This is a genomic window from Streptomyces sp. NPDC101219 (assembly GCF_044767675.1).
Taxonomy (GTDB): domain Bacteria; phylum Actinomycetota; class Actinomycetes; order Streptomycetales; family Streptomycetaceae; genus Streptomyces.
Genome location: NZ_JBIWOK010000012.1, coordinates 83,068 through 138,275, shown reverse-complemented (window position 1 = coordinate 138,275; position 55,208 = coordinate 83,068). Strand labels below are relative to the sequence as shown.

The following is a 55,208-nucleotide window of genomic DNA, read 5'->3' as shown; positions in this document are numbered from 1 at the left end:
CTCCCTCACCCCCGGCCGCAGCGCCCCCTGGATCGCGCAGGCGGCGAGCCGCGGCACCCGCGTCTTCGGCGACGTCGGCTGGGACGACACCGGCACCTGGTCCCTGGCCGGGCTGCCCGACCTGCGCCACTGCGAGGCGTTCCTGCCGAACGCCGAGGAGGCCATGCGCTACACCGGCACCGACTGTCCGCGCACCGCCGCGCACGCCCTCACCGCCCACGTGCCGGTCGCCGTGGTCACCCTCGGCGCGGACGGGGCGTACGCGGTGGACCGGCGGACCGGGGAGACGGCCGAGGTGCCCGCCATCGCCGTCGAGGCGCTGGACCCCACCGGGGCCGGCGACGTGTTCGTGGCCGGTTTCGTGGCCGGCAGCCTGGCCGGCTGGCCGCTGGCCGACCGGCTCGCCTTCGGCGGCCTCACCGCGGCCCTGTCCGTCCAGGAGTTCGGCGGTTCGCTGTCGGCGCCCGGCTGGGCGGAGATCGCGGCGTGGTGGCACGAGGTGCGGTCGGTGCAGGGGGAGGACGCGGCGGAGCTCGGGCGCTACGCGTTCCTCCAGGACCTGCTCCCCGAGGAGCCGGTGTCCGGCTGGCCGCTGCGCCGGGCCGTTCCCACGATCGGTTTCCGCAGCTCGTCCTGACGCGGGAACACCCCCCGGAAAAGCCCTTCGGCGTTGTCACCCGCGCGTCGTACCCTGGGAGTCGCGAGGCCGCCCTCAGCTGCGCGGCCCTGACGAGGAGGAATCGCAGGCCTTCAGCGCCGGCCCATGACTCAGACACCCACAGCTCACACCTCCGCGCAGGAGCAGGCGAGAGTTCAGCTCACCGTCCCCGCCCAGCACCCCATGGTGACCGTGCTGGGATCCGGCGACTCCCTCCTGCGCGTGATCGAGAAGGCCTTCCCGGGGACCGACATCCACGTCCGGGGCAATGAGATCAGCGCGGTCGGCGATCCGGGCGAGGTCGCTCTCGTGTCGCGCGTGTTCGACGAGATGATGCTGGTGCTGCGCACCGGACAGCCGATGACGGAGGACGCGGTGGAACGCTCGATCGCCATGCTCAAGGCGACTGAGAGCGGGGAGAGCGACGGCCAGGAGACCCCCGCGCAGGTCCTCACCCAGAACATCCTCTCCTCGCGCGGGCGCACGATCCGCCCCAAGACGCTCAACCAGAAGCGTTACGTGGACGCGATCGACAAGCACACCATCGTCTTCGGCATCGGCCCCGCCGGCACCGGCAAGACGTATCTCGCCATGGCCAAGGCGGTGCAGGCCCTGCAGTCCAAGCAGGTCAACCGCATCATCCTGACCCGGCCCGCGGTCGAGGCGGGGGAGCGGCTCGGCTTCCTGCCGGGCACCCTGTACGAGAAGATCGACCCGTATCTGCGCCCGCTCTACGACGCGCTGCACGACATGCTCGACCCCGACTCCATCCCCCGCCTGATGGCGGCGGGCACCATCGAGGTCGCCCCCCTGGCGTACATGCGCGGCAGGACGCTCAACGACGCCTTCATCATCCTGGACGAGGCCCAGAACACCAGCCCCGAACAGATGAAGATGTTCCTCACCCGCCTCGGCTTCGACTCGAAGATCGTGATCACGGGCGACGTCACCCAGGTCGACCTGCCCAGCGGCACCAAGTCGGGCCTGCGGCAGGTGCAGGAGATCCTGGAGGGCGTCGAGGACGTCCACTTCTCCCGCCTGTCCTCGCAGGACGTCGTCCGCCACCGGCTGGTGGGCCGTATCGTCGACGCGTACGAGCAGTACGACAGCGAGCACGGCACCCAGAACGGCGTCCACAAGGGCGGCCGGGGCAGGTCCGGGCACAAGGGGAAGTAGACCGAGCACCAGATGTCGATCGACGTCAACAACGAGTCCGGAACCGAGGTCGACGAGCAGGCGATCCTCGACATCGCCCGCTACGCCCTGGCGCGCATGCGCATCCACCCGCTCTCCGAGCTCTCGGTGATCGTCGTGGACGCCGGCGCCATGGAGCAGCTGCACATCCAGTGGATGGACCTGCCGGGGCCCACGGACGTCATGTCGTTCCCGATGGACGAACTGCGTCCGCCGTCCAAGGACGACGACGAGCCCCCGCAGGGTCTGCTCGGCGACATCGTGCTCTGCCCCGAGGTCGCCGCCCGGCAGGGCGCCGAGGCGCCGACGCAGCACACCATGGACGAGGAGCTCCAGCTCCTCACCGTCCACGGGGTGCTGCACCTGCTGGGCTACGACCACGAGGAACCCGACGAGAAGGCCGAGATGTTCGGCCTGCAGGCCGCCATCGTGGACGGCTGGCGCGCGGAGAAGGGCCTGACCGGCCCGTCCCCCGCGCCGACCGTGTCATGAGTCCCGGACTCCTCCTCGGCGCGGTCGCGCTGGTCGTCGTCGCGTGGCTGTTCGCCTGCGCCGAGGCCGGCATCGCGCGGATCTCCACCTTCCGCGCCGAGGAGGCCGTCCGGTCCGGGCGGCGGGGCAGCTCCGGGCTCGCGCAGCTCGCCGCCGACCCGACCCGGTATCTCAACGTGGCTCTGCTGGTCCGCGTGGCCTGCGAGATGGCCGCCGCCGCCCTGGTCACCTACGCCTGTCTGCAGGAGTTCGACGGCACCGCCGAGGCCCTGCTGGTCGCCATAGCGGTCATGGTGCTCGTCTCCTACGTGGCCGTCGGTGTCTCCCCGCGCACCATCGGCCGGCAGCACCCGCTGAACACCGCCACGGCCGCCGCGTACGTCCTGCTGCCGCTGGCCCGGATCATGGGCCCGATCCCCTCCCTGCTGATCCTCATCGGCAACGCCTTCACCCCGGGCCGGGGCTTCCGGCGCGGCCCGTTCGCCTCCGAGGCGGAGCTGCGCGCGCTGGTGGACCTCGCGGAGAAGGAGTCGCTGATCCAGGACGAGGAGCGCCGCATGGTGCACTCGGTCTTCGAGCTGGGCGACACCCTGGTGCGGGAGGTGATGGTGCCGCGCACCGACCTGGTGGTCATCGAGCGCTACAAGACGATCCGCCAGGCCCTCACCCTCGCCCTGCGCTCCGGCTTCTCCCGCATCCCGGTGACCGGGGAGAACGAGGACGACATCGTCGGGATCGTCTACCTCAAGGACCTGGCCCGCAAGACGCACATCAGCCGCGACGCGGAGAACGAGCTGGTGTCCACCGCGATGCGCCCGGCGTTCTTCGTGCCGGACACCAAGAACGCGGACGACCTGCTGCGCGAGATGCAGAAGGAGCGCAACCACGTCGCCGTCGCGGTCGACGAGTACGGCGGCACCGCGGGCATCGTCACCATCGAGGACATCCTGGAGGAGATCGTCGGGGAGATCACCGACGAGTACGACCGGGAGATCCCGCCGGTCGAGGAACTGGGCGACGACCGCTACCGGGTCAACGCCCGCCTCGACATCACCGATCTCGGTGAGCTGTACGACCTGGACGAGTACGACGACGAGGACGTGGAGACCGTCGGCGGCCTGCTCGCCAAGGCACTCGGCCGGGTGCCGATCGCCGAGGCGTCGTCCGTGGTCGACCTCCCCGACGGCCGCTCGCTGCGGCTGACGGCGGAGGCGGCGGCCGGCCGCCGCAACAAGATCGTCACGGTGCTGGTGGAGCCGGTGGCCCCGCCGCCCCCGCCGCCGGAGCCCGTGGAGCCGGCCGGATGACCCCGCAGGAGCTGCGCGCCCTGTGCCTGTCCTTCGGCGCGGCCGTCGAGGACTTCCCCTTCGGCCCGGAGACCTCCGTCTTCAAGGTCCTGGGCAAGCTGTTCGCGCTGACCGCCCTGGACGCGCGGCCCCTGAAGGTCAACCTCAAGTGCGACCCGGACGACGCGGTGCGCCTGCGGGCACAGCACCACGGCCTGATCGTCCCCGGCTGGCACATGAACAAGCGTCATTGGAACACCGTCACGGTGGACGGCCCGCTGCCCGCCCGGCTCGTCCGGGAGCTGGTGGAGGACTCCTACGACCTGGTCGTGGCCGGGCTGCCGCGCGCGGACCGGCTGCGCCTGGACCGGCCGTGATCCGTATGCTCGGGGCATGACCGACAGCAGCGCGCTCGACCCCGAGGACCACAAGATCGTCACCCTGGCCCGTTCCACGCGGGCCCGCAACGGCGTGCCCGAGGGTGCCGCCGTGCGTGACGGGAACGGCCGCACGTATGCCGCGGGCACCGTGGCCCTGGACTCCCTCCGGCTGAGCGCCCTGCGGACGGCGGTGGCGATGGCGGTGGCGTCCGGGGCGACGTCCCTGGAGGCGGCGGCCGTGGTGACCGAGGCCGGTGGGGTGACGGACGAGGACCGCGCGGCGGTACGCGATCTGGGCGGGCCCGCCACTCCGGTGCTGCTGGCCGGTCCCGACGGGACCGTGCGGGAGACGGTGCCGGCGGGCTGACCCCACCTGCTGTTACCGGCGGTAAATAGGCCAGATTTCAACCTTGTCGCGCGCTGCCTCTCGCGCATCAATGGAACCGGGCCGATCTGATGCCACGTCAGGTCGGTCCGGTGCGCAGCGGGTCCGGACCCCGTCAGCCGATCAGTTCCCCGCACAGTTCCCCCGCCGGAGTCCCCCACGGGACTCCCCCCACACGGAAAGGGAGCCGGAATCCCATGAGAGGCAAGCGATACGGACTGGGCCTGTCCCTGGCGGCAGGCACCCTCGCGGTCTGCGGACTCGCCTTCGCCCCCGCCGCGGCGGCCGTCGCCCCCGGGTCGGCCACCGTCAACGCCGACTGCGGCACCTGGGGCGGCGGCGACGCCACCCTGACGGCGACGCAGAACGGCACATCCGCCACCGTCACCATCAACACCTCCGCGGTCACCGCACCGCTGGCCATCGGCAAGGACTCCCTGGCGTCCGAGCTGAAGATGGTGAAGGAGGGCGGCGGCACCGTCGTCTTCAAGGGCACCAAGAACCCGGCCATGGCGACCGGCGACGCCCTCGAGGTCGGTCCCCTCACCGGCACCGTAGCCTCCGGGGACACCCTGGAGGCCTTCGGCGGCACCCTGAAGGTGACCGCGTTCGGCTTCATCACCATCACCTGCACGGCGACGGCACCGCAGTCGCCGGGCCCGTTCGTCTTCGACTGATCCGCCCGGGCGGACCGCCGGGCCGGACCCCCACGGGTGTCCGGCCCGGCCCCGCGCCCGAGCCTGCCGCGCGAGCGCGGGGCGCGCATGGTGCCGCGGGGGTCGGGGGATCAGGGACAATGGGCGGCATGAGCGTTCGTACCCAGTCATCCGAGCCGCCGGTCGAAGCTGTTCACCGGGCCGGCTTCGCCTGCTTCGTGGGCCGCCCCAACGCGGGCAAGTCCACCCTGACGAACGCGCTGGTCGGGCAGAAGGTGGCGATCACCTCGAACCGGCCGCAGACCACCCGGCACACCGTGCGCGGCATCGTGCACCGCCCGGACGCGCAGCTGATCCTGGTGGACACCCCCGGGCTGCACAAGCCGCGCACCCTGCTCGGCGAGCGGCTCAACGACGTGGTCCGCACCACCTGGGCCGAGGTCGACGTGATCGGCTTCTGCCTCCCCGCCGACCAGAAGATCGGCCCCGGCGACCGGTTCATCGCCAAGGAACTCGCCGGGATCAAGAAGACCCCCAAGGTCGCCATCGTCACCAAGACCGACCTGGTGGACAACAAGGCGCTGGCCGAGCAGCTGATCGCCGTCGACCGGCTGGGTCAGGAGCTGGGCATCACCTGGGCGGAGATCGTGCCCGTCTCCGCGACGGCGAACCAGCAGGTCGGCCTGCTGGCCGACCTCCTCATCCCGCTGATGCCCGAGGGCCCGGCCCTCTACCCCGAGGGCGACCTGACCGACGAACCGGAACAGGTCATGGTCGCGGAACTGATCCGCGAGGCGGCCCTGGAGGGCGTCCGCGACGAACTCCCGCACTCCATCGCGGTCGTCGTCGAGGAGATGCTCCCCCGCGAGGACCGCCCCGCCGACAAGCCCCTGCTCGACATCCACGCCAACCTGTTCATCGAGCGCCCCAGCCAGAAGGGCATCGTCATCGGCCCCAAGGGCAAGCGCCTGAAGGACGTCGGCGTCCGGTCGCGCCAGCAGATCGAGGCCCTGCTCGGCACCCCGGTCTTCCTCGACCTGCACGTGAAGGTCGCCAAGGACTGGCAGCGGGACCCGAAGCAGCTGCGGCGGCTGGGGTTCTGAGGCGGGCGGGGTCGGAGCAGGCGCCTGAAGGGCGTCGGTGTCCGGTCCCGCGAGCGGATCGAGGCCCTGTTCGGCACGCCGCCGCGTGGCGGTAGCCGCATGTCGATGCAGCCTGGACCTGCACGTGAAGGTTGCCAAGGACTGGCAGCGGGGTCCGAAGCAGCTGCGGCGGCTGGGGTTCTGAGGCGGGCGGGGTCGGGGCAAGCGCCTGAAGGGCGTCGGTGTCCGGTCCCGCGAGCGGATCGAGGCGCTGCTCGGTACGCCGCCGCGCGGCGGTAGCCGCATGTCGATGCAGCCTGGACCTGCACGTGAAGGTTGCCAAGGACTGGCAGCGGGACCCGAAGCAGCTGCGGCGGCTGGGGTTCTGAGGCGGGCGGCGGGTCAGCCGCGCTGCTGCCGCAGCAGCTCCCTGTACCAGGCGTACGACGCCTTCGGCGTGCGCTTCAGCGTGTCGAAGTCGACGTGGACCAGCCCGAAGCGGCGGGCATGGCCCTCGGCCCACTCGAAGTTGTCCATCAGCGACCACACGAAGTAGCCCCGCACGTCCACGCCCGCCTCCAGCGCCCGGTGCAGGGCGCGGATGTGGCCGTCCAGGTAGGCGATGCGCTCCGGGTCGTCGACGCCCTCGTAGGAGCAGCCGTTCTCGGTGACGACGACCGGGGGGAGCCGGTCGCCGTAGCGGTCGCGGAAGGCCGTCAGGATCTCCGTGAGCGCCTCCGGGACCACCGGCCAGCCGAAGTCGGTCACCGGTCGGCCGGTGATCTCCCGTACGGAGAAGGGCAGTTCGGCCGGCATCCGGACCCCGCCGAAGTCGATCTCGGTGCCCTGGGGGGCGCCCACGCGGGTGGGCGCGTAGTAGTTGATCCCGTACCAGTCGAGGGGTTCGGCGATGACCTCCAGGTCCGCCGTCACGTCCCCGGGCATCAGCTCGCCGAGGCCGTCCGGGTAGCTCCCGAGCAGCAGCGGGTCGGCGAACAGCCGGTTCAGCAGCAGGTCGTAGAAGCCGGCCGCCTCCACGTCCGCCGCATCCTGGGACGCGGGCCAGGTCGGGCCGTGGGAGTTGGCGATGCCGATGTCGCGAGCACCGGACGCGCGCAGTGCGCGGACCGCGAGACCGTGCGCGAGGAGCTGGTGGTGGGCCACCGGCAGCGCGTCGAACAGCAGCTTCAGCCCGGGTGCGTGGATGCCGAGGGCGTGGCCCAGCAGGGTGTGCTCGGCGGGCTCGTTGAGCGTGATCCACTTCGTCACCCGGTCGCCGAGCCGCCCGGCGACCCGGGCCACGTACGTGGCGAACCGCTCGGCCGTGTCCCGTTCCCGCCAGTCCATCCCGGCCGGCAGGTCCCAGTGGAACAGGGTCGGCACCGGCCGCACCCCCGCCGCGCACAGGTCGTCGACCAGCCGGTCGTAGAAGTCCAGCCCGCCCCGGGCCCGCACCCGCGGCCAGGACACGGAGAAGCGGTACGCGTCCACGCCCAGCCCGGCCAGCAGCGCCACGTCCTCGGTGTGCCGGTGGACGTGGTCGCAGGCCACCTCGGCGGTCGAACCGTCCCGCACCCGGCCCGGCTCGGCCGTGAACACGTCCCACACGGACGCCTCACGCTCGTCGGCCGCCCCCTCGATCTGGTGCGCCGAGGTCGACACACCCCACAGGAAGCCGTCCGGGAAACGGGGGACCGGGTTCGTCGTCGCCATGGCACGGATCATCCGTACCGCCGGTCATCGAAGTCAACGCCCCGGCGGCAAACGGCTGTTACGCGCCCTCCTTCAGCACTACGCGCCCTCCTTCAGCACGCGGACGACCAGCGCGCGCTGCTCGTCGGTCAGGCGGGGGTCCGCGCAGTACACCGTGCGGCCGTCGACCGTGATCCGGTAGCCGAAGCCGTCCGGCACGCCCATCGGCGGCGACCCGCTGCCCGCGGCCAGCGCCCGCTCGGCCAGGGTGTGCCACTCCGCGGCGTCGGCCCGGCCCGCGGTGTCCACCTCGGCCTCCCGCTCGATGCCCGCGAACCCGCCCGTGCGCCGCACCTGAATACGCATGGGTTCCTGTCTAGTACGAGAAGGGACGTCACGCCTACCCGGCGGGAGCCGCACGGCGCCGGCGTGCGCCCGCACGTCCGGCCCGGCGCGCGGGCTACAGCGTCCGCACGCCGACCCGCTCCCACGCCTTCGTCACCGCCAGCAGCTCCTCGCCCTCCCCGTACCGGGCCCGCGCCGCCTTCACCGTCAGCGTCGCGAAGTCCGTGAACATCGCGTCCTGCGGCAGCTCCCCGCCGGTCAGCACGTCGTACCAGATCTGCCCGGCCCGCTCCCAGGCGTGCCCGCCCAGCGTGGTCGCCGCCAGGTAGAAGGCGTGGTTGGGGATGCCGGAGTTGATGTGCACGCCGCCGTTGTCCCGGCCGGTGCGGACGTAGTCGTCCATCGTCGCGGGCTGCGGGTCCTTGCCGAGGACGTCGTCGTCGTACGCCGTGCCCGGCTCCTTCATGGAGCGCAGCGCCGTGCCCGTGACCCGCGGGGCGAGCAGCCCGGCCCCGATCAGCCAGTCGGCCTCGGCGGCGGTCTGGCCCAGCGAGTACTGCTTGATGAGCGCGCCGAAGACGTCCGACACCGACTCGTTGAGCGCTCCGGACTGGTCGAAGTAGGCCAGGTTGGCGGTGTGCTGGGTGACGCCGTGCGCCAGCTCGTGGCCGATGACGTCGATCGGGAGGGTGAAGTCGAGGAAGATCTCCCCGTCCCCGTCGCCGAACACCATCTGCTCGCCGTTCCAGAAGGCGTTGTTGTAGTCGCGGTCGTAGTGCACGGTCGCGACGAGGGGCATCCCGGCGCCGTCGATCGAGTCGCGCCCGTACGCCGACAGCAGCAGCTCGAAGGTGGCGCCCAGGCCCGCGTAGGCGCGGTTGACGGTGGCGTCCTGGCCGGGCTCGTCGCCCTCGGCGCGCACGGTCCGGCCGGGCAGACCGGTGCCGTGACCGGCGTCGTGGACCGTGCGGTGCGGCGTCCCCGGCTCGGCGGCGAGCGGGGCGACGGCGCGGGCGCCGACGACCGTGGTCACGCGGCGCTGGGTGCGCTCGTAGGCGTCGCGCTGGAGGGTGCGGCGCGCGGGTCCGGCGAGCACCGGGTCGTCGGCCTGCGCCAGCCGGTCGAGGACGTGGGGCGGGACGATGGTGCAGAAGACGGGCTCGAAGCCCCCGTGACGGGTCATACTCCGCACCATCGCACTGCGTGACAGAGCTGTCACTACCCGCAACAACGACGGGTGAAATGAACCCCCGACACCCGCCTTGTCCGTCCTGAGTGTGGTATCAAGCACTTTTTGCCCGCTTTGCCCGGCCGGTCCCGCATACTGATACACGCCCCCGCACGCAGCACGACTCGGTTAAGCTGCGGAGCATCATGCGTTTCGGGCTGCTTCTCCTTAGCTGCCGCGGCGAGGGCCTGCAGTAGAGGCCGACCCCCTCCCCGCGGAGTTTGGCGCTGCGCCGTCGGCCGTCCATCCGGACACCCCGCGGACCCCCGAGGAGCCCACGCACCATGGCAAACCGCCAGCAGCCCAGCCCCATGCCGTTCCACAAGTACGGCCGCTACGACCAGGTCGACATCCCCGGCCGTACGTGGCCGGACAACCGGATCACCCAAGCCCCCCGGTGGCTCTCCACCGACCTGCGTGACGGCAACCAGGCGCTGATCGACCCCATGTCGCCCGCCCGCAAACGCGCCATGTTCGACCTGCTGGTCAGGATGGGCTACAAGGAGATCGAGGTCGGCTTCCCCGCCTCCGGCCAGACCGACTTCGACTTCGTCCGCTCGATCATCGAGGACCCGGACGCCATCCCGGACGACGTCACCATCTCCGTACTGACCCAGGCCCGCGAGGACCTGATCGAGCGCACGGTGGAGTCCCTGAAGGGCGCCCGGCGCGCCACGGTCCACCTGTACAACGCCACCGCGCCCGTCTTCCGCCGCGTGGTCTTCCGCGGCTCCAAGGACGACATCAAGCAGATCGCCGTGGACGGCACCCGCCTGGTGATGGAGTACGCGGAGAAGCTGCTGGGCGAGGAGACCGAGTTCGGCTACCAGTACAGCCCGGAGATCTTCACCGACACCGAGCTGGACTTCGCCCTGGAGGTCTGCGAGGCGGTGATGGACGTCTACCAGCCCGGCCCGGGCCGGGAGATCATCCTCAACCTGCCCGCCACCGTGGAGCGTTCCACGCCGTCCACGCATGCCGACCGCTTCGAGTGGATGGGCCGCAACCTGTCCCGCCGCGAGCACGTCTGCCTGTCCGTCCACCCGCACAACGACCGCGGCACCGCGGTGGCCGCCGCCGAGCTGGCCGTCATGGCCGGCGCCGACCGCGTCGAGGGCTGCCTGTTCGGGCAGGGCGAGCGCACCGGCAACGTCGACCTGGTCACCCTGGGCATGAACCTGTTCTCCCAGGGCGTGGACCCGCAGATCGACTTCTCCGACATCGACGAGATCCGTCGCACGTGGGAGTACTGCAACCAGATGGACGTCCACCCGCGCCACCCGTACGTGGGCGACCTGGTCTACACGTCCTTCTCCGGCTCCCACCAGGACGCCATCAAGAAGGGCTTCGACGCCATGGAGGCCGACGCGAAGGCCAAGGGCGTCACCGTCGACGACCTGGAGTGGGCCGTCCCGTACCTGCCCATCGACCCCAAGGACGTCGGCCGCTCCTACGAGGCCGTCATCCGCGTCAACTCGCAGTCCGGCAAGGGCGGCATCGCCTACGTCCTGAAGAACGACCACAAGCTGGACCTGCCGCGCCGGATGCAGATCGAGTTCTCGAAGATCATCCAGGCGAAGACGGACGCCGAGGGCGGCGAGGTCACCCCCGCCGACATCTGGGCCGTCTTCCAGGACGAGTACCTGCCGAACCCGGACAACCCCTGGGGCCGCATCCAGGTCGCCAACGGCCAGTCCACCACCGACCGCGACGGCGTGGACACCCTCACCGTCGAGGCCACCGTGGACGGCGAGCAGACGACCCTGACGGGTTCCGGCAACGGTCCGATCTCGGCCTTCTTCGACGCCCTGCAGGCGATCGGCGTCGACGTGCGCCTGCTGGACTACCAGGAGCACACCATGAGCGAGGGCGCCTCCGCGCAGGCCGCCTCCTACATCGAGTGCGCCATCGGCGACAAGGTTCTGTGGGGGATCGGAATCGACGCGAACACCACGCGCGCCTCCCTGAAGGCGGTCGTCTCCGCCGTCAACCGCGCGGCCCGCTGACCAGCCGCTTCGACGGACCCCAGGGCTCCGTCCGCCCCCGTGGGCGGGCGGAGCCCCCGTCGTATACCGGCCAAAGACCTGTGGAGGTCACGGAGAGGTCTCGTCCGAGGTGCTGACTCCGGCTCACAGATGTGGCTAACATCACGCAAGCGGCAATGGTGCCGTGGGGGCACCGCCCGCGCCGTCCGGCAGCGGGGGAGTTGTGGAGGTGCGACGTGCTGCCAGGACGGGAACCGAACGGCCGTGCCGCCGCTGCCTCCGGGCTGTCGCGCCTGCTGGGCACCCGCACGGCGTGGACCCCGGCCGGCGACGGCGAGTTCTTCTGCCCCGGCTGCGGAGGCGACCGCAACTACCAGCGGCTGACCGGACAGCGCCGCTTCTCCTTCCTCGGCGTGCCCGTGCTGCCCCGCGGCGCGACCGGTCCGGTCGTCGAGTGCGCCGCCTGCCGCCGCCACTTCGGCACCGACGTCCTGGACCACCCGACCACCACCCGCTTCTCCGCGATGCTCCGCGACGCCGTGCACACCGTCGCCCTCGCCGTCCTGGCCGCCGGCGGCACCTGCTCCCGCGCCGCCCTGGAGACGGCCGTCACCGCCGTCCGCGCCGCCGGCTTCGACGACTGCACCGAGGACCAGCTGGCCTCCCTCGTCGACGACCTGGCCGCCGACACCGGCCGGTTCACCGGGGAACCCTGCGCGGCCGGCCTCGCCATCGAACTCCACGAGGCCCTCGACCCGCTCGCCCCGCACCTCGCCGCCGCCGGCCGCGAATCGATCCTCCTCCAGGGCGCCCGCATCGCCCTCGCCGACGGCCCCTACACCCCGGCCGAACGCGACGCCCTCGCCACCGTCGGCGCGGCCCTCACCATCTGCTCCGACGACGTCACCCGCCTCCTCACGGCGGCCAGAACGCCGTCATAGCGCGTCGGTGCCGACGCACGCACCGGCCGGGAAGTCCGGGATTGCGACGGCCCCGTCACGGGGACGATTCCCTCACACAGGGCAAAACGACCTGTACGGGGGGTAGGGGATGCGGATCGAGCCGCGCCGGGATCTGCTGGACATCTGGGCCGCGGTGGCCCGCCACCACGCCATCGGCGAGGAACCCGTCGGCCTCGGCACCGAGCACCCCGACAGCCTCACGGACGCCGAGCGGCTGCTGTGCCTGCTGTACCCGGCGACCGAGGTCCCCACGTTCCGCCTCGACCAACCGGACTTCACCGAGCGGGACGTGCTGGCCGCCCTCGCACCGCTCGGTGACCGACGGGCCGTCCCCGCCCATCTGATCACCGAGCTGAGCCGTTTCCTGTACACCCACACGGCGGACGACGGCACCCCTTCCTTCACCGCGGGAGCCTGCCTGCACGCCGACCCCGGATGTGGCGCCGAACCCACCGACCGGCAGCGCGCGTTGGACGTCGTCGGCTCCTGCGCCCGCTCCGTCACCCTCTGTCTCGCTGCCCTCGGCTTCCTGAGGGTCCTCCGGGACTCCTCCCCAGCAGAACCAGGCGTGAGGATCGACGTGTTGACGGAAGTGACGTCCGCCCGGCTGACCGCCGCGATGATGGGCCTGCTGCGCTCCTTCACCGTCGACGTCGTCGACCCGGAATCGGCGCGGGCGCGCCGGCTGCTCGTGCTCCTCGGACAGAACAAGGCTGCCGACCATGAGGTACTCCGGGAGTTCCACCGCAGGTCCCGCCCCCTGCGCGAAGTGATCGTGCAGAGTCTCGCCCTGGGTATCCAGGTCGATGAGCTCATGCACCGAGACACTCTCTTCGAGTGCGGCTGGACCTGGGGAGTGGTACGGAATGCGCCCCGGATCACCGGGGAGAAGGACGTGCCCTTCCCCGGCCAGCGAGACGGTGTCGCCGCCCCACTGCCCCACCCGTACTTCACCCTCGTCGCGCTGGACGCCGTGCAGGGCCTCTTCTCGGAACGCACCCTCACGCTGGGACTGCTCGACCCGGTCCAGCAGCGGTTCGCCGACGCTTTGCGCCTGCGGTGCGAACTCGCCGAGCGGTACTGGTCGCTCGCCGCCCGCTTCAGCGACCGGCGCTGGCCTCTTGAGGACATCCCCTGGCGCATCCCCGGCCAGGGGCCGGAGTCGGAGCACCACTCCCTCTCCGTGACGGGCATAGTCATTCACGACCTGCTCCGTCGCAGGGCCGTCCACCGCCACGACGTGCCGCGTACCGTCACCGTCCTGGAGCGCCTCGCCGACCGGGCCCGCATCACCAGCCGAGCCGTGCGCCACGACCCCGCCCTCGCCCTGCACGACCCGGGCGTCACCCTGCCGCTGACCGGGTCCGAGCGGTCCGGTCCGCTTCTGGGGTGGCGCACGGACGATTTCTCGGCCCAACTGCTCAGGCGCACCCTGGCTCTGGCCGCACGCGTAGAGGACAGCGCCGCGCGGGACCGCCTGCTGTCCCTGGCCGAGCAGACGTACGCGCACCTGTGGGAGCGGTGGCGGAACCGGGGAGGGGCCGTGAGTCTCCGGGAAGGCCGGACGGCGGATCACCCGGACGTGCCTGCGACGGACCGCCTGCCGCTCTGGCAACTCACCTCGGATCTCACCGACGGCCTCGTCGCTGCCGCGTCCCTGTACCGGCAACCGGCCCTGACCAGTCCCAGGATGGAGGAGCTGGCCCGTGACCTGCTCACCGAAGCCACCGGGCTGTGGGAGTGGTTGCACGTGGTCATGACGGTCGACGGGAAGACGGGACAGCAACTGAGCCGCATCAGAGAACGGCTCGACCACGCCCGCGCCTTGATTGATGAGCGGCCCGCCACGGCGTTCGCCTTCGCCCTCGAGGTACTCCGGGAGCTCGACGTACTCCGGGAGCGCGACACCCGCACTCGGCCGAGCGATCCGTCCTGTTGACGTGCTCGCCACCGGGCATGCCGCCCGGAACCCGGACACCACGGCCGACGCCCGACCGCCCACTCCCTCAGGGGGCTTCCATGAGCACAGCACAGCCGCCCGTCGCCCCGGACACGCCGGACCGGGCCCGCGGGGCAGCCGGACACCGGCGGGGCACACCCGCGTCGGGGCGGCGGAGGGCCCTGGTCGTGGGTGTCGTCGCCGGTCTGGTCGTGTGGGGCGTGGCCGCGCTGCTGAGCCCCGAGGACGGTGCCGGGCGGCACCTGGCCGCCGCCGCGCTGTGTGCGCTCGGCGCGGTGGCCGTCGCCCACCTGTGGGCACCGCCGGAGCATCCGGCACCGGAGGAGGGCGGGCAGGCCGTGCCGCCGGACCCTGGGCGGCGCGGGCGCACCGGCGGGCAGACCGCGGGCGCCGAAGCGGCCGAAGGCACCGGAGCGCCGGTGGAAGGGCCCCCGCTGCTGCGGGAGTTCGCCCGGCTGGAGACGGAGCGGGTCGCGCGGCAGATGGCGGAGCTCGCCTCACTGGCCGTGGAGTGCCCGGGGGAGAACCACGACTGGCTGCTCTCCCTCACCCGTGCCGCCGAGCAGTCCGTGCGGGCCACCAGTACCTCCGTCGACCTGGGGTTCTGGAACAGCGAGCCCGCCGGCCGCTACCTCGACGCCCAGCACGAGGCGATCACCGACCGCGGGGTGCCGGTGCGGCGGCTGTTCCTGGTGGAGCGCGCCGCGCAGCTGGACGACGCACTGCTGCGGCTGTGCGAGGAGCAGGAGCTGCTGCGCATCGACGTGCGGGTCGTGGTGCTGCCGGAGCTGCCCCCGCACCTGGCGCGCGGGACCACGTTCGACGGCGTGGTCTTCGACGAGGAGGTGTCCTACGAGACCGTGCGGGACCTGCGCGAGGTGAACGCCCGGACACGGATCGACGCCCGGCCCGACCACGTGCGGAGCCGCACGCGCCGCTTCGAGGAGCTGTGGGAGGCCGGGATGGGCCTGCGGGAGCTGGAGGGACGGGTGGACGACGAGGAGGACGGCACCTGGATGACCGGCTGAGGCCGATCGCTGCTCCGAGGCCCCCGGCACGGTTACTCCCCGGGGAGTAGTGCGGCCCGCGCACCGCCCTGCGCAGTACCGCGCAACTCGGCCTCACGCCCGACGAATCCGCCCCGCCCCGACGGGAGTCTGGAGGCGACCGGACAGTCGAGCGGAGGGAGGCCCGTCGCATGGGGGCCGGAAGCAGTGTGACGCGGCGGCGGGCCGTGCCGTGGGTGGTGGTCGGCCTGTGGCTGGCCGCGCTCGTGCTCGTGGGGCCGCTGGCGGGGAAGTTCGGCGGCATCCAGCAGAACCGGGCCACGGACTATCTGCCGGACAGCGCCGACTCCACTCAAGTGGCGCGCATCCAGGACCGGTTGCCCGGCGGTGAGGCGACCGACCTGGTGCTGGTCTACCACCGTGACGGCGGACTGACCGCCGCCGACCGGAAGGCCGCCGCCGGGCAGGTCGCCGAGGTCGGGGACACCTACGAGCTGGCGGGCGCCCCGCGCGGTGTTCCCTCGGAGGACGGCAGCACGCTGATGTTCGCGGTCTCCAGCACCGAACCCGGCCAGGACGAGGAGGCCAGGACCGCCTTCGTCGACGGGGTGCGCGAGATCGCCGAGGGCGGCGACGGGCTGCGCGTCGAGGTCGGCGGGCCCGGCGCGCTGACCACCGACATGAACAAGGTGTTCGAGACCGTCGACGGCACCCTGCTGATGGCCACTCTCGGCGTCGTCACGGTGCTGCTGGTGCTGATCTACCGCAGCCCGTTCCTGTGGCTGGTCCCGCTGGCCGTCGCCGGTGTCGCCACCACCGTGGCGATGGCCGCCGGGTACGGACTGCACGAGCTGTTCGACGTCACCGTCACCGGGCAGAGCGGCGGCATCATGACCGTCCTCGTCCTGGGCGCCGGAACCGACTACGCGCTGCTGCTCGTGTCCCGCTACCGGGAGGAACTGCGCCGCCACGAACGCCCCTACGACGCGATGCGCGTCGCCCTGCGCGGCTGCGGGCCGGCGATCCTCGCCTCCTCCGGCACGGTCGCGGCCGGACTGCTGTGCCTGCTCGCCGCCGACCTCAACAGCAGCAGCGGCATGGGCCCGGTCGGCACGATCGGTGTCCTGTCCGCACTCATCGCCATGACCACCCTGCTGCCCGCCGTGCTGGTGCTCCTGGGCCGCCGGGTGTTCTGGCCGCTGATCCCCGCCTTCGGCAGCGAACCGAAGGCCCGGCGCACCGTGTTCGCGGTCATGGGCACCTCCGCCGCCCGCCGCCCGAGGACCGTCCTCACCGCGGGTGCCGTCCTCCTCGGCGCCCTCGCCCTCGGCACGCTCGGCCTCACCGGCGACCTCAAGCAGGAGGACTCCTTCACCGACCGGCCCGAGTCGATCGCCGCCATGGACACGCTCGCCCGGGAGTACCCCGAGCGCGGCAGCCGCCCCCTCACCGTGATGGCACCCGCCGGGCGCGCGGACGCCGTGGTGGCCGAGGCCCGCGCCACCGACGGTGTCGCGGAGGTGACCCCGGGCCGTGAGGGTGATGGCTGGACCGAGATCGCCGTGTTCACCACGGCCGCCCCCGAGTCCCCGGCGGAGACCCGCACCGTCGAGGCGCTGCGCGACGGACTCGACGATCACGGCGCCTACGTCGGCGGGCCCAGCGCCCAGCGGCTCGACCTCGCCGACAGCGAGGCCCGGGACCGGTCGGTGGTCGTGCCGCTGGTGCTGGCCGCCGTGTTCCTCATCCTGGTGGCTCTGCTGCGCAGCCTGGTCGCACCGCTGCTGCTGCTGGGCGCGGTGGTCGCGGTGTGGGGCGCGGCGCTCGGCATCGGGGGCCTGGTCTTCGAGCCGCTGTTCGGCTTCGCGGGCACCGACCCCGGGCTGCCCCTGCTGTCCTTCGTGTTCCTCGTCGCGCTCGGCGTCGACTACGGCATCTTCCTGCTGCACCGGATGCGCGAGGAGTCCCTCGGCGGCGCCGAACCGGAGGCCGCCGCGCTGTCCGCGCTGCGCACCACCGGCGGGGTCATCGCCTCCGCGGGCATCGTGCTCGCGGCGACGTTCGCCGTCCTCACCACCCTGCCGCTGGTGGCCCTCGTCGAGCTCGGCTTCGTCATCGCGGTCGGCGTGCTCCTGGACACCTTCCTGGTGCGGACGTACCTCGTCACCACGGCGAGTGTGCTGCTGCGCCGCCGGCTGTGGTGGCCGGGCCGGCTCTCCCGCGCCCCCGAGCCGGTCCGGCCGGAACGGCAGCCCGAGCCGGTGTAGCGGCGGTGCGACGACGCGAGGGTGCCCCGGCCTCCCGCCGGGGCGCCCTCCACCGGGAGGATGAACCCGTGCAGCAGCCCATGACGACAGCCGAGCAGGCGCCGCCCGGCCGGTCCAGGATCGGCTACCGGGTGATGGCGGCGCTCAACCGCGATCCCCTGACCGCCCCGCACGCCGTCCGCAACGACACCGTGCTGGCCGGGTGCCTGGCCGTCGCGGCCCTGGTGCTGGCCCTGATCGTCGACCCCGCCCGGTCGCCCGACGCGCTCGGCTGGACGCTGCTGCTGGCCGCGCATCTCCCGCTGCCGTGGCGCCGCCGGCGCCCGCTGACGGTGCTCCTGCTGGTGCTGGCCGCCGCCGCGCCGTACCACGCCCTGGACAACACCCACGCCGCGCCCGTCGCGGCCACCATGGTCGCCCTGTACACGGTGGCGGCGACCACCACCCCGCGCCGCACCCTGCTCATCGGCTCCGTCGTCATCGGCGGCACGCTCACCGTGAACGCGCTGACCAACCCCGAGGGCCTGACCGAGCTGCTGCGCATCCTCGGCTGGGCGGTCGCCGTGCTGGTCTTCGGCGTCGACGTCCGTTTCTACCGCCAGTACGTCGCCGCGATCGTGGAACGCGCCGAGCGCGCCGAACGCACCCGCGAGGAGGAGGCCCGCCGCCGGGTCGCCGAGGAACGCCTGCGCATCGCCCGCGACCTGCACGACCTGCTCGCGCACAGCATCACCGTCATCGGGGTGCGGACGTCGGTCGCCGCGCACGTCCTGACCGCCGACCCGGAACGGCTCGACCGGGAGGCCGTCGCCCGGTCCCTCGACGACATCGCCGAGGTCTGCCGTACCGCCCGCGGCGAACTGCGCACCACCCTGGAGGTGCTGCGCGAACACGGCGCCGACGCCCGCGGCCCGCTGCCCGGACTCGACGGTCTGCCCGACCTGGTGGCGAGCGCCCGCCTGGCCGGGGCCCGCGTCGAGCAGACGGGCCGGACCGGCGAGGTCCCGCCCGCCGTCGGGGCCGCCGCCTACCGCATCGTGCAGGAGGCCCTGACCAACGTGGTGCGCCATGCCGGCCCCGACCCGGCCGTCCGGGTCGACCTGCGGGCGGAGGACGGCGCCCTGCACCTGTCCGTCACCGACGACGGCACCGGCCCGCCGCCCGGCCGTCCACCCGGATTCGGCCTGACCGGCATGCGCGAGAGGGCCCGCAGCGTGGGCGGCACCCTCGACGCCGGGCCGCGTGAGGACGGCGGTTTCCACGTGACGGCGCGACTGCCCCTGACGACGACGCCCGCCACCCCGACTGCCCAGGGAGCCCGATGACCATCCGCGTGCTGCTCGCCGACGACCAGAGACTCGTGCGGGAGGCGTTCGCCATGCTCGTCGACTCGGCCGCGGACATGGAGGTCGTCGGTCAGGCCGGCACCGGCCGCGAGGCCGTCGGACTGGCCCGCGCCCGGCGCGCCGACCTCGTCGTCATGGACATCCGCATGCCCGACCTGGACGGCATCGAGGCGACCCGGCTGATCGCGGCCGACGACGACCTCGCCGGGGTGAAGGTGCTCGTCCTCACCACCTACGACACTGACGAGAACATCGTCGACGCGCTGCGCGCCGGCGCGTCCGGCTTCCTGGTCAAGGACACCCGGCCGGCCGACCTCCTCGACGCCGTCCGGACCGTCGCCGCCGGCGACGCGCTGCTCTCCCCGGGGCCCACGGCCCGCCTCATCCAGCGCTTCCTGAGCACCCCGGCGCCCGCGGTGGCCCACGGCCCGGAGTGCCTGTCCGACCGCGAGCGGGAGGTCCTCACCCTCGTCGCGCGGGGCCTGAACAACGGGGAGATCGGGGAGGCGCTGGGGCTCAGCCCGCTCACCGCGAAGACCCACGTCAGCCGCATCATGGGCAAGCTGGACGCCCGGGACCGGGCCCAACTCGTCATCGTGGCCTACGAGTCGGGTCTGGTGGCCCCGGGCGCGGTCTGACGGTCGTCCCGGCTCAGAGCGTGTGGTGCAGCCAGCGCTGGATGGTGGTGTTGATGCTGCCCGGCAGCGCGCTGAGGCTCTCGATCGCCTCCCGGTCCTCCGGGCGCGGCGGGATGCCGGCGGCGGTCAGCGCGGCGTGCAGGTCCAGCCGCCGCCGGTCACGCGGGTCGAGGACGATGTCGAGGCGGTCGGCCGGGTCCGGCGGGGACAGCAGGTAGTCGTCTCCGCACGCGTAGGGGTCGACGAAGACATGGTCCGAGCCGTACTCGAAAGCGGTGGCGGTCATGTCGGTCTCCTCACCAAGGGGTGTCGGTTCTGCTGGACAGGAGCCCCCGGGCACCGGTGCCGGTTGCGATCCGGGCGAAACGTCACGCCGACGGCGTCATCGCCAGTTCATCGTCCGGTCGGACGAACGGCCCGGAGCCGCGCCCACGTGCAGCGGACCCGGGCCCGGAGCCCGCCTGGGTGCAAAGAACCCGCTGCAAAGGTCTGGATGCAAAGCAGTCAATGCAAAGAAACCCTTGCAAGCACTTCTTTGTATTGCTACGGTCGTGCCATGACCGATTCCCCGGATCCCTCTCAGCCGCAGCTCCACAGCCTCGACGCCCGCTCGCTGCGTGGGCTCGCCCACCCGATGCGCATGCAGCTGCTCAACCTGCTGCGCCGCGGCGGTCCCGCCACCGCCTCCCAACTGGCCGCCAAGCTGGGGGAGTCCAGTGGTGCCACCAGCTACCACCTGCGCCAACTGGCCTCCTACGGCTTCGTGGAGGACGCGCCGGACCGCGGCAAGGGACGCGAGCGGTGGTGGCAGGCCGTCCACGAGGGCGTCCGCTTCGAGTCCGCCCTGCTCCAGGACAGCGACCCCGAAGTGCGCGGCGCCGCCGACCTGTTCCTGCACGAGGTCGCCAACCAGCACACCCAGGAACTCGCGACCTGGCTCGGCACCCGCGACGACTGGTCGCAGGAGTGGCGCGACAGCTCCGACATGAGCGACTGGACGCTCCACCTCACGCCCGAGACGGCCCGCGAACTCGTCGCGAAGATGCACGACCTCGTCGCGAGCTACCGCACGCCGGCCTCCGACGCGGGTACGCCGGAGACCGAGCAGGTGCGCATCCACACCCACCTCATGCCCGTCCCGAAGAACTGAGAGGCCACCCGATGCATCCCGAGACGCACCTCATCCTGCACGGTGTCCGCGCGGCGGAACTCCGCGCCGAGGCGGGGAGCTGCCGTCCGGCCGGCGCGCCCCGGCGCCCGGGGCCGCTGCGGACGCGGGTCGGCTGGACCCTGGTCGAGATCGGCCTGCGGCTGGCAGCGGTGCGGGGTACGGCGGCGGTGGCTGCCGTGTCCTGATCCGGAGGCGGGTCGGCCGCCTGCCTTGTTGCTCCCCGCGGGGACAACACCGGTTACTCCGCCGGCGACTTCGCACTCGGGCTCCGGAGGAGAGCGGGAATCGGCGCGGGTGAAGTAATCCGCATACCGCCGGTCGCATCAGGGTGCGCCGCACCCGCTCGAAAATACCGTCGGTTTGCAGAGCGGACTCGATCCGCTGCTCCACATCCCATTGTCCTTTCCGAATAGCCCGTTCGGACTCCCTGATTCAGGCGCCAGGGACGAAGACCCCCGGACCTCACGCCACCTGCGCGAACCCCACTTCCTCACGCCTCCCGCTCAGTTCGCGCCGAAGAACTCTCGCACGGCCTGCCGTGAACCGTTGGCCATCGATCAACCCCTTTGCGCGGCCCTCCACTTGTACCTCCCGAAACTCTTCCGAGTGTAGGGACGGGACCTCACCCTTGGGGTGAGAAGAGTGAAAGCCGAAAAGAAAGGGGAGCACGGTGGAGGCACAGCACTCGGCGCTCTGCGTCGAAGAAGCGGAGGAAGTGGTGAAAGAATTGCGGGCGGCGTTCGCGAAGGCCGGAATTGTGGTGCCGTCACGGGGGCCGGCCCCGGTGAGTCTTGCGCGGGAGGTGCCCTGTCCCCTCGTCGACCTGGGGCGGATCCCCGTCCGCACCGCGCAGCGGCTCGCGGCGGTGGTGCGGTGAGGCCGGCCGTCGGCGCGCACGTCGTGGACACGGTGACCGGCCGGATCGGGGTCGTGATGGGGCACGAGGGGCCCTACGTACAGCTGAGACCGTACGGCGGGGGCTGCGAGTGGGACGCGGAACCGGAGGCCGTTCGGCAGGCCACCGCCGCGGAGCGGCTGCGTGAGGCGATGGCGCATGCCCGTGCCCGCAGCCGCGGTGAGGTGCCGTGAACGTAGGAGACAATGGCCGGCATGAGTCTGTTCCGCGACGACGGCATCGTGCTGCGCACCCAGAAGCTGGGTGAGGCGGACCGGATCATCACGTTGCTCACGCGCGGTCACGGCCGGGTACGCGCCGTGGCGAGGGGGGTGCGCCGGACCAAGTCCAAGTTCGGTGCGCGCCTCGAACCGTTCTCGCACGTGGACGTGCAGTTCTTCTCCCGGGGGAGCGACCTGGTGGGCCGCGGCCTGCCCCTGTGCACGCAGAGCGAGACGATCGCCCCGTACGGCGGCGGCATCGTCACGGACTACGCGCGCTACACGGCCGGGACGGCCATGCTGGAGACGGCCGAGCGGTTCACCGACCACGAGGGGGAACCGGCAGTGCAGCAGTACCTGCTGCTGGTCGGCGCCCTGCGGACGCTCGCCCGGGGCGAGCACGCCCCGCACCTCGTGCTCGACGCGTTCCTGCTGCGCTCGCTGGCCGTCAACGGCTACGCGCCCAGCTTCGGCGACTGCGCGAAGTGCGGGATGCCCGGCCCGAACCGGTTCTTCTCCGTCGCGTCGGGCGGTTCCGTCTGCGGCGACTGCCGGGTGCCCGGCAGCGTCGTACCCTCGCCGGAGGCGCTGGAACTGCTCGCGGCGCTGCTCACGGGCGACTGGGAGACCGCGGACGCGACCGAGGCGCGGTACGTCCGGGAGGGCAGCGGGCTGGTGTCCGCCTACCTGCACTGGCACCTGGAGCGCGGGCTGCGCTCCCTGCGGTACGTCGAGAAATAGCGAACAGAACGAACAGCCAGAGGGAGACGAGAGACACATGGCCGTACGCGGGTTCCTGGGGCGTCAGCGACGGGAGTACAGGACGCCGGAACCGCACCCCTCCGGCGCCCGGCCCCCGAAGGTGCCCGGGGAACTGGTGCCCCGGCATGTGGCGATCGTCATGGACGGCAACGGCCGGTGGGCCAAGGAGCGCGGACTGCCGCGCACCGAGGGGCACAAGGTCGGCGCCGAGCGGGTGGTGGACGTGCTCCAGGGCGCCATCGAGATGGGCGTCGGGTCGATCTCGCTGTACGCGTTCTCCACCGAGAACTGGAAGCGGTCGCCGGACGAGGTGCGCTTCCTGATGAACTTCAACCGCGACTTCATCCGCAAGAGCCGCGACACCCTCGACGAACTCGGGGTGCGGGTGCGCTGGGTGGGGCGGATGCCCAAGCTGTGGAAGTCGGTGGCCAAGGAGCTCCAGATCGCCCAGGAGCAGACCCAGGACAACGACCGGCTCACGCTCTACTTCTGCATGAACTACGGCGGCCGGGCGGAGATCGCGGACGCCGCGCAGGCGCTCGCGGAGGACGTGCGGGCCGGGCGGCTCGACCCGTCGAAGGTGACCGAGAAGACGTTCGCGAAGTACCTGTACTACCCGGACATGCCGGATGTCGACCTGTTCCTGCGGCCCAGCGGGGAGCAGCGCACGTCCAACTACCTGCTCTGGCAGAGCGCGTACGCGGAGATGGTGTTCCAGGACGTGCTGTGGCCCGACTTCGACCGGCGCGACCTGTGGCGGGCCTGCCTGGAGTTCGCCTCCCGGGACCGCCGGTTCGGCGGGGCGATCCCGAACGAGGAGCTGCTGGCCATGGAGGGCCGCGCCGAGGTGCGCGAGGGCTGACGCCCGCCCGGACCCGGGCCCGCCGGGCGGCGTCGGCGGGTGCCGCGCCTGCTCCCCCCGGAGGTGCCCGTGAGACAGCCGGTTCACGCGCGAGGGGCCCGGAAGCCACCTGGCTTCCGGGCCCCTCGGCGTCACGGACTCAGTCGGCGCAGGCCGCCGCGCACTCCGCGCAGGTGCCGAAGATCTCCACCGTGTGGGCCACGTTGACGAAGCCGTGATCCGCGGCGATGGTGTCGGCCCACTTCTCCACCGCCGGGCCCTCCACCTCGACGGCCTTGCCGCAGCCGCGGCAGACCAGATGGTGATGGTGGTCGTCGGTGGAGCAGCGGCGGTAGACCGCCTCGCCCTCCGCGGTGCGCAGCACGTCCACCTCGCCCGCGTCGGCGAGGGACTGCAAGGTGCGGTAGACCGTGGTGAGTCCCACCGAGTCGCCCTTGTGCTTGAGCATGTCGTGGAGTTCCTGAGCGCTGCGGAACTCGTCGACCTCCAGAAGCGCAGCCGCCACGGCGGCGCGCTGCCGGGTGGCGCGGCCCCTCACGGGCGGTCCAGCGGTGGTCACCGGTTGCCTCCTCACGTCTGCACTGCCTGCGGCCATTGTGCCAGTCGGCCTCGCGGGCGTTCAGACGCCTGCGCCGTCGCTGCTGGCGCGGCCGGCCGGGATGACGCACTCGGCCGGTTCCCCGGCGGGACGCGCGGCGGCCGCGGCGCGGGCCCGGCGGCGGGCCAGGGGCGCGGCCAGGGCGGTGAGCAGGACGAACGCGCCGATGGTCAGCAGCACGATGGTCGCGCCGGGCGGCACGTCCTGGTAGTACGAGGTGACCGTGCCGCCGAGGGACACGCTCACGCCGATCGCGACGGCGACGGCGAAGGTCGCGGCGAAGCTGCGGGTGAGCTGCTGGGCCGCCGCGACCGGGACCACCATGAGCGCGCTGACCAGCAGCAGGCCCACCACCCGCATCGCGACGGTCACGGTCACCGCGGCGGTGACCGCGACCAGCAGGTTCAGGAACCGCACCGGCAGGCCGGTGACGCGGGCGAACTCCTCGTCCTGGCTGACCGCGAAGAGCTGTCGGCGCAGCCCGAGGGTGACCAGGATCACGAACGCGGCGAGGACGCAGATCGCCGTGACGTCGGACGGGGAGACCGTCGACAGGGAGCCGAAGAGGTACGAGGTGAGGTTGGCGTTGGAGCCGGTCGGGGCGAGGTTGATGAACATGACGCCGCCGGCCATGCCGCCGTAGAAGAGCATCGCGAGGGCGATGTCGCCGCGGGTCCTGCCGTACCAGCGGATCAGTTCCATGAGGACGGCGCCCAGGACCGAGACCAGGGCCGCCATCCACACCGGGGACCAGGACAGCAGGAAGCCGAGGCCGACACCGGTCATGGCGACGTGGCCGATGCCGTCGCCCATCAGGGCCTGGCGGCGCTGGACGAGGTAGATGCCGACCGCGGGGGCGGTGATGCCGACGAGGACGGCGGCGAGCAGGGCCCGCTGCATGAAGGCGTAGTCGAGGATGTCCATCGGATTCAGCTCAGCAGTCCCGTGCGGATCGGTTCGGTACCCGCGGGGGCGTGCGGGTGGACGTGGTCATGGCCCGGAAGGGCATGCTGGCCGACGGCCTTCGGCGGCGGGCCGTCGTGCAGCACGCAGCCGTCGCGGAGCACCACCGCCCGGTCGATCAGCGGCTCCAGCGGGCCCAGTTCGTGCAGGACGAGGAGGACCGACGTGCCCTCGGCGACCTGGTGGCGCAGGGTGGCGGCGAGGACCTCCTGGCTCGCGAGGTCCACGCCCGCCATCGGCTCGTCCATGATCAGCAGTTCGGGTGCGGAGGCGAGCGCGCGGGCGATCAGCACCCGCTGGTGCTGGCCGCCGGAGAGCGCGTCGACGGAGTCCTTCGCCCGGTCCGCCAGCCCGACCAGGTCGAGCGCGCGGCGCACCGCCTCCCGGTCGGACCTGCGGAAGACCCCGAAACGGGTGCGCGCCAGGCGGCCCGAGGAGACGACCTCGGTGACCGTGGCGGGCACGCCGGAGGCGGCCGTGGTGCGCTGCGGGACGTAGCCGACGCGGGCCCAGTCGGAGAAGCGGCGGCGCGGGGTGCCGAACAGTTCGACCTCGCCCGCGGAGACCGGCACCTGGCCGATGACGCTGCGCACGGCCGTGGACTTGCCGGAGCCGTTGGCGCCGAGCAGGGCGACGACCTCGCCGCGGCCCACGGTGAGGTCGATGCCGCGCAGGACGGGGCGCGAGCCCAGTTCGGCGTGGACACCGCGCAGCGAGATCACGGGATCGGGCATGGTGTCCTCCGGTGGTCGGACGGTCACTTCGCTCCCAGGGCCTTCTTGAGGGCCGCCAGGTTGGCCTCCATGACCTGGAAGTAGTCGTCGCCGCGGGAGGCGTCGGTGATGCCCTCCAGCGGGTCGAGGACGTCCGTCTTCAACCCGGCGTCGGAGGCGAGCATCTTGGCGGTCCGGTCGCTGACCAGCGTCTCGTAGAAGACGGTGGTGACGCCGTCGGCCTTCGCGGTGCGTTCCAGTGCCTTCACGCGGGCGCCGCTCGGCTCGGACTCCGGGTCCAGGCCGTTGATGGCCTCCTCGGTCAGCCCGTAGCGCCCGGCGAGGTGGCCGAAGGCGGCGTGGGTGGTGATGAAGACGTCGGTGGCGCGGTTCTTGAGCCCGCTCTCGAAGCGGGTGTCGAGGTCGCCCAGCTCGCCGACGAGGGCCTCGGTGTTCTTGCGGTAGTCGGCCGCGTGGTCCGGGTCGGCCTTGGCGAAGGCGGCGCCGACGCCCTCGGCGACCTCGGCGTACTTGACCGGGTCCAGCCAGACGTGGGGGTCCTCGCCCGCTTCGTGCGCGTGGCCGTGGTCGTCGGCGTGCTCGTCGGCGTGCTCGTCCTCGTGGCCGTCCTCGTCGGCGTGGGTCTCCAGGGAGGTCAGCTTCGCCGCGTCGATCTTCGTCTTCAGCTCGGCCTGGCCGATGGCCTCGTCGACGGAGGGCTGCAGGCCGGAGAGGTAGAGCGCCGCGTCGGACTCCTGGAGCTGCGCGGTCTGCTTGGCGCTGATCTCCAGGTCGTGGGGTTCCTGACCGGGCTGGGTGAGGCTGGTGACGTTCACGTGCTCGCCGCCGATCCGCTCGGCGAGGAACGCCATCGGGTAGAACGACGCGACGACGTCGAACTTGTCGGTGTTGCCGGCCGCGGCGCTGTCGCCGGCGCAGGCCGAGAGGGTGCCGAGGCCGAGTGCGGTGACGGCGGTCACCGCGGCCGTCGGTATGAGTCGTCGTACGTTCATGACAGTCATTTTCAATGATGATGGAAACCGTTGTCAACAACGCCCGTGAGGGCGGTGAACCCGGGGCCAGATTGGTCCCGGAGCAGGCCACGCCGGTAGCCTGAGAGCTTGGTTGGAAGGACACTCGCTCCGCCCGCCCGTCTCCCGACCAACACTCTCCAACGAGGCGCTTTGCGCCGCACCAGTCAGTCACCGTCGTCGTAATGAAGAGAGCACCGTGGCCGCCGACAAGATCGACACCATCGTCAGCCTGAGCAAGCGCCGTGGCTTCGTATTCCCCTGCAGTGAGATCTACGGCGGCCAGCGTGCCGCCTGGGACTACGGGCCCCTGGGTGTCGAGCTCAAGGAGAACCTCAAGCGTCAGTGGTGGCGTTACATGGTGACGTCGCGCGAGGACGTGGTCGGCATCGACTCGTCCGTGATCCTGGCCCCGGAGGTGTGGGTCGCCTCCGGCCACGTCGCCACCTTCACCGACCCGCTGACCGAGTGCACTGCCTGCCACAAGCGGTTCCGCGCGGACCACCTGGAAGAGGCGTACGAGGAGAAGAAGGGCCGCGCTCCGGAGAACGGCCTGGCGGACGTCAACTGCCCCAACTGCGGCAACAAGGGCCAGTTCACCGAGCCCAAGCAGTTCTCGGGTCTGCTGTCCACCCACCTCGGCCCGACCCAGGACTCCGGCTCCATCGCCTACCTGCGTCCCGAGACCGCCCAGGGCATCTTCACCAACTTCGCCCAGGTGCAGACCACTTCGCGCCGCAAGCCGCCGTTCGGCATCGCCCAGATGGGCAAGTCCTTCCGCAACGAGATCACGCCCGGCAACTTCATCTTCCGCACCCGCGAGTTCGAGCAGATGGAGATGGAGTTCTTCGTCAAGCCGGGCGAGGACGAGAAGTGGCAGGAGTACTGGATGGAGCAGCGCTGGAACTGGTACACCGGTCTCGGCCTGCGCGAGGAGAACATGCGGTGGTACGAGCACCCGAAGGAGAAGCTCTCCCACTACTCCAAGCGCACCGCTGACATCGAGTACCGCTTCCAGTTCGGCGGCAGCGAGTGGGGCGAGCTGGAGGGTGTCGCCAACCGCACCGACTTCGACCTCGGCGCCCACTCCAAGGCCTCCGGCCAGGACCTCTCCTACTTCGACCAGGAGGCCGGCGAGCGCTGGACGCCGTACGTCATCGAGCCCGCGGCCGGTGTCGGCCGGGCGATGCTCGCCTTCCTCCTCGACGCCTATGTCGAGGACGAGGCGCCCAACGCCAAGGGCAAGATGGAGAAGCGGACCGTGCTGCGGCTCGACCACCGCCTCGCCCCGGTGAAGGTGGCCGTGCTGCCGCTGTCCCGCAACCCGGAGCTGTCGCCCAAGGCCAAGGGCCTCGCCCAGGCGCTGCGGCAGAACTGGAACATCGAGTTCGACGACGCCGGCGCCATCGGCCGCCGCTACCGCCGCCAGGACGAGATCGGTACGCCGTTCTGCGTCACCGTCGACTTCGACACGCTGGACGACAACGCGGTGACCGTGCGTGAGCGCGACACCATGAAGCAGGAGCGTGTGTCGCTGGACCAGATCGAGGGCTACCTCGCCTCGCGTCTCGTCGGCGCCTGACCGCGCCTGACCGCGCCTGACCGCGCCTGACCGCGCCTGACCGGCCAGAACGCCGGGTTCCGGACCTCCGGGGCCCGGCGTTCGGCGTTTTCCGGGCCCTCGGGGGTCTGGGGGCCCGAGGGTCTGCGCATGAGTGTGCTGACAGATTAATGAATGACAGATATTGAAATCTGTCATTCATTATGTCAGTCTGGACGGCATGACGACGACACACACCCGCACGCTAGGAACCACCGGCCCCCGGGTCTTCGCCCTCGGCCTCGGCTGCATGGGCATGTCCGCGCTCTACGGGGACGCGGACCGGACCGAGGGCATCGCCACCGTCCACGCCGCCCTTGAGGCCGGCGTCACCCTGCTCGACACCGGCGACTTCTACGCCATGGGCCACAATGAGATGCTGATCGGCGAGGCCCTGCGCACCGCCCCCGCCGCCCGGCGCGAACAGGCCCTGCTCAGCGTCAAGTTCGGCGCCCTGCGCGACCCGGACGGCAACTGGGGCGGAGTCGACGGCCGCCCGGCCGCAGTGAAGAACTTCGCCGCCTACTCGCTCCAGCGCCTCGGCGTCGACCACATCGACGTCTACCGGATCGCCCGCGCCGACCCGGACGTGCCGATCGAGGAGACCGTCGGCGCCATCGCCGAACTCGTCCAGCAGGGCCACGTACGGCACATCGGCCTCAGCGAGGTCGACGCCGACACCGTCCGCCGGGCCGCCGCCACCGCGCCCATCACCGACCTGCAGATCGAGTACTCGCTCCTCTCCCGGGCCGTCGAGGACCAGATCCTGCCGACCACCCGCGAACTCGGCATCGCCGTCACCGCTTACGGCGTCCTCTCCCGGGGTCTGATCTCCGGCCACTTCACCGCCGACCGGACGCTCGCCGCCCACGACTTCCGGGCCCACTCGCCCCGCTTCCAGGGCGACAACCTGCGGCACAACCTCACCCTCGTCGACGCGCTGCGCGAGGTGGCCGCGGCCAAGGGCGTCTCCGTCGCGCAGATCGCCATCGCCTGGGTGCTGTCCCGGGGCGAGGACATCGTCCCGCTGGTCGGCGCCCGCACCCGGGAACGGCTGACGGAGTCGCTCGGCGCCCTCGACGTCGTCCTCGACCCGGCCGACCTGGCGGCGATCGAGCGGGCCGTACCCCAGGGCGCCGCCGCCGGCGACCGCTACCCGGCCCCGCAGATGGCACTGCTCGGCACCAAGGAGTGAACCGGGCGCCGGGTACGGTCTAGGCATGGCAGCGACCGAGACCCTGACCGCCGAGCGCATCCTCGAGGCGACCGAGGAGGTGCTGCGCCGCCACGGCCCCGCGAAGGCCACCGTGGTGGACGTGGCCCGGGCGCTCGGCGTCAGCCACGGCACCGTCTACCGGCACTTCCGGACGAAGGCGGCGCTGCGGGAGGCGGTGACCAAGCGCTGGCTGGACCGCACCTCCGAGGCGCTCGGCGGCATCGCCGACGACGACTCCCGGGACCCCGAGGCCCGGCTGCGGGACTGGCTCGCCACCCTGTTCGCCGCCAAGCGCCGCAAGGCGGGCGACGACCCGGAACTCTTCGCCACCTACTCCGTCCTGGCCGGTGAGCAGGGCGCGGCGGTCGCCGAGCACATCGACGACCTGACCGGCCAGCTCACCCGCATCGTCGCCGCGGGCACGGCCGCCGGAGTCTTCTCCGGCACCGACCCGGAGGCCACCGCACGGGCCGTCTTCCAGGCCACCGGCCGCTTCCACGACCCCGCCTACGCCCCGCAGTGGACGGACCCGGCCGTGGACGCCGACTTCGAGCAGGTCGTCGACCTGCTGGTACGGGGGCTGCGGGCCTGAGCCCGGCGGCGAGAACCCGCGAGGTGACCACCGGGCACGGGAGGCCCCGTGTCCCGTTCAGGCCGCCGTCGGGTCCACCGTGGCCTGGTGGGCCTCGGCGAGGTGCTCCTGGGCCTTCAGCCAGGGCAGGAACTGCGCGCCTCTTCGCCAGCCGCAGGTGTCGCAGCTGATCGTGCGCTGCACTCCGGTGCGCCGGACGCGCACCACGTGCTCACGTCCGTGCTGGTCCCAGCGGCTGACCTTGCTCGTGTCGATCTGCGGCATGACGCCTCCGGCATCCGCGTGCGGGTCCCGACCTGACCGTGCGGCCCGGTCCGGGGGGACCGGGAGGACAACGTGCGGCCCGGTCCGGGGGACCGGGCGACCAGGGCCCCTCGTTCGGGTCACGCCGGGCTCGCGGGCCCCGGTGCGACCCGAACGAAAGACCCTAGGAGTGTGCAGCAAGACCAACATCAACAGGGGTACCCCGGGCGGGAATCGGGCCCGGACCGGTCACCGCCCCACGCCGGCCGCCTCACGGATCTCCGCCGACTCCAGCCGCTCGGCCGTGCGCAGCGCCGTCCCCCGCGCCCAGCGGCCCGAGGTCAGCGCGCCCACCACCAGCACCGCCGGCCCGCACCCGGTGAGGACCCACCAGGCGGGCCGCGCCGCGGAGACGAAGGCGTCCGCGTACGTCGACGAGCCCACGCCCGCCGCCGGCACCGCGCCGACCACCGCGACCCCGAGGGTGCCGCCCAGCTGCCGGCTGGCAGGCTCATGCAGCAGATCGCGAGCACCAGGAGCCGTCGGCGCGGGCTGAGCTCGGGCATGGATCCCATCGTACGCACGCATCAATAGTGCGACTAACTAATGGCCGATGCACGGGGAGCGCGCCGGGCAGTGCGCGGATGCGTGACAATGGGGGAATGCCCACGCCCACCGCCGCCCCCGGATCCACCCTGGCGATCGGCCCGCACACGGTGTCCCCGCCGGTCGTGCTGGCCCCCATGGCCGGGATCACCAACGCCCCCTTCCGTACCCTGTGCCGCGAGTTCAGTGGGGGCAAGGGGCTGTTCGTCAGCGAGATGATCACCACCCGGGCGCTGGTCGAGCGCAACGACAAGACCATGCAGCTGATCCACTTCGACGCGAGCGAGACACCGCGCTCGATCCAGCTGTACGGCGTGGATCCGGCGACCGTCGGCAAGGCCGTCCGCATGATCGTCGACGAGGACCTCGCCGACCACATCGACCTCAACTTCGGCTGCCCGGTCCCCAAGGTCACCCGCAAGGGCGGCGGCTCCGCCCTGCCCTACAAGCGGAACCTGCTGCGCGCCATCCTGCGCGAGGCGGTCGCCGGGGCCGGGGACCTGCCGGTCACCATGAAGATGCGCAAGGGCCTCGACGACGACCACCTGACCTACCTGGACGCCGGGCGCATCGCCGTCGAGGAGGGCGTGACCGCGATCGCCCTGCACGGCCGCACCACCGCCCAGCACTACGGCGGCACGGCCGACTGGGACGCCATCGCCCGCCTGAAGGAACACGTCCCGGAGATCCCCGTCCTCGGCAACGGCGACATCTGGTCGGCGGAGGACGCGCTGCGCATGGTGCGCGAGACCGGCTGCGACGGGGTCGTCGTGGGCCGCGGCTGCCTGGGCCGGCCGTGGCTGTTCGCGGACCTGGTCGCGGCCTTCGAGGGCCGCCCCCACGACGCCGTGCGCCCCGGGCTGCGCGTGGTCGCCGACGCCATGGTGCGGCACGCCACCCTGCTCGGCGAGTGGATGGGCGACGAGGCCCGCGGGGTGACCGACTTCCGCAAGCACGTCGCCTGGTACCTCAAGGGCTTCGCCGTCGGCTCCGAGATGCGCCGGCGGCTCGCGCTCACGTCCTCCCTGGCCGGACTGCGGGCCGGGCTCGACGAACTGGACCTGGACCAGCCCTGGCCGGCGGGCGCCGACGGCCCTCGCGGGCGCACCTCCGGCAACAACCGGGTGGCGCTGCCCGACGGCTGGCTGAACGACCCGTACGACTGCGCCGGTGTCGGCGAGGAAGCTGAACTGGACACCTCGGGCGGCTGAGCCGGCACACCGCCCGGCCGGGGGGTGTGCCGGATGCCGTACGGCGCCGCTCCGCGGCGGAGCGGCGCCGTACGGGGGTCACCGGACCGTTCAGGCCGTCGGCTCGGTTGCGGGCCCGTCGTCCTCGGGACGCTCGGGGTGCCGGCGCAGGTGGACGATGGCGCCCACCAGACCGCCCCAGACGATCACGATGGCCACGATCAGCATGATGATCGCACTCGTAGACATCAGTTCTTCTCCTCTTCGATGGCCGCGGAGCCGGAGCCGGAGCCGGAGCCGGAACGCACGCCCGCCTCCTCGGCGGGCTCGGCGCCGGCGGAGCGCCAGGGCAGCAGACTGAGGATCACGCCCACGATCACCGCCCCGGCGGCGACACCCCAGCCGGCCCAGAGCAGGAACGAGGTCGGGTAGCCCTCGTAGTTCTCGGAGAACTCCGTACGCAGGCTGTCGACCATCATCCAGCCGAGCACCAGCGGGGTGACGATGCCCAGGCAGATCAGCCACCAGCGGCCGAGCCGCATCGCGGAGGCCTCGTTGGCGTGCTGCTGGAAGGCGGGCAGGCGGCGCAGGATCCAGCCCACGACGACGAGCACGACCAGCGCGGCGAGCGCGACACCGTACTGGTTGATGAAGTGGTCGGCCGCGTCCAGCAGGTAGATGCCGTTGTCGGTCGGGAAGAGGAGGATCGACACCAGGGCGATGGCCCCGCCGACGCTCAGCACCGCCGGGACCCGGCGCATGCCGGTACGGTCCTGCACGGCGGCGATGACCACCTGCACGATGCTGATCAGCGAGGTCAGGCCGGCGATCACCAGCGAGGCGAAGAACAGCGCGCCGAACACCGCGCCCATCGGCATCTGCGAGATGACCGTCGGGAAGGCGATGAACGCCAGGCCGATGCCGGAGCTCGCGACCTCGTCCACCCCGACGCCCTGCGCCGCGGCCATGAAGCCGAGGGTGGCGAACACGCCGATGCCCGCGAGGATCTCGAAGGCGCTGTTGGCGAATCCGGCGACCATCGCGGAGCCGGTGAGGTCCGCCCGCTTCCGCAGATAGGAGGCGTACGTGATCATGATGCCGAAGCCGATGGAGAGCGAGAAGAAGATCTGCCCGTACGCGGCCACCCACACGCTGCCGTCGCCCAGCGCCGACCAGTCCGGGCGGAACAGCCCGTCCAGCCCCTTGCCCGCACCGTCGAGCGTGAGCGCGCGGCCCACCAGGACGACGAAGAAGAGCACCAGCAGCGGGATGAAGAACTTGTTGGCCTTCTCGATGCCGTTGCGGATGCCGAGCGCCAGGATGACCAGCACCACCGCCCACACCGCGATGAGCGGCCAGAGCACCCCGCCGACGTAGGAGGAGACGAAGCCGGGTGCGTCGGCGGCCTGGAGGAAGTCGCCGAAGAAGAAGGCGTTGGCGTCGTCGCCCCACTGCTCGCCGAAGGAGTAGCCGATGTACCGGACCGCCCAGGCGATGATGACGGCGTAGTAGGCGGCGATCACGAAGCAGATCGCGACCTGCCACCAGCCGATCGCCTCCGCGGGCCGGGAGATCTGCCGGAAGGCCGCCGGGGGCGACTTCCGGTACTTGTGGCCGATCGAGTACTCGAGCACGAGCAGCGGGATGCCTGCGGTCAGCAGCGCGACGAGATACGGCAGGAGGAAGGCCCCGCCGCCGTTCTCGTAGGCAACGGCGGGGAAGCGCCAGATGTTGCCGAGCCCGATCGCCGATCCGATCGCGGCGAACAGGAAACCTGCGCGGCTTCCCCACTGCTCACGGGAAGGACTGGACATGATCACGGTTCCTTGGTCATTTTTTTGCGTAACGCGGCACGCTAGCAACAGGAACGCGTGTGGAACAGGGGGTTCCGCCCACCGGACGGGCGCGTCGGCGAAGGTCTGGCACGGGGTGTCGTCCGAGGTCACGGCCGGGTCGCGACGAGATCGCGGCCGGGTCGCGGCCGGGGCGCCAACCTGCCGCGGCCCCGGCCGTGTCACCCGGCCGTGTCACCCGGCCGTGTCACCCGGTCGTGTCACCCGGCCGTGCATCCGGCCGTGTCATCCGGCCGTGGGGTGCGGGGTGGAGCCGTAGGCGGTGAGGAAGCGGTCGCGGAAGGCGTCCATCCGCCACACCGGGGCGTCCTTCGCCGGAGTGAGCCCCTCGGTCCAGTTCCAGTCGTCGGTCTTCTCCAGCACCTCCGGGTCCTTGGCGACCACCGACACGGGAACGTCCCGGCTCGCGTCGCTGCCGCTGACCCGGGCGATCGGCTGGTGGTCACCGAGGAACACCAGCACGGTGTCGTCGGTGCCGTAGCGCTCCAGCCACCGGGTGAGGCTCTCGACCGAATAGGCGACGGACCTGCCGTACTCCTCACGGGACGCGGTCGTGTCGGTGACGATGTCGCCGGGCTTCTTCCCGGCGTCGTGGACGGCATGGAAGACCGAGCCGTCGCCGAGGTCCTCCCAGTCGACCAGCTCGGGCAGCGGCGCCCACGGCTGGTGGCTGGAGGTCAGGATGATCTCCGCCATCAGGGGCCGGTCCCGCTTCCGCCCGTGCTCCAGCCGCTCGAACGCTTCCAGGGCGTACTGGTCGGGCATCGTCGACCAGCTGAACTTCGGTCCCCGGTACCCCAGTTCGAAGGCGTTGTAGACCGTGTCGAGGCCGTACCACTCGGCCTCCGGCCACGCCTTCTGCACGCCCGGCATCACCCCGACCGTGTCCCAGGCACCGGTCCGGCGGAACGCCTCGGTGAGGGTGAGGTGGTCGCCGGCCGTCGTGACCGTGCGGTAGCGCTGCTGGTTGTCGATCCACAGGCCGGACAGCGCGGTCGAGTGGCCTAGCCAGCTGCTTCCGCCGTAGGTGGAGGACGTCAGCCAGCCGCTGCGCGCCCGGTACCCGGCCTTCGCCAGCGCCTCGGTGCGCGCGTCCAGGGTGCGGGTGACGTCGGGGGAGGCGACCGGGTCCTCGACGGCGGTGCGGCCGTAGCTCTCGATGAACGCGAAGACGACGTCCTTGCCCCGCAGGCCGGGCACGAGCTGGTCCGGGGGCGTGGCCCCGAAGGTGTCCGACCGTGCCTCCTTCGCGAACGCCGCCTCGTCGCGCAGGGTGTCCACCACCCGCCGGGCCTGGTCCCGCACCGTGTCGGCGCCCCGGTCGGCGGCGACCGGCACTCCGGCGATCTGCACGCCCAGCGCGGTGCAGGTGATCCAGGCGGTGGCCGCGACGAGCGCGCCCCGGCCCGCCCGGTCCCGGTGCCGGTCCAGCAGGTGGCCCAGCCGCACGGTGGCCAGCGCGGTGGCCACGACCACCAGCAGCACCAGCAGGACGACGCCGACGGCGGCGGCCGCGGCGGCGGTCCCGCCCATCGTGTCCGCGACGTAGGCGTGGGCGTCGTCGAGCAGCTCCCAGTCCAGGACGAGGTTGAACCCGCGGCCCAGGTACTCGGCGAAGCCCATGTCGAGCAGGTTCAGCACCGTCAGCAGTCCGATGCTGGTACCGCACAGCGCGGCCACCACGGTCCGGGGGCGGCGCGGGAGGGAGAGCAGCAGCACCGCGCCGATGACGGCCTCGGCGGGGATGCGGGTGAACCGGTTGGGGCGCAGCGCGCCGCCCGCGTTGGGCAGCAGCAGGGCGCCGACGACGAGGAGGGCGGCGAGGACGTGCACCGTCAGGCGCAGGTTCCGGGCGGCGCGGGGCCGGTCCCGGCGCCACCGGGCGAGGCGGCCGGACGGCTCGTCCGCCGGGGGCTCGCCGGGGCCGGTCGTCCCGGGTCCGGCGGAGGCGTCGGGAACGGCGGGTCCGGCGGAGGCATCCGGAGCGGCCGGTGCGGGACCCCGGTCCCCGCCCCCGCCCCCGTCCCCGTCCTCGTCCTCGCGGGGGCGGACGGCGTTCGGGGACGGTGCCGGCTCCGTGTCCTGTTCCCCGGGGGCGGCGGGGCCGTTCCGGCCGGTCTCCCGGGCCGTGCCGGTGGCGCGGCGCGGCCGGCGCAAGCGTGTGTAGACAGGCACCCGGAGGTCCTTCCGTACCCGAGAGGCAGTCGGTGAGGGGCGGACCCGGCGTGGGGGTCCGGGTCCGCCTCCGTTCCGTACGGCCGTGCCGAGCGGTGTGTTCAGCCGGGGGCCGCGTGGGTCCGCATGGTGAAATCCGGGCCGTTGTGGCAGCGTGATTCTCGCCACCCTTGATAAGGGTTGCGCTCAGATGAGCGGATCTTGGGCGGCTGCACTTCTGGAAAGGATGGCACTCAGTGCCATTCGATGATCGTTCATCGAGCGAAAACAGACGTGCTGATCGCCGCTCAAGTGAGCGGACAAGGTGGCCTTATGTGCAGGGCTGCGTTCAAGAAGTGAAAACATGCGGCGGCCAGGGCTTGCCAAGCCTTGACTTTCGATCCACTGGCGAGCAGGTGGTTACAGGCGCATGACGCACAAGTGGACGTACCCACGGGCCTTTGATCTGGGTACATTCCTCGCCGTCAGGGCAGCCACCGCGTCCTCGAGGAGTCGAGACCCGTGTCGGAAAACAAAGATCCCCAGGTACCTGGGCACGGTAAGAGTGTTGACAGCATGAAGTTCGTCTACGACTTCACCGAGGGCAACAAGGACCTCAAGGACCTGCTGGGCGGCAAGGGTGCCAACCTCGCCGAGATGACCAATCTGGGTCTCCCGGTGCCACCCGGCTTCACCATCACCACGGAAGCCTGCAAGGTCTACCTGGACAGCGGCGAGGAGCCGCCCGCCCTGCGGGACGAGGTGAGCGCACACCTCGACACCCTGGAGAAGACCATGGGCAAGAAGCTGGGCCATGCCGACGACCCCCTCCTCGTGTCGGTCCGTTCCGGCGCCAAGTTCTCCATGCCCGGCATGATGGACACCGTCCTCAACATCGGTCTGTCCGACAAGTCGGTGCAGGGCCTGGCCAAGCAGGCCGGGGACGACCGGTTCGCCTGGGACTCCTACCGGCGCCTGATCCAGATGTTCGGCAAGACGGTCCTCGGGGTCGACGGCGAGCTGTTCGAGGACGCGCTGGAGGCGGCGAAGGCGGCCAAGAAGGTCACGGTCGACACCGAACTGGAGGCCGCCGACCTCAAGAAGCTGGTCACCAAGTTCAAGAAGATCGTCAAGACGGAGTGCGGCCGGGACTTCCCGCAGGACCCGCGCGAGCAGATGGACCTCGCCATCAAGGCGGTGTTCGAGTCCTGGAACGGCGACCGCGCCAAGCTGTACCGCCGCCAGGAGCGCATCCCGCACGACCTCGGCACCGCCGTCAACGTCTGCTCCATGGTGTTCGGCAACCTCGGCCCGGACTCCGGCACCGGTGTCGCCTTCACCCGCGACCCCGCCTCCGGCCACCAGGGCGTGTACGGCGACTACCTGCAGAACGCGCAGGGCGAGGACGTCGTCGCCGGCATCCGCAACACCGTGCCGCTCGCCGAGCTGGAGTCGATCGACAAGAAGTCGTACGACCAGCTGATGCAGATCATGGAGACCCTGGAGAACCACTACAAGGATCTCTGCGACATCGAGTTCACCATCGAGCGCGGCCAGCTGTGGATGCTCCAGACCCGCGTCGGCAAGCGGACCGCGGGCGCCGCCTTCCGCATCGCCACCCAGCTCGTCGACCAGGGCCTGATCGACGAGGCCGAGGCCCTGTGCCGGGTCAACGGCGCCCAGCTCGCCCAGCTGATGTTCCCCCGCTTCGACGAGGACGCCAAGGTCGCCCAGGTGGGCCGCGGCATCGCCGCCTCCCCGGGCGCGGCCGTCGGCAAGGCGGTCTTCGACTCCTACACCGCCGTCAAGTGGTCCCGTTCCGGCGAGAAGGTCATCCTGATCCGCCGTGAGACCAACCCCGACGACCTGGACGGCATGATCGCCGCCGAGGGCATCCTCACCTCCCGCGGCGGCAAGACCTCCCACGCCGCCGTCGTCGCCCGCGGCATGGGCAAGACCTGTGTCTGCGGCGCCGAGGAGCTGGAGGTCGACACCAAGCGCCGGCGGATGACGGTGCCCGGCGGGCACGTCGTCGAGGAGGGCGACCTGATCTCCATCGACGGCTCCTCCGGCAAGGTCTACCTGGGCGAGGTCCCGGTCGTGCCGTCGCCGGTCGTGGAGTACTTCGAGGGCCGGATGCACCCGGGCGCCGACGACGCCGACGAACTCGTCGAGGCCGTGCACCGGATGATGGCCTTCGCCGACCGCAAGCGCCGGCTGCGGGTGCGCGCCAACGCCGACAACGCCGAGGACGCGCTGCGCGCCCGCCGCTTCGGCGCCCAGGGCATCGGCCTGTGCCGCACCGAGCACATGTTCCTCGGCGACCGCCGCGAACTCGTCGAGCGGCTGATCCTGGCCGACACGGAGAACGAGCGCGAGGAGTCGCTGAAGGCCCTGCTGCCGCTCCAGCGGCAGGACTTCGTGCAGCTCTTCGAGTCGATGGACGGCCTGCCGGTCACCATCCGCCTGCTCGACCCGCCGCTGCACGAGTTCCTGCCCGACATCACCGAGCTGTCGGTCCGCGTCGCCCTCGCCGAGTCCCGGCAGGAGCCGCACGAGAACGAGCTGCGCCTGCTCCAGGCCGTGCACCGGCTGCACGAGCAGAACCCGATGCTGGGTCTGCGCGGCGTCCGGCTCGGCCTGGTCATCCCCGGCCTGTTCACCATGCAGGTCCGTGCCATCGCCGAGGCGGCGGCCGAGCGCCGGAGCGCCAAGGGCGACCCGCGCGCCGAGATCATGATCCCGCTGGTCGGCACCGTCCAGGAGCTGGAGATCGTCCGCGAGGAGGCCGACAAGGTCATTGCCGAGGTCGAGGCGGCCACCGGCACCTCGCTCAAGCTGTCCATCGGCACGATGATCGAGCTGCCGCGCGCCGCGCTGACGGCCGGCCAGATCGCCGAGGCGGCCGAGTTCTTCTCCTTCGGCACCAACGACCTCACCCAGACGGTGTGGGGCTTCTCCCGGGACGACGTGGAGGCCAGCTTCTTCACGGCCTACCTGGAGAAGGGCATCTTCGGGGTGTCGCCGTTCGAGACCATCGACAAGGACGGCGTCGGCTCCCTGGTGAAGCTGGCCGCGAAGGCCGGCCGCGAGACCCGGCCCGACCTGAAGCTGGGCGTGTGCGGCGAGCACGGCGGCGACCCCGAGTCGGTCCACTTCTTCCACGAGGTCGGACTGGACTACGTCTCCTGCTCACCGTTCCGCATTCCGGTCGCCCGCCTGGAGGCCGGCCGCGCCGCGGTCACCTCACAGGGCAGCGACCACCGCTGACCCCCGACGGGGCGCAGGACTCCGGAGCCGCTGTCTGTCACCCGACCACCCTCACCGATCGGCAGCGGCTCCGGATCACGAAGGAGGAGGCGGCACCCGTGCGGGGGTGCCGCCTTCTCGTGCGTCAGCCTCGTGCGTCAGCCGCGGGGGCCCGGGGCCGCCGGTGCTTCACCCCCGCTGCACCGTTCGGCTTTTCGGCTCGACGGGCGACGGCGAAATCACGGTTCCGCAGTGTTTGCAGACGATGCGCTTCCGGTAGGTCGGGAATGGTCAGGAGGCGGTCACACGCTTCGAGGCAGCCCTGAATGTCGTCCACCCAGTAAGAGACGATGGAATATTCGAAGAGCAGCCCCCACGTGTAGACCCACGGGTGAGTGAAGAGAATGTCATCGGGTTCCGCGCGGTCGATCCCCGCACACGCGAAGGCGTGCCCGGCGCGGTAGTTTCCGCGCTTCCGCAGTCGTGAGACCAGTTCGTAACATGCTTCAAGTCGCTGCGGCCGCTGCTCCCAGGCCCGCGAGAGGGTGTCCATGGCTCCCGGCCAGTCGCCGGACTCGTCCTTGAGGATTCCTGCCTGCAGGAGTGAGTAATAGACCTCCTCTCCCCATCCGCCCATCTCCGCACGGCGTTCGTAAAGGGCGATCGCCTCTTCGGTGCGGCCCATGTCGCGCATGGTCTGAGCCAGGTAGAACGTGCTGCGCGCGTTTGTGGGGTCACGCTCGAGATCGGCGCTCAGCAGGGCCATGTCCCGTTCGAACTTGTCGTGCCGGGAGCCGCCGTCGGCGAAGTGCTCGATCACGAGGGCGTCGAGGTTCTCCTGCTCGTGCTCCTCGTCGGCGGTCAGGTACTCGTGTGTCACGCCTTCGTAGCGCCAGTGCATATCGCCCCGCACGAGACGCTTGATCCGGTAGGCGGGACTGCCGGCGTGCAGAATCATGTAGGACGCACAGGACAGCGGAGGAAGCGGCCCTTCCTGTCGGATGGTCATGTCGGCGTCCAACAGGAGCAGGTAGTCGGCTTTTCCGCGGGCGCGTTCGATGTTGAGTGTGCGATTGGTTCCGAAGTCGACCCAGGGGTCTTCGTGCAGTTCGCCGGGCGTTCCGTCGAAGGCTTTTCGAATCAGATCCTGGGTGCCGTCCGTCGAGCCTGTGTCGGAGATGACCCAGGTGTCGACGATGCCGCGTACCGAGTCGATGCACCGCTCAATTACGGCCGATTCATTCTTTACGATCATGCAGAGGCAGATGGTCGGCTTCATCGTCCTGGCCCTACCTTCGATTTTTCCATCAGGCGTGACGGTGGAGGCCTGATACGCATGGGAGGAGGTCGCCGCGATCACTTTATGCAATTCGGCCCGGAGGCTGTCGGCGCAACGCCGATTCTTGTCATGGGCGGGCCGGGTCGGGCGGCGAGGGGTGAGCGGGTGGCGGTGGGCCGGCTCCGCTCCGTTCCTTACGGGGGTGCCCCGGTGGTGTCACGGAGTTGGCCGCACGCGTCGAAGCCGGTCCTGGGCGGCATGGGCATGACGGCAAGCGTGCGGGCCGCTCGAACGCCCTGCGAAATCACACAAAGTGCGCGAATCGACTCGCAGAGTAATGATGCAGATGCCGCCCCTGCCGGGGTGGTGTGACCATCCGACTTCGCGAAACCAGGAGACCGCATGAGTCCTGACTCCAGGACAAGTTCCTCACTCGGACCGCTCCCGCTCCCCAGGCGGAGGGCTTGGATCGCGGGCGGCAGCCTTGCGTCTCTCGCCCTCGTGCTCACGGGGATAGCCAGCCCGGCTGTCGCGCTGGGGCACACGGAGACTGCCGCCAGCATCGCCCCCGTCGCCAGCCTGGATGGCGACGGGTGCGGAGACGGCCCCGGAGGCGACCGCTGCGACGGGCAGGGCGACAGGGGCGAGACCGGTCCCACCGGCCCGACCGGCCCGACCGGCCCGACCGGCCCGACGGGTGCGACCGGTCCCACCGGTCCCACCGGTCCGACGGGTCCGACGGGCCCTGCGGGTGCTGACGGTGTCGACGGCGCGACGGGCGCCACCGGTGCGACGGGTCCGACGGGTCCGACGGGCCCTGCGGGTGCTGACGGTGCTGACGGTGTCGACGGTGCGACTGGCGCCACCGGTCCGACGGGTCCGACCGGGCCGACGGGCCCCGCGGGTGCTGACGGTGTCGACGGTGTCGACGGTGCGACCGGTCCGACGGGTCCGACGGGCCCCGCGGGTGCTGACGGTGCCGACGGTGCGACGGGCGCCACCGGCCCTGCCGGTCCCACCGGTCCCACCGGTCCGACCGGCCCCGCCGGACCGCTGGACGTGCAGATCGTCTCCCAGGACTACGAGGTGCTGTTGGGCGTCAACGCGGCGTACGACTCCCCGGCATGCCCGGCCGGCACCGTCCCCGTCTCTGGAGGACTGTCTTCCGACGGCCTCGCCACCACCCTCGGGCAGAGCTACCCGAACGGAGACCACTGGACGGTGACCGCGACGGCGGGTGCCCTCACCACCATCACGGTCTACGCGGTCTGCAGCTGACCGCACGTCTCGAGGGACGAGCGCCTTCGGCGCGCGTGAGTCCCCGCCGGTCTTCCGGCGGGGACTCACGCATGAGGTTCCACCCCGGCCCGGTGCGGCAAGGAGCCGCGCTCGGCGTTCTGTCCGACCCGCACGGGCGCCCGTCGCAGGCGTCGAGACGCCGGCCGCCCCTCCCTCCGCGCCCTCCCGCGCGGGGTGATGGCGCTCGTCGTGTCCGGACACCGGGTGTACCGGTGCCCGGACCGGGGGTGTCAGGGATTCCTGCGGACCTTGGAGGCCACCAGGGCCAGGAGGGCCGCGACGAGGGCGGCGCCGATGCCGACCGCGATGTAGGTGGTGGTGTCGGCGCCCCCGCCGGTCCGGGCGAGGCCGGCCTTGGTGCCGGCCTCATGCTTCTCGCCCTGTCCGCCACCGGCGGTGGCCTGTTCGGTGTCCCTGGTCAGGAACTCGTTGTCGTGCGGCTCGAAGTCGGCGGGCGGCTCGTCGCAGCCGATGCCGTCGCCGTCGCGGTCCAGGTGCTCGCCGTAGTGGTCATCACCCTGCGAGATGCTCTCGTACCCGTTGGCGTACGCGTCGGCGCAGCTCTTGAAGGGATGGTCGCCGTCGTGGGCCACCGCGGTGGTGGCGGGCAGGACGGTCAGAGCCAGAGCGGCGGCAGCTGTGACGGAGAAGGTGCGGAACGTGTTTACAGCATGCATGACAAGACCCCCAGGGCTGTGCATGTGCATGTGCATGTGCAGGAGCATGTGCGGGTCGACTCGAAAGCGACGGTACTGGGGAGTTCCTGTTGTGGGAGAGGTCTGGAGGTCCTGTGATGCAAACGTGACGTGAGCGGGAGGTAGCGCTGAGCTACGACCGGAAGGGTCCGTCACCTCGTAGGCGATGCCGTCCGAGGGGTGTCCGCTCGTCCCGCGCGGGCTGGAGAGGTGGGGCCGGGAGCGGTTCGGGGATGAGGGCCGGAATCGGGACGTGCAGCACGGATGAAACTCCACGCCCCCCGGGTGAACGCCGGACGCGAAGCCGACAGCCCGACAGCCCGGCAGCCCGGGAGTCGGGCGGCCCGGCGGCCCGCCCTCCGGTGGTGGTCAGGCCGCCGCCCGCACCTCGTACACCGTCACCCGGACGGCCTCGTCGTCCAGGCAGCGGCCCGACTCCAGGTCGAAGCGCTGCTTCAGCAGCGGCGAGGCGACGAAGGGGCGGCCCCGGTGGGTGCCGGTCAGACCGCGGGAGAGGACCGCGGCGCCGGTGAACGGGTCCCGGTTGTCGATGGCGTACAGGCGTCCGGTGCGGTCGGCGAAGACGGCCACCTGGCGGCCGTCCGGGAGGAGGGCCGCCACCCCGCGGCCCGGGAGCAGCGCGCTCAGGTCGCAGACGGGGAACCAGGCGTCCGCCAGGCGGAGCCGGACCTTCAGATCGGTGGTCTCCAGTGCCAGGGTCATCGCGTGGCGCTTCCTTCCAGGAGGTCGTCGGCGGGCCGCCGGCCGATGCTCAGCAGGGGCAGGTCGGGCTTGATCTGGTCGCGCTCCGGTACGAAGGCGACCACCGGGTCGGGGGCGTCGGGGGCGTTCACGAAGGACACGAAACGGGCCAGCTTCTCCGGGTCGTCGACGGTCTCCGCCCACTCGTCGCGGTAGTGCGCGACATGCGCGGCCATCAGGGACTCCAGCTCGTCGCAGATGCCGAGCGAGTCGTGGACGACCACGTCCCGCACGTGGTCCAGGCCGCCGGGGATCCGCTCCAGCCAGACGCTGGTGCGCTCCAGGCGGTCGGCGGTGCGGATGTAGAACATCAGGAACCGGTCGATCAGGCGCACCAGTTCGGCGTCGGAGAGGTCCTGGGCGAGCAGGTCCGCATGGCGCGGGGTGGCGCCGCCGTTGCCGCCGACGTAGAGGTTCCAGCCGTTGGCGGTGGCGATGACGCCGAAGTCCTTGGACTGTGCCTCGGCGCACTCGCGCTGGCAGCCGGAGACGGCCGACTTGAGCTTGTGCGGGGAGCGCAGCCCCCGGTAGCGCAGCTCCAGGTCGATCGCCATGCGCACCGAGTCCTGCACGCCGTAGCGGCACCAGGTCTGTCCGACACACGACTTCACCGTGCGCAGGGACTTGCCGTAGGCGTGGCCGGACTCGAAGCCGGCGTCGACCAGGCGCGCCCAGATCAAGGGCAGTTGCTCGACCCGGGCGCCGAACATGTCGATGCGCTGACCGCCGGTGATCTTCGTGTAGAGGCCGAAGTCGCGGGCGATCTCCCCGATGACGATGAGCTTCTCCGGGGCGATCTCCCCGCCGGGGATGCGCGGCACGACCGAGTAGGAGCCGTTGCGCTGGAGGTTGGCCAGAAAGTGGTCGTTGGTGTCCTGCAGCGCGGCCTGTTCGTCGTCGAGGACGTAGGTGCTGGCCCCGATCGCCGGGGCGAGGGAGGCGATGATCGAGCCGACCGCGGGCTTGCAGACCTCGCAGCCGTCGCCGCCCCGGGCCTCGTCGCGGCCGTACCGGTCCAGCAGGTCGCGGTAGGAGGTGAGGCGCAGGGCGAGGACGATCTCGTACAGCTCCTCGCGGGTCTGGGAGAAGCAGGAGCACAGGCCCTTGTCGACCGCGACTCCGTTCGCCTCCAGCTCGGCGTCGACCAGCTGACCGAGCACTTTGACGCAACTGCCGCAGCCAGTACCGGCCTTGGTGCACTTCTTCACCTCGGGCACGGTGGTGCAGCTGTGCTCGGTGACCGCGCCGCGGACGGTGCCCTTGGTGACGTTGTGGCAGGAGCAGACGACGGCGTCGTCGGGCAGCGCGGACGGGCCGAGCTGGGCCGGGGCACCGGCACCCGCGGGCAGCACCAGCGCCTCCGGGGCGACGGGCGGCACCGAGCCGGTGAAGGCGCGCAGCGTGCCGTACGCCTCCGCGTCGCCGACCAGGATGCCGCCGAGCAGCGTGCCGTCCCGGCCGATGACCAGCTTCTTGTACAGCCCGGCCCGGGAGTCGGAGTAGACGACGTCGAGGCAGTCCCCGCCGGTGCCGTGCGCGTCGCCGAAGGACGCCACGTCCACGCCGAGCAGCTTCAGCTTGGTGGACAGGTCCGCGCCGGTGAACGACGCCTCGGCGTCGGCGATGGCCGCGGCGGCGGTCTCTGCCTGCTCGTAGCCGGGCGCCACCAGGCCGTACACCCGGCCGTCGGCGGCCAGCGCGCACTCGCCGATCGCGAACACGTGCGGGTCGGTGACCGTGCGGCACCGCTCGTCCACCGCGATGCCGCCGCGCTCCCCGACGTCGAGTCCGCAGTCCCGGGCGAGCTGGTCGCGGGGGCGGACACCGGCGGAGAACACCACCAGGTCGGTAGCGAGTTCGGACCCGTCGGACAGTCTCATGCCGGTGACCGTGCCGTCCTCGCCGACCACGATCTCCTGGGTGCCGACACCGGTGTGGACGGCGAGGCCCATGTCCTGGATGGTGCGCAGCAGCGCCGCGCCGCCGCCCTCGTCGACCTGGACGGGCATCAGCCGGGGCGCGAACTCCACGATGTGGGTGGTCAGCCCGAGGCCCTTGAGCGCGCCCGCCGCCTCCAGTCCGAGCAGCCCGCCGCCGACCACCGCGCCGGTCGTCGCCGTCCGCGCGTACTCCTCGATCGCGAGCAGGTCCTCGATGGTGCGGTAGACGAAGCAGCCCTCGGCGTCCTTGTTCGGCACCGGGGGCACGAACGGGTAGGAGCCGGTGGCGAGGACCAGGATGTCGTAGGCGACGACCAGACCGGAGCGTGCGGTCACCGTGCGCGCCGTGCGGTCGACGCTCTCCGCCGGGTCGCCGACGCGCAGCTCGATGCCGTGCGCCTCGATGAAGGCCGCGTCCGTCAGGGACAGGTCCTCGGGGGTCCTCCCCGAGAAGTACGAGGTGAGCTGGACGCGGTCGTAGGCCGGACGCGGCTCCTCGCACAGCACGACCACGCGGTGCGTGGCGGTCAGACCGCGCTCGGCGAGCGCCTGCAGGAAACGCTGGCCGACCATGCCGTGGCCGATGAGCACGAGGGTCGGTGTGTCCATGGGCATCAGGAGCCTCCGTCATGGGTGAGCAGGTGGAGCAGGGGCCCGCCGTCGGAGGGGAGCGGCTCTGCTCCCTCCCAGGCGCGCGCGAGGGCGCCGACGGTGCCGAGTTCGCCGACCAGGACCCCGCCGACCAGGCGGTCGTCGCGGACGACGACCTTGCGGTAGGTGCCGCGGGTGGCGTCGGTGAGCTGTACGACGTCGTCGCCCGGCCGCGCCTCGGTCTCACCGAACGCGGCCAGGTCGAAGGGGCTGTCCGGCCCGGTGAGGGTGAGCCGGGTCAGGGAGCGGGTGCCGGTGTAACGGGCGGTGGTGTCCCCGGCGAGCAGCGCGGCGAGCGCGTCGGCCTGTTCGAGGGCCGGGGCGGCGAGCCCGTACACCGTGCCGGCGTGCTGCGCGCAGTCGCCGACGGCGTGGATGTGCGGGTCGGAGGTGCGCAGCTCGTCGTCGACGACGACGCCCTTGCGGACGTCCAGCCCGGCGGCCTGCGCGAGCCCCGCCCTCGGGCGGACGCCGCAGGCCAGCACCACGAGGTCGGCGTCGAGGGCGTAGCCGTCGGCCAGCTCCACCGAGCGGACCGCGCCGCCGGCGCAGCGCACGTCCCGCACCCGGCACTCGGTGTGCACCTCCACCCCGAGGCCGGTCAGGTACCGCTCGACGAGCACCGAGGCGGCCGGGTCGAGCCGGCGTTCCATGAGGCGCTCGGACTGCTGGGCGAGCACCACCTGCGCACCGCGCGCCGCGAGCGCCCGAGCGGCGGACACGCCGAGCAGTCCGCCGCCGATCACCACCGCCCGCACGCCCGGCCGGACCGCGTCGGCCAGGCGCAGGCAGTCGTCCAGGGTGCGGAAGGCGTGCACCCCCGCGGGCAGCTCGGGGCCGGTGGTGAACAGGCCGCGCAGCGGCGGCAGGACGGGGTTGGAGCCGGTGGCCAGCACCAGGCGGCCGTACGCCAGCACCGTGCCGTCGGCGCAGGTGACGGTCCGGGCGGCGCGGTCGATGCCGGTCACCCGGGCCCGGGTCAGCTCCGCGGGCGCCGGCAGGGCGATCACCTCGGGGCCGTACCGCCCGGCCAGCACCTCGGCGAGCAGCACCCGGTTGTACGGCGGGTGCCGCTCCTCGCCGATCAGTGTGACGGGCGTGCCCAGCTCGCCGAGCCGCCGGGCGAGGCGGACGCCCGCGAGGCCGGAGCCGATCACCACCACACGCTCGTTCCAGGTCATGTCCCCGAGCCTGCGGGGCAGGTGTTACCCGGCCGCATCCGAGCTGTTTCCCGCGCGGAACGCTGCGCTCAGCGGGGGAGCGGGGCCGCTGTGAGGCCCGCCGCGCGTGTGTGAGCAGCATCAACCTCAGGAAACGCTCATCTTGATGGACGTAGCAACTATCTGCTCCATAGGGTCGCGAGCATGCCCGACATCTCCCTGACCGCCGTCGTCCTGCTCTGTCTGGCGGCGCTGGCCGCCGGCTGGATCGACGCCGTGGTCGGCGGCGGCGGGCTGCTGCTCCTGCCCGCGCTGCTGCTCGGCCTGCCCGCCGGCACCCCGGCCGCGCACGCCCTCGGCACCAACAAGGCGGTCGCCATCGTCGGCACCACCGGCGCGGCGGTGACCTACGCCCGCAAGGCGCCGGTCGACGTCCGCACCGCCGTCCGCATCGGGCTGGCCGCCCTGGCGGGCTCCTCGGGCGGGGCGTTCCTGGCGGCCGGGATGAGCACCGAGGTCCTCAAGCCGGTCATCATGGTGGTGCTGCTCGCGGTCGCCGCCTTCGTCATCCTGCGTCCCGCCTTCGGCACCGCCCCCGCGCCCGGCCCGGTGAGCCGCCGCCGGACCCTCGCGGCGATCGGCCTGGCGGGCCTGGGCATCGGCTTCTACGACGGACTCGTCGGTCCCGGCACCGGCACCTTCCTCGTACTGGCGCTCACCGCACTGCTCCACCTCGACCTGGTCACCGCCTCCGCCACCGCCAAGATCGTCAACTGCTGCACCAACGCCGGGGCGCTCGCCATGTTCGCCTGGCAGGGTGCGGTGCTGTGGCAGTTGGCCGCGCTGATGGCCCTGTTCAACCTGGCGGGCGGCACCCTCGGCGCGCACACGGCGCTCAAGCGGGGCAGCGGCTTCGTCCGCGTCGTCCTGCTGGTCGTCGTCTTCGCCCTGGTCGCCAACCTGGCGTACGACCAGTGGCTGGCCTGAACCCGCCCGGCCCGCAACCCCTGAGGAAACCCGTGCACATCGCGTACGACCCGGAGCACGACACCGCCTACGTGCGGCTCACCGCGCACGTCCCGCCCGGCGGCGCGGTCCGCCAGGTCCCGGTCGACGGGCCCTGGACGGACGCCGAGGCGGTCCTCGACCTCGACGCGGACGGGCGCCTGCTCGGTATCGAGGTGACCGGGGCCCGCCGCGCGCTGCCCGCCCACCTGCTCGACGCGGCGGAGCGGGAGACGGGCTGAACCCGGGGCGCGGCCCCGGGGCGGCTCAGCGGCTGCCGGTCAGGCGGGCGTACACCACCACGTTGCCCCGGTAGCCGGTGGTGCGTGAGTAGCCGCCGCCGCAGGTGATGACCCGCAGCTCGGGGCGGGGCGCCGCGCCGTACACCTTCGCGTCGGGGAAGTCCCGCGCGTCGTACACCTCCACGGCGTCCACGGTGAACACGGCGACGCCCCCGTCCCGCCGGTCCACCTCGATGGTGCTGCCCTTGCGCAGCGCGCCGAGGGAGAAGAAGACGCCGGGGCCCTCGGCGTTGTCGACGTGGCCCGCGACGATCGCGGTGCCCCTCTCACCGGGCGTGGTCCCCGCCTCGTACCAGCCGGCGAGGTTCTTCCGGGCGGCCGGGGGGACGTCCAGGCTGCCCGTCGGGGTCAGACCGAGGCCGGTCAGCGGGGCGTCCACGTCGATCGCCGGGATGCGGATCCGGTCGGGCGGGGACGGCGGCAGCGCGGGCGCCGAGACCGGGCCGCCGCTGCGGTCGTCGTCGACGGCGCGGGCCTGGGCGGGGGAGGGCTGGGGCGGGGCGGGCGGGGCGGCCCCGTCGTGCAGCAGCCACAGGCCGGAGCAGAGGGCGACGACGGTGACGGCGGCTATGGCCGTGTTCCCCGTCCCGCCGGGCCGGCGGAACCTTCGGCGCATGACGGACTGACCTCTTCCTGGTCGGGCCCCCGTGCCCCCCTCCGGGCCGCGAGGGGCGTCGGGCCCGGAGGGGGAGGGGACATGCGGTACCGGCGGACGGGCAGCGGAGGGTGCCCGTCAGATCCCGTCGCCTCTCGCCCGGCGATGCAGGAGCCAGGTACCGCCCGCGGCGGCGACGGCAAGGGCCGCCACACCGGCCGCGGTCCGCACGGGGTCGGGGCCCAGGGCGCCGCCGACCCCCGTCTTCACACTGCCCCGGGGGGCCACCTGATGGGTGGCGGACGTCAGGGTGACCACCAGGTCACCGCTCACCCGCCGGTCGTTCCCGGCGCACCGCGCGACGATCTCGTACGTCCCCGGCACCGCGCTCGGCGGTACCCGGAACCGGCCGGTCAGGTCCTGCTCGTGCGTGGTCGGCACGAGCGTGAACCGGCCGGCGCCCACGGCGGTCGCGTCGCCCGTCGCGGCGCCGTCCTTCCCGCACGCCGCGGTGTTGACGGTGACGTGGTCGCCCGGTACGGCCGAGGAGGGATACACCTCCAGCCCGTCGGCGGTGGTGCCGGCCGGGATGCCGGACAGGTGGTCCGCCGGGGCGGCGTACGCGGGCGCGACCAGCGTCCCCGCTGCGGCCACGGCGAGCACGGTGCCGGTCAGCAGCCGGGCGGGACCTCGCATCGATGCTCCCTGAGCTCACGAACGGGCCGCGGCCCGCGGCACCCCCATGTGCCGCCGTCGATCGCGTCCCTGCTCTCCGAGGTAAGTGCCACCCGGCCCGGACCGCTCCCTGAGGGAGCGTCAGAAGGCGGGCTGAATGGGTGTCAGAGGGAGTGGGTCCGCTCCGGTGCGGACCGAGTTTCAGCAGGTCAGTGACACCGTCGCGGCCCCGCGGGGGCGGGAGGGGCGAAGGATGCGCCGCGCGACGGTGAACGGGTGACCGGCCCGGCCGCCCCCGCGGACGGCCCGGGGCCCCGCCCCGCCGGGTGACGCGGAGGCACTACCGTTCCACGAGGGGAGGTGGGCCGGGTGCGGAGGCGGATGCGGGCGCGGACCGGGGTGCTGCTGGTGCTGTGGGCCGTCGTGACGTACGGGCTCGTCCAGTCCTGCGGGGGGATGCTGAACAACGGGGGCGCCGCCGAGGTCCGGTGCCCCGGCGTCAACATCGGCGCGGACGGGGAGGAACATCCCCCGCGGATGCGCCCCGGCGAGACCTGTTACCCGCACCTCGACTCCCGGGAGACCCGGAGCTACGCGCAGCAGCGGGACTTCCAGCGCGCCGAGGGGGAGGACATCATCACCGGGGCGTGGTTCCTCGCGGCCGGAGCGCTCGGACTGGGCGGGCTGCACCTGCGGCGCCGCGTCCAACAGGCCCGCGCACGACGGCCGTACGAGTCCCCCGCTCGACGCACCTGAGGCGCCCGGGCGGGCGGGGCGGGTCAGCCGACCCGCGGCGGCGCGTCCCGCCGCCGGTCCCGCCAGTCGCCGCCCTCGATACGGTCGCCCCCGCGCCGCAGCCGCGCGGCGACCGGGGGTGCGGCGACGTACACCCACGCCCGTACCGTCGCCCCGTCCGCGTCCCGCACGACGTCCCGCACCACCCGTTCGTAGACGTTGCGCGGATCGCCCGGCGCGTACTCCTCCAGCCGGTCCAGCCCGGCGAGCAGCCCCGCGTACGCCTCGGGCCGCGCCGTCACCAGCTCCCCGCGCACCACCGGGCCGGGCTCCTCGACGGCGAAGGGGTAGCCGGGGCCGTCGTACAGCAGGGCGTCCCGGAGCCGGCCGGGTTCCTCGCGCAGGGTGCGGCCGCGCAGGAACAGGTCGTGGTTGACCTCACCGGGGCGGAGGGTGCCGTAGACGAAGAACGGGAGAGGCGTCACTGTTCACCTGCACGGGTCGGGGCGCCCCTGCGCGCGGCGGTGCCCGAGGGGCCTTACGGCACCGATTGTCACGTGCCGCCCGCGGCGCCGGCGACCGGCCCCACCCGTTCCACCCGCACCGCGCACGTCTTGAACTCCGGCATCCGAGACACCGGGTCCAGGGCCGGGTTGGTGAGGGTGTTGGCGCGGCCCGCGCCCGGCCAGTGGAACGGCATGAACACCGTGTCGGGGCGGACGGTGGCGGTGATCCGGGCCGGCGCCACCACCCGGCCCCGCCGGGACACCACCGCCAGCGGGTCGCCCTCGGCCGCGCCCAGCCGCTCCGCGAGCCGCGGGTGCAGCTCGACGAACGGGCCGGGAGCGGCGGCGTTCAGCTCCGCCACCCGCCGGGTCTGCGCACCCGACTGGTACTGGGCGACGACCCGGCCGGTGGTGAGCAGCACGGGATAGTCGTCGTCCGGCTCCTCGGCCGCCGCGCGGTGCGAGACGGCGACGAACCGGGCCCGGCCGTCCTCGGTGGCGAACCGGTCGAGGAAGAGACGGGGGGTGCCGGGGTGGACGGCGCCGGGCGCCTCACCGGCCGGTGCCGGGCACGGCCAGAAGACGCCCTGCTCGCGCTCCAGCCGGCCGTAGGTGATGCCGGAGTAGTCCGCGGCCCCGCCCGCGCTCGCCCGGCGCAGCTCCTCGAAGACCTCCTCCGGATCGCAGGGGAAGCCCCGGTGCCGTCCCCGGCCGTCGTCCAGCCGGACGGCCAGCCCGTGCAGCACCTCCAGGTCGCTGCGCACCCCTGCCGGCGGGGAGACGGCCCTGCGCCGCAGCAGCACCCTCCCCTCCAGGCTGGTCGTGGTGCCGGTCTCCTCCGCCCACTGCGTCACCGGCAGCACGACATCGGCGAGCGCGGCCGTCTCCGAGAGCACCACGTCGCACACCGCCAGGAAGTCCAGCGCGCGGATCCGCTCCTCGACATGGGCGGCGCGCGGCGCCGACACCACCGGGTTGGACCCCATCAGCAGCAGCGCGCGGATGTCGCCGCCCAGCGCGTCCAGCAGCTCGTAGGCGCTGCGCCCCGGCCCGGGCAGCGTGTCCGGGTCCACCCCCCACACCCCGGCCACGTGCGCCCGCGCCGCCGGGTCCGTCAGCCTGCGGTAGCCGGGCAGCTGGTCGGCCTTCTGGCCGTGCTCCCGCCCGCCCTGCCCGTTGCCCTGCCCGGTCAGGCACCCGTACCCGGACAGCGGGCGGCCCGCCCGGCCGGTCGCCAGACACAGGTTGATCCACGCGCTCACCGTGTCGGTGCCCTTGGACTGCTGCTCGGGCCCCCGCGCGGTCAGCACCATCGCCGCCTCCGGCGCGCAGAACAGGCGTACCGCCCGGCGCAGTTCGGGCACGGACACGCCCGTCACCCGCTCCACGTACTCCGGCCAGTGCGCCATCGCCGCCGCCCGGGTCTCCTCCCAGCCGGTGGTGCGCTCCCGGACGAACGCCTCGTCGGTGCGGCCCTCGGCGACGACCAGGTGCAGCAGTCCCAGGGCCAGCGCCAGGTCGGTGCCGGGGCGGGGCGCGAGGTGGAGGTCGGCCTGCTCGGCGGTCCGGGTCCGGCGCGGGTCGACGACGATCAGGGTGCCGCCGTTCTCCTTCAGCTCCGTGAGGTACCGCAGGAACGGCGGCATGGTCTCCGCCGGGTTCGAGCCGACGAGGATCACGCAGCCGGTCCTCGGGATGTCCTCCAGCGGGAACGGCAGCCCGCGGTCGACCCCGAACGCCCTGCCGCCCGCGGCCGCCGCCGACGACATGCAGAACCGCCCGTTGTAGTCGATCTGCGAGGTCCCCAGCACCACCCGCGCGAACTTGCCCAGCGCGTACGCCTTCTCGTTGGTCAGCCCGCCCCCGCCGAACACCCCGACCGCGTCCGCCCCGTGCCCGGACCGGGCCCGCCGCAGCCCCTCGGCGACCCGGTCCAGCGCCTCGTCCCAGGAAGCGGGTACCAGCGTGCCGTCCCCGGACCGCACCAGCGGTGACGTCAGCCGCACCGCCGGGGAGAGCACGGCGGGGGCCGTGCGCCCCTTGCCGCACAACGCCCCCCGGTTCACCGGGAAGTCCGCGCGCTCGGTCACCGCGACGGTCCCGTCCGGGGCCGGCGTCAGATTCATCCCGCACTGCAGCGCGCAGTAGGGGCAGTGCGTGGGCGTCACGGTGCTGTGCATGCCGTCCACCCTGCGCGGCCGGTGTTACGCACCGCACCGGCCCGTGTTACGCGCCCGGTACGGCCGCCTCCTCACCGGCGACGGCCCGCGGTGAGGGGCCGACGTCGCAGGCTGTCGGGCGACGACCGCTTCCGCGTCCGTCAGTCCCGTGCCGCGCGGGCCTCCGCCAGGGCCCGCCGCACGCCCGCCTCCTCCGGACCGAGGAAGCGGGGGTCGGGCCGGAACGCCGCGTCCAGCGCCGCCTTCCCCGCCGCGAGGATCTCCCGGGCGCCCCCGTAGTACCAGGTGGCGTCGTGCCGCTCGGCCACGCCGACCCCGTACGACGTCACCCCGGCCGCCTCGCACAGCGCCACCGCCCGCCGCACGTGGAAGCCCTGGCTGATCAGCACCGCCCGGTCCACGCCGAAGATCTTCCGGGCCCGCACGCAGGAGTCCCAGGTGTCGAAGCCGGCGTAGTCGCTGACGATCCGGGTGCCGGGCACGCCGTGCCGGGTGAGGTAGGCGCGCATCGCGTCCGGCTCGTCGTAGTCCTCGCGGCTGTTGTCGCCGGTGACCAGGACCACCCGGATCCGGCCCGCCCGGTACAGCTCGGCCGCCGCGTCCAGCCGGTGCGCGAGGTAGGGCGACGGCTCCCCGTCCCACAGGCCCGCGCCGAACACCACGGCCACGTCGGTGCGCGGCACGTCGGCGGCGGTGCGCAGCCGGTCCTCGGCCGTCAGGTGCAGCCAGGTCGCCGGGAGCAGCGCCAGCGTGCCGAGGCCCGCCACCACCCGCACCAGCCGGCGCTGTCCCGCGCGGGTGCGCGGCAGGCGGGGACGGCGGACGGAGAATCGGCGCATCGGAACGGACCTCCCGGGTCGGCACTCGCTGGGCGAAGACGTCCCGGCGGCACCGCCGGTTCGGCGGGCGAGGTGTGACCGGCCTCACGCCTGGGCCGTGCGCCCAGGTCAGGACGCCTCACCCGGCGCGCGGGGCGGGCCGTGAAGGGCCGGAAAACACCCGTCACGCCCGCGCAACCGTCCGGCAACGTGCCCGGGCCAGCATCGGTGCATGACCGCGACCCACCCCGCCGGCCCGGCGCACCCCGACGGCCCCGGCCGCCTCGACACCTCCGGCGACCTGCTGCACCGGATCGGCACCACGCTGGCCGGCCGGCTGGGCCTCGTCGCACCGGACGGCCGGGGCCGCCCGGCCCCGCCCGCCCTCGTCGTCGTGGCCCACGGCAGCCGGGACCCGCGCGCGCTCACCACCGTGACGGCCCTGCTCGACCGGGTCCGCGCCCTGCGCCCGGACCTGCCCGTGCACCTCGGCCACGTGGAGCTCAACGCGCCGCTGCTGCCCGACACCCTCGCCGCGCTCGACGCGCGGGCCACCGGCGAGGCCGTGCTGGTCCCGCTGCTGTTCGGGCGCGGCCACCACGTCAAGCGGGACATCCCCGCGCTCGCCGCCGGGGCCCGCACACCCACCCGCGTCGCCGCCCCGCTCGGCCCGCACCCGCTGCTCGTGGACGCCCTGCACGCCCGCCTGACCGAGGCCGGCTGGCCCGACGAGGCCGACGGCACCACCCGCCGCACCGGCGGGGTCGTCCTCGCCTGGGCCGGCTCGCGCGACCCCGAGGCGCGGGCCGACACCGGGCGCACCGCGCGGCTGCTCGCCGCCCGGCTCGGCGTCCCCGTTCTCCCCGCACAGGCGTCCGCCGGCGGGCCCACCGTGCCGGACGCCGTACGCGCCCTCGCCGCCCGGGACCGCCACCGGGTGGCCGTCGCCTCCTGCTTCGCCGCGCCCGGCCGCTTCGCGACCGAGTGCGCCCGGGCCGCACCCTGGATCGCGTCCGCCCCCCTGGGCACCCACCCGGCGCTGGCCCGCCTCCTCCTGCACCGCTACGACGAGGCCCTCGCCGTTCCGGCCGCCCGCCCCCCTGCGGCCCTCGCACCGGCCTGAG

53 protein-coding genes and 1 pseudogene (1 of these 54 running past the window's edge) are annotated in these 55,208 nt (G+C 72.5%); 31 read left to right on the top strand and 23 right to left on the bottom strand.

The window, feature by feature from the left end:
• The 8 genes from ACIRPP_RS23670 to era all read left to right on the top strand — a co-directional run.
• A protein-coding gene (locus tag ACIRPP_RS23670) for a carbohydrate kinase family protein (RefSeq protein WP_403646232.1) crosses the window boundary here: on the top strand, window positions 1-637 show its 3' portion. 521 nt of this gene lie to the left of the window's left edge; only the last 637 of its 1,158 coding nucleotides appear in the window; its start codon lies beyond the left edge, outside the window; it ends in the stop codon at window positions 635-637.
• A gap of 126 nt (window positions 638-763) precedes the next feature.
• A complete protein-coding gene (locus ACIRPP_RS23665) occupies window positions 764-1,834 on the top strand; it encodes a PhoH family protein (RefSeq protein WP_403646229.1) in 1,071 nt (356 codons plus the stop codon).
• A 12-nt stretch (window positions 1,835-1,846) separates the two neighbouring features.
• Window positions 1,847-2,344 (top strand): rRNA maturation RNase YbeY, encoded by a 498-nt coding sequence (gene ybeY / locus ACIRPP_RS23660; protein WP_164333491.1) that lies wholly within the window; start codon window positions 1,847-1,849, stop codon window positions 2,342-2,344.
• Window positions 2,341-3,651, top strand: a complete 1,311-nt coding sequence (locus ACIRPP_RS23655; RefSeq protein ID WP_403646226.1) for a hemolysin family protein — start codon at window positions 2,341-2,343, stop codon at window positions 3,649-3,651. Before ybeY ends, ACIRPP_RS23655 begins: the two co-directional genes overlap by 4 nt.
• Window positions 3,648-4,007 (top strand): MmcQ/YjbR family DNA-binding protein, encoded by a 360-nt coding sequence (locus ACIRPP_RS23650; protein WP_403646223.1) that lies wholly within the window; start codon window positions 3,648-3,650, stop codon window positions 4,005-4,007. Before ACIRPP_RS23655 ends, ACIRPP_RS23650 begins: the two co-directional genes overlap by 4 nt.
• Window positions 4,008-4,023: 16 nt before the next feature.
• Entirely contained in the window at window positions 4,024-4,377 is a 354-nt protein-coding gene (locus ACIRPP_RS23645) for a cytidine deaminase (protein ID WP_403646221.1), read from the top strand.
• A gap of 215 nt (window positions 4,378-4,592) precedes the next feature.
• A complete protein-coding gene (locus ACIRPP_RS23640) occupies window positions 4,593-5,072 on the top strand; it encodes a hypothetical protein (RefSeq protein WP_403646218.1) in 480 nt (159 codons plus the stop codon).
• Window positions 5,073-5,200: 128 nt separating this feature from the next.
• A complete protein-coding gene (era, locus tag ACIRPP_RS23635) occupies window positions 5,201-6,154 on the top strand; it encodes a GTPase Era (RefSeq protein ID WP_403646215.1) in 954 nt (317 codons plus the stop codon).
• Window positions 6,155-6,535: 381 nt separating this feature from the next.
• Here era and ACIRPP_RS23630 read toward each other — a convergent pair whose 3' ends face one another.
• The 3 genes from ACIRPP_RS23630 to ACIRPP_RS23620 all read right to left on the bottom strand — a co-directional run bounded on the left by ACIRPP_RS23630 (window position 6,536) and on the right by ACIRPP_RS23620 (window position 9,353).
• Entirely contained in the window at window positions 6,536-7,846 is a 1,311-nt protein-coding gene (locus ACIRPP_RS23630; RefSeq protein WP_403646212.1) for a GH1 family beta-glucosidase, read from the bottom strand.
• A 78-nt stretch (window positions 7,847-7,924) separates the two neighbouring features.
• Complete coding sequence (locus tag ACIRPP_RS23625; RefSeq protein ID WP_403646209.1) at window positions 7,925-8,191, bottom strand: protealysin inhibitor emfourin; 267 nt, start codon at window positions 8,189-8,191, stop codon at window positions 7,925-7,927.
• Window positions 8,192-8,285: 94 nt separating this feature from the next.
• Window positions 8,286-9,353 (bottom strand): M4 family metallopeptidase, encoded by a 1,068-nt coding sequence (locus ACIRPP_RS23620; protein WP_403646207.1) that lies wholly within the window; start codon window positions 9,351-9,353, stop codon window positions 8,286-8,288.
• Between the two features lie 329 nt (window positions 9,354-9,682).
• On the opposite strand from ACIRPP_RS23620, the gene leuA reads away from it, so the two are divergent.
• The 7 genes from leuA to ACIRPP_RS23585 all read left to right on the top strand — a co-directional run bounded on the left by leuA (window position 9,683) and on the right by ACIRPP_RS23585 (window position 19,563).
• Window positions 9,683-11,404: a 2-isopropylmalate synthase gene (gene leuA / locus ACIRPP_RS23615; RefSeq protein WP_403646204.1), complete on the top strand. Its 1,722-nt coding sequence runs from the start codon at window positions 9,683-9,685 to the stop codon at window positions 11,402-11,404.
• A 215-nt stretch (window positions 11,405-11,619) separates the two neighbouring features.
• Window positions 11,620-12,324 (top strand): TerB family tellurite resistance protein, encoded by a 705-nt coding sequence (locus ACIRPP_RS23610; RefSeq protein ID WP_403646201.1) that lies wholly within the window; start codon window positions 11,620-11,622, stop codon window positions 12,322-12,324.
• A 109-nt stretch (window positions 12,325-12,433) separates the two neighbouring features.
• On the top strand, window positions 12,434-14,284 hold the full coding sequence (locus ACIRPP_RS23605) for an SCO2524 family protein (RefSeq protein ID WP_403646199.1): 1,851 nt from the start codon (window positions 12,434-12,436) through the stop codon (window positions 14,282-14,284).
• 80 nt (window positions 14,285-14,364) lie between these two features.
• Entirely contained in the window at window positions 14,365-15,333 is a 969-nt protein-coding gene (locus tag ACIRPP_RS23600; protein WP_403646196.1) for a hypothetical protein, read from the top strand.
• 170 nt (window positions 15,334-15,503) lie between these two features.
• A complete protein-coding gene (locus ACIRPP_RS23595; protein ID WP_403646193.1) occupies window positions 15,504-17,579 on the top strand; it encodes an MMPL family transporter in 2,076 nt (691 codons plus the stop codon).
• A gap of 80 nt (window positions 17,580-17,659) precedes the next feature.
• On the top strand, window positions 17,660-18,904 hold the full coding sequence (locus ACIRPP_RS23590; protein ID WP_403646392.1) for a sensor histidine kinase: 1,245 nt from the start codon (window positions 17,660-17,662) through the stop codon (window positions 18,902-18,904).
• Window positions 18,901-19,563: a response regulator gene (locus ACIRPP_RS23585; RefSeq protein WP_403646190.1), complete on the top strand. Its 663-nt coding sequence runs from the start codon at window positions 18,901-18,903 to the stop codon at window positions 19,561-19,563. Before ACIRPP_RS23590 ends, ACIRPP_RS23585 begins: the two co-directional genes overlap by 4 nt.
• 13 nt (window positions 19,564-19,576) lie before the next feature.
• Here ACIRPP_RS23585 and ACIRPP_RS23580 read toward each other — a convergent pair whose 3' ends face one another.
• Complete coding sequence (locus tag ACIRPP_RS23580; RefSeq protein ID WP_403646187.1) at window positions 19,577-19,849, bottom strand: hypothetical protein; 273 nt, start codon at window positions 19,847-19,849, stop codon at window positions 19,577-19,579.
• Between the two features lie 270 nt (window positions 19,850-20,119).
• On the opposite strand from ACIRPP_RS23580, the gene ACIRPP_RS23575 reads away from it, so the two are divergent.
• From ACIRPP_RS23575 to ACIRPP_RS23550, 6 genes are all read left to right on the top strand, one after another.
• Entirely contained in the window at window positions 20,120-20,713 is a 594-nt protein-coding gene (locus ACIRPP_RS23575) for an ArsR/SmtB family transcription factor (RefSeq protein ID WP_403646184.1), read from the top strand.
• A gap of 11 nt (window positions 20,714-20,724) precedes the next feature.
• Window positions 20,725-20,919, top strand: a complete 195-nt coding sequence (locus ACIRPP_RS23570; RefSeq protein WP_403646181.1) for a hypothetical protein — start codon at window positions 20,725-20,727, stop codon at window positions 20,917-20,919.
• A gap of 485 nt (window positions 20,920-21,404) precedes the next feature.
• The gene (locus tag ACIRPP_RS23565) at window positions 21,405-21,611 is read left to right on the top strand and encodes a hypothetical protein (protein ID WP_403646178.1); all 207 of its coding nucleotides are present in this window, start codon (window positions 21,405-21,407) and stop codon (window positions 21,609-21,611) included.
• Window positions 21,608-21,823 (top strand): hypothetical protein, encoded by a 216-nt coding sequence (locus tag ACIRPP_RS23560; RefSeq protein WP_403646175.1) that lies wholly within the window; start codon window positions 21,608-21,610, stop codon window positions 21,821-21,823. The genes ACIRPP_RS23565 and ACIRPP_RS23560 overlap by 4 nt, the downstream gene beginning before the upstream one ends.
• 21 nt (window positions 21,824-21,844) lie before the next feature.
• On the top strand, window positions 21,845-22,591 hold the full coding sequence (gene recO / locus ACIRPP_RS23555; protein WP_403646172.1) for a DNA repair protein RecO: 747 nt from the start codon (window positions 21,845-21,847) through the stop codon (window positions 22,589-22,591).
• A gap of 37 nt (window positions 22,592-22,628) precedes the next feature.
• Entirely contained in the window at window positions 22,629-23,474 is an 846-nt protein-coding gene (locus ACIRPP_RS23550) for an isoprenyl transferase (protein WP_403646169.1), read from the top strand.
• Between the two features lie 139 nt (window positions 23,475-23,613).
• Here the strand turns inward: ACIRPP_RS23550 and ACIRPP_RS23545 are convergent, their stop codons facing one another.
• The 4 genes from ACIRPP_RS23545 to ACIRPP_RS23530 are packed head-to-tail and all read right to left on the bottom strand — an operon-like array spanning window position 23,614 to window position 26,761.
• Complete coding sequence (locus ACIRPP_RS23545) at window positions 23,614-24,033, bottom strand: Fur family transcriptional regulator (RefSeq protein ID WP_403646166.1); 420 nt, start codon at window positions 24,031-24,033, stop codon at window positions 23,614-23,616.
• A 60-nt stretch (window positions 24,034-24,093) separates the two neighbouring features.
• A complete protein-coding gene (locus ACIRPP_RS23540; protein WP_403646163.1) occupies window positions 24,094-24,996 on the bottom strand; it encodes a metal ABC transporter permease in 903 nt (300 codons plus the stop codon).
• Window positions 24,997-25,001: 5 nt separating this feature from the next.
• Window positions 25,002-25,769, bottom strand: a complete 768-nt coding sequence (locus ACIRPP_RS23535; RefSeq protein ID WP_403646160.1) for a metal ABC transporter ATP-binding protein — start codon at window positions 25,767-25,769, stop codon at window positions 25,002-25,004.
• A 23-nt stretch (window positions 25,770-25,792) separates the two neighbouring features.
• A complete protein-coding gene (locus ACIRPP_RS23530; RefSeq protein WP_403646157.1) occupies window positions 25,793-26,761 on the bottom strand; it encodes a metal ABC transporter substrate-binding protein in 969 nt (322 codons plus the stop codon).
• Between the two features lie 217 nt (window positions 26,762-26,978).
• Here ACIRPP_RS23530 and ACIRPP_RS23525 point away from each other — a divergent pair, with 217 nt between their 5' ends.
• The 3 genes from ACIRPP_RS23525 (at window position 26,979) to ACIRPP_RS23515 (ending at window position 30,187) form a co-directional block, all read left to right on the top strand.
• Window positions 26,979-28,361 carry a glycine--tRNA ligase gene (locus tag ACIRPP_RS23525; RefSeq protein ID WP_403646154.1) on the top strand — a complete coding sequence of 461 codons (1,383 nt, stop codon included), beginning with the start codon at window positions 26,979-26,981 and terminating at the stop codon, window positions 28,359-28,361.
• 199 nt (window positions 28,362-28,560) lie between these two features.
• Window positions 28,561-29,574, top strand: coding sequence for an aldo/keto reductase (locus ACIRPP_RS23520; RefSeq protein WP_403646151.1), 1,014 nt, complete (start codon window positions 28,561-28,563; stop codon window positions 29,572-29,574).
• A 25-nt stretch (window positions 29,575-29,599) separates the two neighbouring features.
• On the top strand, window positions 29,600-30,187 hold the full coding sequence (locus ACIRPP_RS23515; RefSeq protein ID WP_164351386.1) for a TetR family transcriptional regulator: 588 nt from the start codon (window positions 29,600-29,602) through the stop codon (window positions 30,185-30,187).
• A gap of 57 nt (window positions 30,188-30,244) precedes the next feature.
• Here the strand turns inward: ACIRPP_RS23515 and ACIRPP_RS23510 are convergent, their stop codons facing one another.
• Together ACIRPP_RS23510 and ACIRPP_RS23505 are read right to left on the bottom strand one after the other, a co-directional pair.
• The gene (locus tag ACIRPP_RS23510; protein ID WP_164332670.1) at window positions 30,245-30,451 is read right to left on the bottom strand and encodes a hypothetical protein; all 207 of its coding nucleotides are present in this window, start codon (window positions 30,449-30,451) and stop codon (window positions 30,245-30,247) included.
• A 228-nt stretch (window positions 30,452-30,679) separates the two neighbouring features.
• Window positions 30,680-30,934, bottom strand: a pseudogene (locus tag ACIRPP_RS23505) (MFS transporter); the annotation flags it as partial.
• Window positions 30,935-31,092: 158 nt separating this feature from the next.
• Between ACIRPP_RS23505 and dusB the strand changes: the two are divergent.
• Window positions 31,093-32,247: a tRNA dihydrouridine synthase DusB gene (gene dusB, locus ACIRPP_RS23500; RefSeq protein WP_403646147.1), complete on the top strand. Its 1,155-nt coding sequence runs from the start codon at window positions 31,093-31,095 to the stop codon at window positions 32,245-32,247.
• Between the two features lie 90 nt (window positions 32,248-32,337).
• Here the strand turns inward: dusB and ACIRPP_RS23495 are convergent, their stop codons facing one another.
• From ACIRPP_RS23495 to ACIRPP_RS23485, 3 genes are all read right to left on the bottom strand, one after another.
• Window positions 32,338-32,475 (bottom strand): methionine/alanine import family NSS transporter small subunit, encoded by a 138-nt coding sequence (locus tag ACIRPP_RS23495; RefSeq protein WP_403646145.1) that lies wholly within the window; start codon window positions 32,473-32,475, stop codon window positions 32,338-32,340.
• Window positions 32,475-34,040, bottom strand: a complete 1,566-nt coding sequence (locus ACIRPP_RS23490; RefSeq protein WP_403646142.1) for a sodium-dependent transporter — start codon at window positions 34,038-34,040, stop codon at window positions 32,475-32,477. Before ACIRPP_RS23490 ends, ACIRPP_RS23495 begins: the two co-directional genes overlap by 1 nt.
• Before the next feature lie 264 nt (window positions 34,041-34,304).
• Entirely contained in the window at window positions 34,305-36,254 is a 1,950-nt protein-coding gene (locus ACIRPP_RS23485; protein ID WP_403646140.1) for a CDP-alcohol phosphatidyltransferase, read from the bottom strand.
• A 555-nt stretch (window positions 36,255-36,809) separates the two neighbouring features.
• Between ACIRPP_RS23485 and ppdK the strand changes: the two genes are divergently transcribed.
• Window positions 36,810-39,503, top strand: a complete 2,694-nt coding sequence (ppdK, locus tag ACIRPP_RS23480) for a pyruvate, phosphate dikinase (RefSeq protein WP_403646138.1) — start codon at window positions 36,810-36,812, stop codon at window positions 39,501-39,503.
• Between the two features lie 124 nt (window positions 39,504-39,627).
• Here ppdK and ACIRPP_RS23475 read toward each other — a convergent pair whose 3' ends face one another.
• Entirely contained in the window at window positions 39,628-40,761 is a 1,134-nt protein-coding gene (locus ACIRPP_RS23475; protein ID WP_403646136.1) for a glycosyltransferase, read from the bottom strand.
• A gap of 1,059 nt (window positions 40,762-41,820) precedes the next feature.
• Here ACIRPP_RS23475 and ACIRPP_RS23470 point away from each other — a divergent pair.
• Window positions 41,821-42,039 carry a hypothetical protein gene (locus ACIRPP_RS23470; protein ID WP_403646133.1) on the top strand — a complete coding sequence of 73 codons (219 nt, stop codon included), beginning with the start codon at window positions 41,821-41,823 and terminating at the stop codon, window positions 42,037-42,039.
• 251 nt (window positions 42,040-42,290) lie between these two features.
• Here ACIRPP_RS23470 and ACIRPP_RS23465 read toward each other — a convergent pair whose 3' ends face one another.
• The 4 genes from ACIRPP_RS23465 to ACIRPP_RS23450 all read right to left on the bottom strand — a co-directional run bounded on the left by ACIRPP_RS23465 (window position 42,291) and on the right by ACIRPP_RS23450 (window position 47,289).
• On the bottom strand, window positions 42,291-42,737 hold the full coding sequence (locus tag ACIRPP_RS23465; protein ID WP_403646131.1) for an excalibur calcium-binding domain-containing protein: 447 nt from the start codon (window positions 42,735-42,737) through the stop codon (window positions 42,291-42,293).
• 387 nt (window positions 42,738-43,124) lie between these two features.
• A complete protein-coding gene (nirD, locus tag ACIRPP_RS23460; RefSeq protein ID WP_403646128.1) occupies window positions 43,125-43,478 on the bottom strand; it encodes a nitrite reductase small subunit NirD in 354 nt (117 codons plus the stop codon).
• Complete coding sequence (nirB, locus tag ACIRPP_RS23455) at window positions 43,475-46,072, bottom strand: nitrite reductase large subunit NirB (RefSeq protein WP_403646125.1); 2,598 nt, start codon at window positions 46,070-46,072, stop codon at window positions 43,475-43,477. Before nirB ends, nirD begins: the two co-directional genes overlap by 4 nt.
• Window positions 46,072-47,289 (bottom strand): NAD(P)/FAD-dependent oxidoreductase, encoded by a 1,218-nt coding sequence (locus tag ACIRPP_RS23450; protein WP_403646122.1) that lies wholly within the window; start codon window positions 47,287-47,289, stop codon window positions 46,072-46,074. The genes nirB and ACIRPP_RS23450 overlap by 1 nt, the downstream gene beginning before the upstream one ends.
• 183 nt (window positions 47,290-47,472) lie before the next feature.
• Between ACIRPP_RS23450 and ACIRPP_RS23445 the strand changes: the two genes are divergently transcribed.
• Window positions 47,473-48,255, top strand: a complete 783-nt coding sequence (locus tag ACIRPP_RS23445) for a sulfite exporter TauE/SafE family protein (RefSeq protein ID WP_403646119.1) — start codon at window positions 47,473-47,475, stop codon at window positions 48,253-48,255.
• Between the two features lie 32 nt (window positions 48,256-48,287).
• The gene (locus ACIRPP_RS23440) at window positions 48,288-48,515 is read left to right on the top strand and encodes a DUF2283 domain-containing protein (protein WP_403646116.1); all 228 of its coding nucleotides are present in this window, start codon (window positions 48,288-48,290) and stop codon (window positions 48,513-48,515) included.
• A 25-nt stretch (window positions 48,516-48,540) separates the two neighbouring features.
• Here ACIRPP_RS23440 and ACIRPP_RS23435 read toward each other — a convergent pair whose 3' ends face one another.
• Window positions 48,541-49,191 (bottom strand): class F sortase, encoded by a 651-nt coding sequence (locus ACIRPP_RS23435; protein WP_403646113.1) that lies wholly within the window; start codon window positions 49,189-49,191, stop codon window positions 48,541-48,543.
• Between the two features lie 117 nt (window positions 49,192-49,308).
• Window positions 49,309-49,866, bottom strand: coding sequence for a hypothetical protein (locus tag ACIRPP_RS23430; RefSeq protein ID WP_403646110.1), 558 nt, complete (start codon window positions 49,864-49,866; stop codon window positions 49,309-49,311).
• A gap of 360 nt (window positions 49,867-50,226) precedes the next feature.
• On the opposite strand from ACIRPP_RS23430, the gene ACIRPP_RS23425 reads away from it, so the two are divergent.
• The gene (locus ACIRPP_RS23425; protein ID WP_403646107.1) at window positions 50,227-50,601 is read left to right on the top strand and encodes a hypothetical protein; all 375 of its coding nucleotides are present in this window, start codon (window positions 50,227-50,229) and stop codon (window positions 50,599-50,601) included.
• A gap of 23 nt (window positions 50,602-50,624) precedes the next feature.
• Here the strand turns inward: ACIRPP_RS23425 and ACIRPP_RS23420 are convergent, their stop codons facing one another.
• The 3 genes from ACIRPP_RS23420 to ACIRPP_RS23410 all read right to left on the bottom strand — a co-directional run bounded on the left by ACIRPP_RS23420 (window position 50,625) and on the right by ACIRPP_RS23410 (window position 54,105).
• Entirely contained in the window at window positions 50,625-51,065 is a 441-nt protein-coding gene (locus tag ACIRPP_RS23420) for a gamma-glutamylcyclotransferase family protein (RefSeq protein ID WP_403646104.1), read from the bottom strand.
• Window positions 51,066-51,133: 68 nt separating this feature from the next.
• Window positions 51,134-53,266: a molybdopterin oxidoreductase family protein gene (locus ACIRPP_RS23415; protein ID WP_403646101.1), complete on the bottom strand. Its 2,133-nt coding sequence runs from the start codon at window positions 53,264-53,266 to the stop codon at window positions 51,134-51,136.
• A gap of 140 nt (window positions 53,267-53,406) precedes the next feature.
• On the bottom strand, window positions 53,407-54,105 hold the full coding sequence (locus ACIRPP_RS23410; protein WP_403646098.1) for a vancomycin high temperature exclusion protein: 699 nt from the start codon (window positions 54,103-54,105) through the stop codon (window positions 53,407-53,409).
• A 211-nt stretch (window positions 54,106-54,316) separates the two neighbouring features.
• On the opposite strand from ACIRPP_RS23410, the gene ACIRPP_RS23405 reads away from it, so the two are divergent.
• Window positions 54,317-55,207, top strand: a complete 891-nt coding sequence (locus ACIRPP_RS23405; RefSeq protein ID WP_403646096.1) for a sirohydrochlorin chelatase — start codon at window positions 54,317-54,319, stop codon at window positions 55,205-55,207.
• The last annotated feature ends 1 nt before the right edge of the window (window position 55,208 follow it).

Excerpts from the sequence above, each read along its gene's own strand:
- ACIRPP_RS23665 (WP_403646229.1), top strand. The coding sequence starts at position 764 with ATGACTCAGACACCCACAGCTCACACCTCCGCGCAGGAGCAGGCGAGA.
- ybeY (WP_164333491.1), top strand. The coding sequence starts at position 1,847 with ATGTCGATCGACGTCAACAACGAGTCCGGAACCGAGGTCGACGAGCAG.
- ACIRPP_RS23655 (WP_403646226.1), top strand. The coding sequence starts at position 2,341 with ATGAGTCCCGGACTCCTCCTCGGCGCGGTCGCGCTGGTCGTCGTCGCG.
- ACIRPP_RS23650 (WP_403646223.1), top strand. The coding sequence starts at position 3,648 with ATGACCCCGCAGGAGCTGCGCGCCCTGTGCCTGTCCTTCGGCGCGGCC.
- ACIRPP_RS23645 (WP_403646221.1), top strand. The coding sequence starts at position 4,024 with ATGACCGACAGCAGCGCGCTCGACCCCGAGGACCACAAGATCGTCACC.
- ACIRPP_RS23640 (WP_403646218.1), top strand. The coding sequence starts at position 4,593 with ATGAGAGGCAAGCGATACGGACTGGGCCTGTCCCTGGCGGCAGGCACC.
- era (WP_403646215.1), top strand. The coding sequence starts at position 5,201 with ATGAGCGTTCGTACCCAGTCATCCGAGCCGCCGGTCGAAGCTGTTCAC.
- ACIRPP_RS23630 (WP_403646212.1), bottom strand. The coding sequence starts at position 7,846 with ATGGCGACGACGAACCCGGTCCCCCGTTTCCCGGACGGCTTCCTGTGG.
- ACIRPP_RS23625 (WP_403646209.1), bottom strand. The coding sequence starts at position 8,191 with ATGCGTATTCAGGTGCGGCGCACGGGCGGGTTCGCGGGCATCGAGCGG.
- ACIRPP_RS23620 (WP_403646207.1), bottom strand. The coding sequence starts at position 9,353 with ATGACCCGTCACGGGGGCTTCGAGCCCGTCTTCTGCACCATCGTCCCG.
- leuA (WP_403646204.1), top strand. The coding sequence starts at position 9,683 with ATGGCAAACCGCCAGCAGCCCAGCCCCATGCCGTTCCACAAGTACGGC.
- ACIRPP_RS23605 (WP_403646199.1), top strand. The coding sequence starts at position 12,434 with ATGCGGATCGAGCCGCGCCGGGATCTGCTGGACATCTGGGCCGCGGTG.
- ACIRPP_RS23600 (WP_403646196.1), top strand. The coding sequence starts at position 14,365 with ATGAGCACAGCACAGCCGCCCGTCGCCCCGGACACGCCGGACCGGGCC.
- ACIRPP_RS23595 (WP_403646193.1), top strand. The coding sequence starts at position 15,504 with ATGGGGGCCGGAAGCAGTGTGACGCGGCGGCGGGCCGTGCCGTGGGTG.
- ACIRPP_RS23590 (WP_403646392.1), top strand. The coding sequence starts at position 17,660 with ATGACGACAGCCGAGCAGGCGCCGCCCGGCCGGTCCAGGATCGGCTAC.
- ACIRPP_RS23585 (WP_403646190.1), top strand. The coding sequence starts at position 18,901 with ATGACCATCCGCGTGCTGCTCGCCGACGACCAGAGACTCGTGCGGGAG.
- ACIRPP_RS23580 (WP_403646187.1), bottom strand. The coding sequence starts at position 19,849 with ATGACCGCCACCGCTTTCGAGTACGGCTCGGACCATGTCTTCGTCGAC.
- ACIRPP_RS23575 (WP_403646184.1), top strand. The coding sequence starts at position 20,120 with ATGACCGATTCCCCGGATCCCTCTCAGCCGCAGCTCCACAGCCTCGAC.
- ACIRPP_RS23570 (WP_403646181.1), top strand. The coding sequence starts at position 20,725 with ATGCATCCCGAGACGCACCTCATCCTGCACGGTGTCCGCGCGGCGGAA.
- recO (WP_403646172.1), top strand. The coding sequence starts at position 21,845 with ATGAGTCTGTTCCGCGACGACGGCATCGTGCTGCGCACCCAGAAGCTG.
- ACIRPP_RS23550 (WP_403646169.1), top strand. The coding sequence starts at position 22,629 with ATGGCCGTACGCGGGTTCCTGGGGCGTCAGCGACGGGAGTACAGGACG.
- ACIRPP_RS23540 (WP_403646163.1), bottom strand. The coding sequence starts at position 24,996 with ATGGACATCCTCGACTACGCCTTCATGCAGCGGGCCCTGCTCGCCGCC.
- ACIRPP_RS23535 (WP_403646160.1), bottom strand. The coding sequence starts at position 25,769 with ATGCCCGATCCCGTGATCTCGCTGCGCGGTGTCCACGCCGAACTGGGC.
- ACIRPP_RS23530 (WP_403646157.1), bottom strand. The coding sequence starts at position 26,761 with ATGAACGTACGACGACTCATACCGACGGCCGCGGTGACCGCCGTCACC.
- ACIRPP_RS23520 (WP_403646151.1), top strand. The coding sequence starts at position 28,561 with ATGACGACGACACACACCCGCACGCTAGGAACCACCGGCCCCCGGGTC.
- ACIRPP_RS23515 (WP_164351386.1), top strand. The coding sequence starts at position 29,600 with ATGGCAGCGACCGAGACCCTGACCGCCGAGCGCATCCTCGAGGCGACC.
- ACIRPP_RS23510 (WP_164332670.1), bottom strand. The coding sequence starts at position 30,451 with ATGCCGCAGATCGACACGAGCAAGGTCAGCCGCTGGGACCAGCACGGA.
- dusB (WP_403646147.1), top strand. The coding sequence starts at position 31,093 with ATGCCCACGCCCACCGCCGCCCCCGGATCCACCCTGGCGATCGGCCCG.
- ACIRPP_RS23495 (WP_403646145.1), bottom strand. The coding sequence starts at position 32,475 with ATGTCTACGAGTGCGATCATCATGCTGATCGTGGCCATCGTGATCGTC.
- ACIRPP_RS23490 (WP_403646142.1), bottom strand. The coding sequence starts at position 34,040 with ATGTCCAGTCCTTCCCGTGAGCAGTGGGGAAGCCGCGCAGGTTTCCTG.
- ppdK (WP_403646138.1), top strand. The coding sequence starts at position 36,810 with ATGAAGTTCGTCTACGACTTCACCGAGGGCAACAAGGACCTCAAGGAC.
- ACIRPP_RS23475 (WP_403646136.1), bottom strand. The coding sequence starts at position 40,761 with ATGAAGCCGACCATCTGCCTCTGCATGATCGTAAAGAATGAATCGGCC.
- ACIRPP_RS23465 (WP_403646131.1), bottom strand. The coding sequence starts at position 42,737 with ATGCATGCTGTAAACACGTTCCGCACCTTCTCCGTCACAGCTGCCGCC.
- nirD (WP_403646128.1), bottom strand. The coding sequence starts at position 43,478 with ATGACCCTGGCACTGGAGACCACCGATCTGAAGGTCCGGCTCCGCCTG.
- nirB (WP_403646125.1), bottom strand. The coding sequence starts at position 46,072 with ATGCCCATGGACACACCGACCCTCGTGCTCATCGGCCACGGCATGGTC.
- ACIRPP_RS23450 (WP_403646122.1), bottom strand. The coding sequence starts at position 47,289 with ATGACCTGGAACGAGCGTGTGGTGGTGATCGGCTCCGGCCTCGCGGGC.
- ACIRPP_RS23445 (WP_403646119.1), top strand. The coding sequence starts at position 47,473 with ATGCCCGACATCTCCCTGACCGCCGTCGTCCTGCTCTGTCTGGCGGCG.
- ACIRPP_RS23435 (WP_403646113.1), bottom strand. The coding sequence starts at position 49,191 with ATGCGCCGAAGGTTCCGCCGGCCCGGCGGGACGGGGAACACGGCCATA.
- ACIRPP_RS23430 (WP_403646110.1), bottom strand. The coding sequence starts at position 49,866 with ATGCGAGGTCCCGCCCGGCTGCTGACCGGCACCGTGCTCGCCGTGGCC.
- ACIRPP_RS23425 (WP_403646107.1), top strand. The coding sequence starts at position 50,227 with ATGCGGGCGCGGACCGGGGTGCTGCTGGTGCTGTGGGCCGTCGTGACG.
- ACIRPP_RS23415 (WP_403646101.1), bottom strand. The coding sequence starts at position 53,266 with ATGCACAGCACCGTGACGCCCACGCACTGCCCCTACTGCGCGCTGCAG.
- ACIRPP_RS23410 (WP_403646098.1), bottom strand. The coding sequence starts at position 54,105 with ATGCGCCGATTCTCCGTCCGCCGTCCCCGCCTGCCGCGCACCCGCGCG.
- ACIRPP_RS23405 (WP_403646096.1), top strand. The coding sequence starts at position 54,317 with ATGACCGCGACCCACCCCGCCGGCCCGGCGCACCCCGACGGCCCCGGC.